This is a genomic window from Streptomyces pactum, from assembly GCF_002005225.1.
In the GTDB taxonomy this organism is placed as follows: Bacteria; Actinomycetota; Actinomycetes; order Streptomycetales; family Streptomycetaceae; genus Streptomyces; species Streptomyces pactum_A.
Genome location: NZ_CP019724.1, coordinates 5,010,119 through 5,066,826, shown reverse-complemented (window position 1 = coordinate 5,066,826; position 56,708 = coordinate 5,010,119). Strand labels below are relative to the sequence as shown.

General features: G+C 72.3%; 50 protein-coding genes and 1 tRNA gene (2 of these 51 running past the window's edge). 23 read left to right on the top strand and 28 right to left on the bottom strand.

Translation table 11 applies throughout. The annotated features are described in order from the left end of the window. The 4 genes from B1H29_RS21625 to B1H29_RS21610 all read left to right on the top strand — a co-directional run. Positions 1-215, top strand: the 3' portion of a protein-coding gene (locus tag B1H29_RS21625; RefSeq protein WP_055417365.1) for an energy-coupling factor ABC transporter permease. It extends 850 nt beyond the left edge of the window; only the last 215 of its 1,065 coding nucleotides appear in the window; its start codon lies off the left edge, out of view; it ends in the stop codon at positions 213-215. A gap of 1 nt (position 216) precedes the next feature. Beyond that, positions 217-1,008, top strand: coding sequence for a cobalt ECF transporter T component CbiQ (gene cbiQ, locus B1H29_RS21620; RefSeq protein ID WP_055417366.1), 792 nt, complete (start codon positions 217-219; stop codon positions 1,006-1,008). Then, positions 996-1,754 carry an energy-coupling factor ABC transporter ATP-binding protein gene (locus B1H29_RS21615; RefSeq protein WP_055417367.1) on the top strand — a complete coding sequence of 253 codons (759 nt, stop codon included), beginning with the start codon at positions 996-998 and terminating at the stop codon, positions 1,752-1,754. The genes cbiQ and B1H29_RS21615 overlap by 13 nt, the downstream gene beginning before the upstream one ends. A 71-nt stretch (positions 1,755-1,825) precedes the next feature. Next, the gene (locus B1H29_RS21610) at positions 1,826-3,022 is read left to right on the top strand and encodes a serine hydrolase domain-containing protein (RefSeq protein ID WP_055417783.1); all 1,197 of its coding nucleotides are present in this window, start codon (positions 1,826-1,828) and stop codon (positions 3,020-3,022) included. Positions 3,023-3,245: 223 nt separating this feature from the next. Here B1H29_RS21610 and B1H29_RS21605 read toward each other — a convergent pair whose 3' ends face one another. The 5 genes from B1H29_RS21605 to B1H29_RS21585 form a co-directional block, all read right to left on the bottom strand. Next, a complete protein-coding gene (locus B1H29_RS21605; RefSeq protein ID WP_055417784.1) occupies positions 3,246-3,521 on the bottom strand; it encodes a DUF1876 domain-containing protein in 276 nt (91 codons plus the stop codon). 120 nt (positions 3,522-3,641) lie between these two features. Further along, positions 3,642-4,487 carry a DMT family transporter gene (locus B1H29_RS21600; RefSeq protein ID WP_055417368.1) on the bottom strand — a complete coding sequence of 282 codons (846 nt, stop codon included), beginning with the start codon at positions 4,485-4,487 and terminating at the stop codon, positions 3,642-3,644. Beyond that, on the bottom strand, positions 4,484-5,002 hold the full coding sequence (locus B1H29_RS21595; protein ID WP_055417369.1) for a YbaK/EbsC family protein: 519 nt from the start codon (positions 5,000-5,002) through the stop codon (positions 4,484-4,486). Before B1H29_RS21595 ends, B1H29_RS21600 begins: the two co-directional genes overlap by 4 nt. A 236-nt stretch (positions 5,003-5,238) precedes the next feature. Next, positions 5,239-7,503 (bottom strand): MMPL family transporter, encoded by a 2,265-nt coding sequence (locus B1H29_RS21590; protein WP_055417370.1) that lies wholly within the window; start codon positions 7,501-7,503, stop codon positions 5,239-5,241. 124 nt (positions 7,504-7,627) lie between these two features. Then, a complete protein-coding gene (locus tag B1H29_RS21585) occupies positions 7,628-8,227 on the bottom strand; it encodes a TetR/AcrR family transcriptional regulator (RefSeq protein ID WP_055417371.1) in 600 nt (199 codons plus the stop codon). Between the two features lie 167 nt (positions 8,228-8,394). Here B1H29_RS21585 and B1H29_RS21580 point away from each other — a divergent pair, with 167 nt between their 5' ends. After that, positions 8,395-11,766 carry a S41 family peptidase gene (locus B1H29_RS21580; protein ID WP_055417372.1) on the top strand — a complete coding sequence of 1,124 codons (3,372 nt, stop codon included), beginning with the start codon at positions 8,395-8,397 and terminating at the stop codon, positions 11,764-11,766. A gap of 137 nt (positions 11,767-11,903) precedes the next feature. Here the strand turns inward: B1H29_RS21580 and B1H29_RS21575 are convergent, their stop codons facing one another. The 4 genes from B1H29_RS21575 to B1H29_RS21560 all read right to left on the bottom strand — a co-directional run bounded on the left by B1H29_RS21575 (position 11,904) and on the right by B1H29_RS21560 (position 15,608). Then, a complete protein-coding gene (locus tag B1H29_RS21575) occupies positions 11,904-12,119 on the bottom strand; it encodes a hypothetical protein (RefSeq protein WP_055417373.1) in 216 nt (71 codons plus the stop codon). 86 nt (positions 12,120-12,205) lie between these two features. Beyond that, entirely contained in the window at positions 12,206-13,099 is an 894-nt protein-coding gene (locus tag B1H29_RS21570; protein WP_055417374.1) for an SDR family oxidoreductase, read from the bottom strand. Beyond that, positions 13,096-14,049, bottom strand: coding sequence for an alpha/beta fold hydrolase (locus B1H29_RS21565; RefSeq protein ID WP_055417375.1), 954 nt, complete (start codon positions 14,047-14,049; stop codon positions 13,096-13,098). The genes B1H29_RS21570 and B1H29_RS21565 overlap by 4 nt, the downstream gene beginning before the upstream one ends. Next, positions 14,046-15,608, bottom strand: a complete 1,563-nt coding sequence (locus B1H29_RS21560) for a flavin-containing monooxygenase (RefSeq protein WP_055417376.1) — start codon at positions 15,606-15,608, stop codon at positions 14,046-14,048. The genes B1H29_RS21565 and B1H29_RS21560 overlap by 4 nt, the downstream gene beginning before the upstream one ends. Before the next feature lie 133 nt (positions 15,609-15,741). On the opposite strand from B1H29_RS21560, the gene B1H29_RS21555 reads away from it, so the two are divergent. Both B1H29_RS21555 and B1H29_RS21550 read left to right on the top strand, forming a co-directional pair. Further along, on the top strand, positions 15,742-16,395 hold the full coding sequence (locus tag B1H29_RS21555) for a MerR family transcriptional regulator (protein WP_055417377.1): 654 nt from the start codon (positions 15,742-15,744) through the stop codon (positions 16,393-16,395). 137 nt (positions 16,396-16,532) lie between these two features. Further along, positions 16,533-17,876 (top strand): recombinase family protein, encoded by a 1,344-nt coding sequence (locus tag B1H29_RS21550; protein WP_079160372.1) that lies wholly within the window; start codon positions 16,533-16,535, stop codon positions 17,874-17,876. Between the two features lie 51 nt (positions 17,877-17,927). Here the strand turns inward: B1H29_RS21550 and B1H29_RS21545 are convergent, their stop codons facing one another. Next, entirely contained in the window at positions 17,928-18,731 is an 804-nt protein-coding gene (locus tag B1H29_RS21545) for an exodeoxyribonuclease III (RefSeq protein ID WP_055417785.1), read from the bottom strand. Positions 18,732-18,799: 68 nt separating this feature from the next. On the opposite strand from B1H29_RS21545, the gene B1H29_RS21540 reads away from it, so the two are divergent. Continuing rightward, on the top strand, positions 18,800-19,285 hold the full coding sequence (locus tag B1H29_RS21540) for a GNAT family N-acetyltransferase (RefSeq protein ID WP_055417379.1): 486 nt from the start codon (positions 18,800-18,802) through the stop codon (positions 19,283-19,285). 73 nt (positions 19,286-19,358) lie between these two features. Here B1H29_RS21540 and B1H29_RS21535 read toward each other — a convergent pair whose 3' ends face one another. The 8 genes from B1H29_RS21535 to galU form a co-directional block, all read right to left on the bottom strand. Then, positions 19,359-21,125 (bottom strand): hypothetical protein, encoded by a 1,767-nt coding sequence (locus B1H29_RS21535; protein ID WP_055417380.1) that lies wholly within the window; start codon positions 21,123-21,125, stop codon positions 19,359-19,361. Between the two features lie 217 nt (positions 21,126-21,342). Further along, positions 21,343-21,416 (bottom strand) — tRNA-Ala (locus B1H29_RS21530). A 95-nt stretch (positions 21,417-21,511) separates the two neighbouring features. Further along, positions 21,512-22,879, bottom strand: a complete 1,368-nt coding sequence (sepX, locus tag B1H29_RS21525; RefSeq protein WP_055417381.1) for a divisome protein SepX/GlpR — start codon at positions 22,877-22,879, stop codon at positions 21,512-21,514. Positions 22,880-23,051: 172 nt separating this feature from the next. Beyond that, complete coding sequence (locus B1H29_RS21520; protein ID WP_055417382.1) at positions 23,052-23,666, bottom strand: GNAT family N-acetyltransferase; 615 nt, start codon at positions 23,664-23,666, stop codon at positions 23,052-23,054. A gap of 17 nt (positions 23,667-23,683) precedes the next feature. Then, the gene (locus B1H29_RS21515; protein ID WP_055417383.1) at positions 23,684-24,223 is read right to left on the bottom strand and encodes a MogA/MoaB family molybdenum cofactor biosynthesis protein; all 540 of its coding nucleotides are present in this window, start codon (positions 24,221-24,223) and stop codon (positions 23,684-23,686) included. Beyond that, positions 24,220-24,741, bottom strand: coding sequence for a cyclic pyranopterin monophosphate synthase MoaC (moaC, locus tag B1H29_RS21510; RefSeq protein ID WP_055417384.1), 522 nt, complete (start codon positions 24,739-24,741; stop codon positions 24,220-24,222). The genes B1H29_RS21515 and moaC overlap by 4 nt, the downstream gene beginning before the upstream one ends. Positions 24,742-24,827: 86 nt before the next feature. Next, a complete protein-coding gene (gene glp, locus B1H29_RS21505; RefSeq protein ID WP_409350899.1) occupies positions 24,828-26,174 on the bottom strand; it encodes a molybdotransferase-like divisome protein Glp in 1,347 nt (448 codons plus the stop codon). A 5-nt stretch (positions 26,175-26,179) separates the two neighbouring features. Beyond that, positions 26,180-27,106 carry a UTP--glucose-1-phosphate uridylyltransferase GalU gene (gene galU, locus B1H29_RS21500; protein ID WP_055417787.1) on the bottom strand — a complete coding sequence of 309 codons (927 nt, stop codon included), beginning with the start codon at positions 27,104-27,106 and terminating at the stop codon, positions 26,180-26,182. A 93-nt stretch (positions 27,107-27,199) separates the two neighbouring features. On the opposite strand from galU, the gene B1H29_RS21495 reads away from it, so the two are divergent. Further along, positions 27,200-27,814 (top strand): 5-formyltetrahydrofolate cyclo-ligase, encoded by a 615-nt coding sequence (locus B1H29_RS21495; protein WP_055417385.1) that lies wholly within the window; start codon positions 27,200-27,202, stop codon positions 27,812-27,814. Positions 27,815-27,862: 48 nt separating this feature from the next. On the opposite strand, the gene B1H29_RS21490 is transcribed toward B1H29_RS21495, so the two are convergent. Further along, positions 27,863-30,682: a penicillin acylase family protein gene (locus B1H29_RS21490; RefSeq protein WP_055417386.1), complete on the bottom strand. Its 2,820-nt coding sequence runs from the start codon at positions 30,680-30,682 to the stop codon at positions 27,863-27,865. Positions 30,683-30,900: 218 nt separating this feature from the next. Here B1H29_RS21490 and B1H29_RS21485 point away from each other — a divergent pair, with 218 nt between their 5' ends. The 6 genes from B1H29_RS21485 to mscL all read left to right on the top strand — a co-directional run bounded on the left by B1H29_RS21485 (position 30,901) and on the right by mscL (position 36,858). Further along, a complete protein-coding gene (locus B1H29_RS21485) occupies positions 30,901-32,502 on the top strand; it encodes a potassium/proton antiporter (protein WP_409350900.1) in 1,602 nt (533 codons plus the stop codon). Between the two features lie 245 nt (positions 32,503-32,747). Next, positions 32,748-34,064, top strand: a complete 1,317-nt coding sequence (locus B1H29_RS21480; protein WP_079160370.1) for an MFS transporter — start codon at positions 32,748-32,750, stop codon at positions 34,062-34,064. A gap of 68 nt (positions 34,065-34,132) precedes the next feature. After that, positions 34,133-34,465, top strand: a complete 333-nt coding sequence (locus B1H29_RS21475) for an FmdB family zinc ribbon protein (protein WP_079160369.1) — start codon at positions 34,133-34,135, stop codon at positions 34,463-34,465. Between the two features lie 82 nt (positions 34,466-34,547). Continuing rightward, complete coding sequence (locus tag B1H29_RS21470; protein ID WP_055417387.1) at positions 34,548-35,390, top strand: S-methyl-5'-thioadenosine phosphorylase; 843 nt, start codon at positions 34,548-34,550, stop codon at positions 35,388-35,390. 289 nt (positions 35,391-35,679) lie between these two features. Beyond that, positions 35,680-36,246: a hypothetical protein gene (locus B1H29_RS21465; RefSeq protein WP_234392964.1), complete on the top strand. Its 567-nt coding sequence runs from the start codon at positions 35,680-35,682 to the stop codon at positions 36,244-36,246. 141 nt (positions 36,247-36,387) lie between these two features. Further along, positions 36,388-36,858, top strand: a complete 471-nt coding sequence (gene mscL / locus B1H29_RS21460) for a large conductance mechanosensitive channel protein MscL (protein ID WP_055417388.1) — start codon at positions 36,388-36,390, stop codon at positions 36,856-36,858. 49 nt (positions 36,859-36,907) lie between these two features. On the opposite strand, the gene B1H29_RS21455 is transcribed toward mscL, so the two are convergent. Further along, the gene (locus B1H29_RS21455) at positions 36,908-37,084 is read right to left on the bottom strand and encodes a hypothetical protein (protein WP_079160368.1); all 177 of its coding nucleotides are present in this window, start codon (positions 37,082-37,084) and stop codon (positions 36,908-36,910) included. Positions 37,085-37,197: 113 nt separating this feature from the next. Here B1H29_RS21455 and B1H29_RS21450 point away from each other — a divergent pair, with 113 nt between their 5' ends. From B1H29_RS21450 to B1H29_RS21435, 4 genes are all read left to right on the top strand, one after another. After that, the gene (locus B1H29_RS21450) at positions 37,198-38,427 is read left to right on the top strand and encodes a low temperature requirement protein A (protein WP_079160806.1); all 1,230 of its coding nucleotides are present in this window, start codon (positions 37,198-37,200) and stop codon (positions 38,425-38,427) included. A gap of 161 nt (positions 38,428-38,588) precedes the next feature. Next, the gene (locus B1H29_RS21445; protein WP_055417390.1) at positions 38,589-39,632 is read left to right on the top strand and encodes a P1 family peptidase; all 1,044 of its coding nucleotides are present in this window, start codon (positions 38,589-38,591) and stop codon (positions 39,630-39,632) included. A 329-nt stretch (positions 39,633-39,961) separates the two neighbouring features. Next, positions 39,962-41,185, top strand: coding sequence for a L,D-transpeptidase (locus B1H29_RS21440; RefSeq protein ID WP_055417391.1), 1,224 nt, complete (start codon positions 39,962-39,964; stop codon positions 41,183-41,185). Between the two features lie 177 nt (positions 41,186-41,362). Then, complete coding sequence (locus B1H29_RS21435) at positions 41,363-42,109, top strand: DUF6227 family protein (protein WP_055417392.1); 747 nt, start codon at positions 41,363-41,365, stop codon at positions 42,107-42,109. Positions 42,110-42,382: 273 nt separating this feature from the next. On the opposite strand, the gene B1H29_RS21430 is transcribed toward B1H29_RS21435, so the two are convergent. The 4 genes from B1H29_RS21430 to B1H29_RS21415 form a co-directional block, all read right to left on the bottom strand. Further along, positions 42,383-44,596 (bottom strand): PTS fructose transporter subunit IIABC, encoded by a 2,214-nt coding sequence (locus B1H29_RS21430; RefSeq protein ID WP_055417393.1) that lies wholly within the window; start codon positions 44,594-44,596, stop codon positions 42,383-42,385. A gap of 169 nt (positions 44,597-44,765) precedes the next feature. Continuing rightward, the gene (gene pfkB, locus B1H29_RS21425; RefSeq protein ID WP_055417394.1) at positions 44,766-45,713 is read right to left on the bottom strand and encodes a 1-phosphofructokinase; all 948 of its coding nucleotides are present in this window, start codon (positions 45,711-45,713) and stop codon (positions 44,766-44,768) included. Beyond that, complete coding sequence (locus tag B1H29_RS21420; protein ID WP_055417395.1) at positions 45,710-46,471, bottom strand: DeoR/GlpR family DNA-binding transcription regulator; 762 nt, start codon at positions 46,469-46,471, stop codon at positions 45,710-45,712. The genes pfkB and B1H29_RS21420 overlap by 4 nt, the downstream gene beginning before the upstream one ends. 498 nt (positions 46,472-46,969) lie before the next feature. Beyond that, positions 46,970-48,490: an MFS transporter gene (locus tag B1H29_RS21415; RefSeq protein WP_055417396.1), complete on the bottom strand. Its 1,521-nt coding sequence runs from the start codon at positions 48,488-48,490 to the stop codon at positions 46,970-46,972. Between the two features lie 63 nt (positions 48,491-48,553). Between B1H29_RS21415 and B1H29_RS21410 the strand changes: the two genes are divergently transcribed. Then, the gene (locus tag B1H29_RS21410; protein WP_055417397.1) at positions 48,554-49,525 is read left to right on the top strand and encodes a helix-turn-helix transcriptional regulator; all 972 of its coding nucleotides are present in this window, start codon (positions 48,554-48,556) and stop codon (positions 49,523-49,525) included. Between the two features lie 399 nt (positions 49,526-49,924). On the opposite strand, the gene B1H29_RS21405 is transcribed toward B1H29_RS21410, so the two are convergent. Next, complete coding sequence (locus B1H29_RS21405) at positions 49,925-50,752, bottom strand: TetR/AcrR family transcriptional regulator (RefSeq protein ID WP_079160366.1); 828 nt, start codon at positions 50,750-50,752, stop codon at positions 49,925-49,927. Between the two features lie 522 nt (positions 50,753-51,274). After that, positions 51,275-52,273: a sigma-70 family RNA polymerase sigma factor gene (locus B1H29_RS21400; protein ID WP_055417399.1), complete on the bottom strand. Its 999-nt coding sequence runs from the start codon at positions 52,271-52,273 to the stop codon at positions 51,275-51,277. A 243-nt stretch (positions 52,274-52,516) separates the two neighbouring features. Between B1H29_RS21400 and B1H29_RS21395 the strand changes: the two genes are divergently transcribed. Beyond that, positions 52,517-53,035, top strand: a complete 519-nt coding sequence (locus B1H29_RS21395; RefSeq protein ID WP_055417400.1) for a GNAT family N-acetyltransferase — start codon at positions 52,517-52,519, stop codon at positions 53,033-53,035. 43 nt (positions 53,036-53,078) lie between these two features. Continuing rightward, positions 53,079-53,603, top strand: coding sequence for a MarR family winged helix-turn-helix transcriptional regulator (locus tag B1H29_RS21390; RefSeq protein ID WP_409350901.1), 525 nt, complete (start codon positions 53,079-53,081; stop codon positions 53,601-53,603). Positions 53,604-53,715: 112 nt separating this feature from the next. Here the strand turns inward: B1H29_RS21390 and B1H29_RS21385 are convergent, their stop codons facing one another. After that, complete coding sequence (locus B1H29_RS21385) at positions 53,716-55,251, bottom strand: MFS transporter (RefSeq protein WP_055417401.1); 1,536 nt, start codon at positions 55,249-55,251, stop codon at positions 53,716-53,718. Positions 55,252-55,498: 247 nt separating this feature from the next. After that, positions 55,499-56,152 carry a TetR/AcrR family transcriptional regulator gene (locus tag B1H29_RS21380; RefSeq protein ID WP_199832298.1) on the bottom strand — a complete coding sequence of 218 codons (654 nt, stop codon included), beginning with the start codon at positions 56,150-56,152 and terminating at the stop codon, positions 55,499-55,501. Between the two features lie 315 nt (positions 56,153-56,467). Here B1H29_RS21380 and B1H29_RS21375 point away from each other — a divergent pair, with 315 nt between their 5' ends. Further along, positions 56,468-56,708 carry the 5' portion of a M6 family metalloprotease domain-containing protein gene (locus B1H29_RS21375; RefSeq protein WP_055417403.1) on the top strand. The gene runs 1,058 nt beyond the window's last position, so the window shows 241 of its 1,299 coding nt (coding positions 1-241); the start codon lies at positions 56,468-56,470; its stop codon lies off the right edge, out of view.

The following is a 56,708-nucleotide window of genomic DNA, read 5'->3' as shown; positions in this document are numbered from 1 at the left end:
ACGAGCAGGCCGAGGAGCACGCGAGCGCCGGCTCCCCGCTCGCCGACTACGGCGTGGAGGACATCGCCGACGCCCGTGTCTCCGGCGGCCTCGCGGGCGTGATCGGCGTCGGCGTCACGGTCGTCGCGGGCAGCACGGTGTTCTGGGCGGTGCGCAGGCGGCGCGGCGACGACACCTCGCCCGCCAGTACGTCCGGCAGCGGCACGAGCGTCTGACGTGGGCGCCGACGGGGGTACCTCCCACGCGTTCGGCGGTGGGGGAGCGCACCGGCTCTACCGGCACGGGCACTCCCCCGTGCACGGTCTGCCGCCGCACACCAAGCTCGCCGCGACCTTCGCCTTCGTGATCGTCGTGGTGTCGACGCCCCGCGAGGCGATGTGGGCCTTCGGCGCCTACGCCGTGCTGCTCGCGACGGTGGCGTACGCGGCCCGCGTCCCGGCCGGGTTCCTGCTGAGGCGGCTGCTGATCGAGGTGCCGTTCGTCGCGTTCGCGGTGCTGATGCCGTTCGTGGCGCAGGGCGAGCGGGTCGAGGCGCTCGGCATGTCCCTGAGCGTGAACGGCCTGTGGGGCGCCTGGAACGTACTGGCCAAGGGCACCCTGGGCGTCGCCGCCTCCGTGCTCCTCGCCTCCACCACCGAGCTGCGCGAACTCCTGCTCGGCCTCCAGCGCCTGAAGCTGCCGCCGCTGCTGGTGCAGATCGCGTCGTTCATGATCCGGTACGGGGACGTGATCGCGGACGAGATGCGCCGGATGCGGATCGCCCGGGAGTCGCGCGGGTTCGAGGCCCGCGGGGTCCGGCACTGGGGCATCCTCGCCAAGTCCGCCGGGGCGCTGTTCATCCGCTCCTACGAGCGCGGCGAGCGCGTCCACCTGGCCATGGTCAGCCGCGGGTACGCCGGTTCGATGCCGGTGATCGACGAGGTGACCGCCTCCCGGGCGCAGTGGTCGTACGCGCTGGCCCTCCCCGCCGCCGCCCTCGTCGTCTGTCTGCTGGGATGGGTGCTGTGACAGCTTCTCTGGAGGTCTCCGGCCTCGCCTTCGCCTACCCCGACGGCCATCAGGCCCTCTTCGGTGTGGACTTCTCCGTCGCCCGCGGCGAGCGGGTCGCGCTGCTCGGCCCGAACGGCGCGGGCAAGACGACGCTCGTCCTGCACCTCAACGGCATCCTGACCGGCGGCACCGGCACGGTCGCCGTCGCCGGTCTGCCCGTGGACAAGCGGAACATGGCGGAGGTCCGGCGCCGGGTCGGCATCGTCTTCCAGGACCCCGACGACCAGCTCTTCATGCCGACCGTGCGCGAGGACGTGGCGTTCGGACCGGCGGCGGCCGGGCTGAAGGGGGCGGAGCTGGAGGAGCGGGTGGACCGGGCGCTCGGCCTGGTCGGCATGGCGGAGTTCAGGGACCGGCCCCCGCACCACCTCTCCTTCGGCCAGCGGCGCCGGGTGGCGGTGGCGACCGTGCTCGCCATGGAGCCGGAGATCCTGGTCCTGGACGAGCCGTCGTCCAACCTCGACCCGGCCTCCCGCCGCGAACTCGCCGACATCCTGCGCTCCCTGGACGTCACGGTCCTGATGGTCACCCACGACCTGCCCTACGCCCTGGAACTGTGCCCCCGCGCCCTGATCCTCAGCGACGGCGTGATCGCGGCGGACGGTCCGACCGCCGGCCTGCTCTCGGACGACGACCTGATGCGCGCCCACCGCCTGGAACTGCCCTTCGGCTTCGATCCGCGCACGGCGGCCGCGGGCAGGTGAGGAATCGCGGGCGGCCGGTGACGGTTGCACCCACTGTCGCAGGTGATCGGAAGGGAAGCGGAAGAGTGGACGTGGACGTGCACGGCACAGTGGCCGAGGGCTTCGAGCCGGTCAGGGACGCGTTCGCACGGAACTTCGCCGCGCTCGGGGACCGGGGCGCGGCGGTCGCCGTCTACCGGGACGGGCGCAAGGTCGTCGACCTGTGGGGCGGCACCAGGGACGTCGATGACACGGCCGGCACCGAACCGTGGCGCCGGGGCACCGCCCAGGTCGTGCGCTCGGCCACGAAGGGCGTCGCCGCCGCCGTACCGCTGCTGCTGCACCAGCGCGGGGAGCTGGACCTGGACGCGCCGGTGGGCGAGTACTGGCCCGGGTTCAAGGCGCACGGCAAGGAGCGGGTACTGGTCCGGCACGTGCTGAACCACCGGGCCGGGCTGCCGCTCCTCGACCACCCCCTCACCCCGGAGGAAGCCCTCGACCCGCTGCGGGGCCCGCGGGCCGTCGCCGCCCAGGCACCCGTCTGGGAACCGGGCACCGACCACGGCTACCACGCGCTGACGTACGGCTGGCTGCTGGACGAACTGGTCCGCAGGGCGGGCGACGGGCGGAGCACCGGTGAGTGGATAGCGGACGAGATCGCCCGGCCGCTGGGCCTGGACCTGTGGCTCGGCCTGCCCTCCGCCGAGGAGGCGGCGGGCCGGACCGGGCGGGTCGGCCGCGTCGAGGACCCCGAGCCCTCGGGGAGCGGCCCGCGCCTGCGTCCCAAGCGGTCCGTGACCGAGGCCTACCGGGACCCGGACTCCCTCACCCGCCGCGCCTTCGCCGCGATCACGCCGTTCCCCGACCAGAACGACCCGGCGTACCGGGCGGCGGCCCTCCCTGCGACCAACGGCATCGCGACGGCCGACGGGCTGGCCCGCTTCTACGCGGCGCTGATCGGCGACGTCGACGGCGTGACACGGCACGCGCGGCTGTTCGACCCGGCCACGACGGAGCGGGCCCGCGCCGAGGAGTCGGCCGGTCCGGACCGGGTCCTCGTCGTGGGCACCCGCTTCGGACTCGGCTACATGCTGCACGGCAGCGCGTCCCCGTTCCTGTCCCCCGGTTCCTTCGGGCACCCGGGCCGCGGCGGCGCCCTCGGCTTCGCCGACCCGGAGGCGGGCATCGCCTTCGGCTATGTCACCAACGGCTTCCGCAAGACGGTCACGGCGGACCCGCGCGCGCAGGCGCTGGTGCGGGCGGTGCGGGCGTCGCTCGCCGCGGGCTGAGCGTCACGGGTCGCGGCGCGGCGCGGATCGTAGCGCGTGGCGGGAGGGCCGACCGGCGCGGTCTCCGGCGGTCGCGAGTCCGCTCGTCGCAGGTGGGCGGTCACGGGTCCGCCCGTCGCAGATGCGGCGGTCACGGACCCGCCCGTCGCAGGTGCGGCGGCCGGGGTGACGGCGGCCGCCCCCTCCCGCCTGACGGCGGTGGCGGGCGGCCGCTCACAGCGGTTCACACGTGGATGGGGTGCGAGGTCCTCCCCGACGCCGCGTCGATCTCGTCGTGCGCCTTGGTGAGCAGGTGCATCGCGAGCTCGTTCAAAGCACGTGCCCCCGCGACCTCCTCGCCGACCCTCGGCTGGTGGGAGTCGACGCGGTGGCGGCTGGCGTGGCCGTGCGCGCGCACCTCGCTGCCGTCGGGGAGCCGCACCATCGCGACCGCCCGCGTGTGCTGGTCGTCCTCCATGAACTCCAGCTCGACATGCCATCCCACTGCGGTGTGCATCATGACGATCACCTCCGGAACACTTGCTTCCAGGGTGCTCCTCGCAACGGCCGTACGCACTATCCCGGCCGTCGCGGCCCATCCCGGCTGTCCCGCGCGTCCCCGTCATCCCGGTCATCCCGGTCATCCCGTGTGGAGCATCAGCCCGATCCCGACGACGAGGAGGCCCGCCGCCGCCATCCGGGGCGCGCCGAACCGCTCCTTGAAGAAGAGGGCCCCTATCGCGGCGCCGACCAGGATGGAGGACTCGCGCAGGGCGGCGATCGGCGCGAGCTCGGCGCGGGTCTGCGCCCACAGGACCAGCGCGTACGCGGCGACGGACAGCACCGCGCCGATCAGTCCGAGCCGGGCGTGCGGCCGCAGCAGCGCCCAGGCCCCGGCGCGGTGGCGGTACAGGAAGTACGCCGGCAGGACCGTCCCCTGCACCGCCATCAGCCAGGCGATGTACCCGAGGGAGGACCCGGAGGCGCGTACGCCCAGTCCGTCGACGACGGTGTACGCCGCGATGGTCACCCCGGTCGCCAGGGCCGCGCCGATCGCCGCCCAGTCGGGCCGGCGTCCGCGCAGCCCCCACAGGGCGACGCCGGTCAGCCCGGCGCAGGACACCAGGATGCCCCCGGTCGCCCAGCCGTCCGGCACCTCGTGGGCGAAGACGGCGGCGAGGACGGTGACCAGCAGCGGTGCGCTGCCGCGGGCGATGGGGTAGGCCTGGCCGAAGTCGCCCAGCCGGAAGGACCGCATCAGCAGGGCGTAGTACGCGAGGTGGATCGCGGCGGAGACGAGGAGGTACGGCCACGCCCCGGCCGCCGGGAACGCCGTGAACGGCAGTAGCGCGAGCCCGATGAGCATGCCGCCGCCCGAGATCAGCGCGAAGCCGGTCAGCTTGTCCGTGATCCGGTGGGCGATGGCGTTCCAGGCGGCGTGCGTGATCGCGGCGAACAGGACGGCCCCGGTGACCAGGGGGGTCACTCCGAGCGCTCGCGCACGTCCACCAGGGTGGCGCCGGCGGTGGCGACGAGCTCCTCGGGTTCCATCGGGAAGACGGCGTACGGGGTGCCGGCGGCGGCCCACACGACCTCGTGGGTGAGGAGGGACCGGTCGGCGAGCACCCGGGTCCTGTCGCGGTGTCCGAAGGGCGGCACGCCGCCGATGGCGTACCCGGTCGTCTCCCGTACGACGTCGGCCCTGGCCCGCGTGACCTTCCGCGCGCCGAGCACCTCCCGGACCCGGTCCAGGTCGACGCGGGAGGCGCCGTCCATGAGGACCAGCACGGGAACGCCGTCGGCGGCGAAGATCAGCGATTTGCAGATCTGGCTCAGCTCGCACCCGATCGCGGCGGCGGCCTCGGCGGCGGTGCGCGTGGCCTCCGGGAAGCGCCGGGCCCGTTCGGCCAGGTCACCGAGGCCGAGCCCGCGCAGGGCCTCGGCGAAACGGGGGTGGGCGGCGGAGGGCTCGGCGTGGGAGGTGCCGTCGGTCGTAGTCATGGGCGGCACGGTAGCGGTGGCTGTACGTTGCACGCGACCGGGATCGCCGGTCACCGTCGGGGCGGCCCGGCCGTCCGGCCGCCCGGCGACGACGAGCGAGACAGCCGGGACAGTGCGGGACGGAGCCGGGGAGGAGCCGGGACAGCCGGCGGGAGAAGAGGAAGCCGGTGAGGGCAGCCCCGTCCCCACGGAGCCCTCACCGGCTGGTCTGTCGTCCTCCTGTCAGAGGCGGCGCGTCAGGTGCGTACCAGCTCCCGGTCCTCGTCGGGGCCCGAGCCCCGCTCCTCGGCCGTGCGCAGGCCCTCGCCCTCGACGTCCACGTTGGGCAGCGCGCGGTCCAGCCACTTCGGCAGCCACCAGGCCTTCCGGCCGAGCAGGGCGAGGACCGCCGGGACGATGGCCATGCGGACGACGAACGCGTCGAAGAAGACGGCGATCGCCAGTCCGAAGCCGATCATCTTGACCATCGACTCGCTGGAGCCGATGAAGCCCGCGAAGACCGCCATCATGATGACCGCGGCGGCGGTGACGACCCTGGCGCCGTGCTTGAAGCCGGTGACGACCGCCTGGTTGGGCTTCTCGCCGTGGACGTAGGCCTCCCGCATGCGGGTGACCAGGAAGACCTCGTAGTCCATCGCCAGGCCGAAGACCACGCCGACCATGAAGATCGGCATCATCGACATGACCGGGCCGGTCTCCTCGACGCCCATCAGGCCGGACAGCCAGCCCCACTGGAAGACCGCGACGACCGCGCCGAGGGCCGCCATGACGGAGAGCAGGAAGCCGAGCGCCGCCTTCAGCGGGACCAGGATCGAGCGGAAGACCACGATCAGGAGGAGGAAGGCCAGGCCGACGACCAGCACCAGGTACGGCACCAGCGCGTCGTTCAGTTTCTGGCTGACGTCGATGTTCATCGCCGTCGAGCCGGTGACCAGGGTCTCCGCGCCGGTGTCCGCCTCGATGTCACCGCCCGCGTCGCGGATGGCGTGCACCAGGTCCTCGGTCTGGACGGAGGACGGCTTGGAGTCCGGGATCACGGTGATCGTCGCGGTGTCGCCGCCCTTGTTGGGCGCGGGCGGGGTCACCGCCACGACGTCCTCGAGGTCCTTGATCTCGTCGGAGACGTCGGTGAACACCTGCTTGGGGGCGTCGCTCCCCTTCGCGTCGACGACGACCATCAGCGGACCGTTGAAGCCCGGCCCGAAGCCCTCCGAGAGCAGGTCGTACGCCCGGCGCTGGGTGGTGGACGTCGGCTGCGAGCCGTCGTCGGGCAGGCCCAGTTCCAGGGAGGCCGCGGGGATCGCGGCGGCTCCGAGGCCGATGACGCCCAGGAGGAGGACGGCCAGCGGGCGGCGGACGACGAAGCTCGCCCAGCGGGTACCCAGGTTGGCCTTGGCCGGCTTGCCGTCGGTCTTCTCGCCGGCCTTCTCGCCGGCCTTCTCGCCGGCCTTCTTGCCGCCGCGGCCGCCGCCCAGGAGCTTGCTCTTCGCGCCGGTGGGCTTGACCCTGCGGCCGGCGTAACCGAGCAGCGCGGGGACCATCGTCAGGGCGATCAGGACCGCGATGGCGACGGTGCCGGCCGCCGCGATGCCCATCTTGGTCAGCATCGGGATGTTGACGACCGCGAGGCCGACCAGGGCGATGACGACCGTGAGGCCGGCGAAGACGACCGCCGAACCGGCGGTGCCGACCGCCCGGCCCGCGGCTTCCTCGTGCTCCCGCCCCTCGGCGAGTTCGGCGCGGTAGCGGGAGACGATGAAGAGCGCGTAGTCGATGCCGACCGCGAGGCCGATCATCATCGCCAGGATGGAGGTGGTGGAGCCCAGTTCCAGCGCACTGGCGAGGGCCGTGATCGAGGAGACGCCGATGCCGACACCGATCAGCGCCGTCAGGAGCGGCAGCCCGGCCGCGACCAGCGAGCCGAAGGTGATGACGAGGACGACGGCGGCGACCGCGATGCCGATGACCTCCGTGGCGCCGGTGTGCGGGACGGCCTGGAGCGCGTCACCGCCGACCTCGACGGTCAGCCCGGCGTCGCGCGCCTGCTGGGCGGCGTCCTCCAGGGCGTCCTTGGTCGAGTCCTCCAGCTCCATGCCGGAGACGTCGTACTTCACCGACGCGTAGGCGATCGTGCCGTCCTTGCTGACGGCGTTGCCCGTGTACGGGTCGGCGACCGAGGCGACCTCGGAGCCGTCGGCCAGGCCGGAGACGGTCTGCTCGACGGTCGCCTTGTGGCCGGCGTCCGTCATCTTCTCGCCGGACGGTGCCTTGAAGACGACGCGCGCGGTCGCCCCGTCGGCGCTGGTGCCGGGGAAGCGCTCTTCCAGCAGGTCGAAGGCCTTCTGGGCCTCGGTGCCGGGGATGGAGAAGGACGTGGTGCCGGCGGGCGGGGCACTGGTCGCGCCGACACCCGCGAGCGTCAGCAGCGCCACCCACATCAGGGCGACGAAGTGCCGTCGGCGGAAGGCGAGCCGGCCGAGTTTGTAGAGGAACGTGGCCACGAGGGCGTACTCCCGGTCAGGTCGTGGGTCTTCAGGGCAGGGGTGATCAGCCCGACGACGTGAGCGGTGACGTCAGATGGGGCTCAGGTGGGGCTCAGGTGGGACTCGGCGGGGAGGGGGACGTTCAGGGGGTGGGGACGCCGAGGGCGGGGAGGATCACGGCGTCTATGTAGGAGGTGAGGAAGGCCCGGGTCGGCGGCTGGTCGTCGAGCAGCGTGCGGGTGGCGAAACCGCCGACCAGCATGTGCACGAGGAAGTCCAGCGCCGGACAGTCCGCTCTGATCTCACCCCGGTCGATGGCGCGTTGCAGCAGGCGCCGGAACTCCGCCATCTCGGGTTCGACGAGTTGTTCCCGGAACGCCTGACGCAGGTCCGGGTTCTGATGGATCGCCATGGCGACGCCCCGCATCAGCGCGGAGTTCTGCGCCATGGTGCAGTCGTCCTCGCGGGCCATCAGGGCGTGCAGGTCGCCGCGGAGCGTACCCGTGTCGACCTCGCCGATCTCGCCGGGCTTGCCGTGCCGGATGGCCTTGACGACCAGCTCGGGCTTGCCGCCCCACTGGCGGTAGAGCGTCGCCTTGCTGGACCGGGTGCGGGCCGCCACGGCGTCCATGGTGAGGGCGTCGTAGCCGACTTCCCGGAGCAGGTCGAGCACGGCCTCGTACAGCTCGGCCTCGCGTTCGGGGGTGATCCGACTGCGGCGTGCGCTGGTGACCTCGGCCATCTCGCCCGCTCCTCTCGTCCACTCCGTCAGAACGACACCGTTTCGTACACGACGAATGTACCCCAGCCCCTAACGAAACGAAACGGTTTCGTTCGTGTTCTGCGTCACGGTTGTCGGTTACTCGTAAGCAGCGGGTCGAGTTGCCGGGGCGCGGCCCCCGGCAAAGCATGGGGTGGGTGAGTTATCTGCGCCTTCCGCACCTCAGCGGCGACCGGCTCTGCTTCGTGGCCGAGGACGACCTCTGGCTCGCCGACCTCGACGGACCGGGCCGTGCCTGGCGGCTCACCGTCGACCGCACCAAGGCCGGCCACCCGCGCTTCTCACCCGACGGCCGCCACATCGCGTACACGAGCTGGCGCAGTCTGGTGCCGGAGGTCCACCTCGTGCCGGTGGACGGCGGCCCCGGGCGGCAGCTCACGCACTGGGGCAGCCTGGACGCGCGGGTGTGCGGCTGGACGCCGCCCGACCCGGACGGCAGTACGGCCGTCCTCGCCGTCTCCTCGCACGGTGAGCCCTTCTCCCACCTGACCTGGGCCCACAAGGTCGATCCGGACGGTGACCCCGGCCGCAGACTCCCCTGGGGCCCGGTCACCGACATCCAGGCCGCCGACCTCGACGGGGAACGCAGGACCCTGCTGCTGACCGGCACCCCGCCGCACGAACCCGCCGCCTGGAAGCGCTACCGGGGCGGCGCCACCGGCCGGCTCTGGCTGCACGGGCAACGGCTCCTGCCCGACCTCCAGGGGCATCTGCACTCCCCCATGATCGTCGGCGGGCGGATCGTCTTCCTCTCCGACCACGAAGGCGTCGGCAACCTCTACTCGTGCGCCCATGACGGCACCGATCTGCGCCGGCACACCGACCACGACGCCTGCTACGCCCGGCACGCCGCGAGCGACGGCACCCGTGTGGTGTACCAGTGCGCGGGTGACCTGTGGATCGTCGACGACCTGTCGTCCGGCTCGGTGCCGCGCCGGCTCGACGTCCGGCTGGGCGGACCGCGCGCGGGACGGCGTACGTACCAGGTGCCCGCCGCCCAGCACGTGGACGGTGTCTCCGCCGACGAGACGGGCCGCGCGAGCGCCGTCGTCGTACGCGGCAGCCTGTACTGGCTCACCCACCGCGACGGCCCGGCCCGCACCATCGCCGACACCCCCGGGGTACGGGTGCGGCTGCCGGAGATGCTCGGGGCGAGCGGGCGGATCGCGTACGTGACGGACGCGGAGGGCGAGGACGCGGTCGAGATCGCCCACCTGCCACGCGCGACCGGGGGCCGCGCGACCGGTCGCTTCGCCTCGGGGCGGCTGGGACGGGTCCTGGAACTGGTCTCGGACCCGGCGGGCGAGCGGCTCGCCATCGCCTCCCACGACGGGCGGCTGCTGCTGCTCGACGTCACGCAGGAGACGGACGCCCTTCAGGTGGTGGAGGAAGTGGAGGGCGCGGCGGACGCCGAGGGCGCGGCGGGCACGGAGACCGGGCCGCGCGTCGGCGGCGGCGACGACGTCACGGAGCTGATCCGGTCCGTCAACGGCCCCGTGCGCGACCTCGCCTTCTCCCCCGACGGCGCCTGGCTCACCTGGTCCCACCCGGGCATCGGGCGCTCGCTGCGGCAGATCAAGATGGCCCGCATCCACGTCCAGAACGGGCAGGAGGGACCGCTCGTCGTCGACGTCACCGACGGACGCTTCGAGGACGAGAACCCCGTCTTCACGCGGGACGGCCGCTACCTCGCCTTCCTGTCCTGGCGCGGCTTCGACCCGGTGTACGACGTGCACACCGGCGACCTGTCCTTCCCGCTGGGCTGCCGCCCCTACCTGGTGCCGCTGTCCTCCGCGACCCCCTCGCCCTTCGCGCTGAACCCGGAGGGCCGCCCCGCCGCCGGGGGCCTGGACCCGCTGGAGGACGAGACCGGTGAGGGCGGTGCGGTGACCGTCGAGGTCGAGGGGCTGGAGGCCCGGGTGACCCCGTTCCCGGTCACCGCGTCCAAGTACTCGGCACTGCACCCGGTCGCGGGCGGCGGCCTGGTCTGGCTGCGCTGGCCGATCTCGGGCGCGCTCGGCGAGACCTTCGCCAACCCGGCGGACCCGAGCGAGCGGCCCACCCTGGAGCACTTCAACCTCGCCAAGGCCAAGAAGTCCGAACTGGTAGACCACCTGGACTGGTTCCGGGTCAGCGGCGACGGAACCCGCCTGGTCGTGCTCGACGAGGGCGACCTGCGCGCCGTACCGGCGACCGAGGCGGGCGACGCCGACTCGACCACCTGGATCGACCTGCGCCGCATCCTGCACGAGGTCGACCCGGCCGCCGAGTGGCGCCAGGCGTACGACGAGGCGGGCCGGCTGATCCGCGCCTACTTCTGGGAGCCCGGCATGTGCGGCATCGACTGGGACGCGGTGCTGGACCAGTACCGCCCGCTGCTCGACCGGGTCGCCTCCCCGGACGAGTTCGCCGACCTGCTCCGCGAGGTGCTCGGTGAACTCGGCACCTCGCACGCCTACGTCGTCGCCGCCCGGCGCAACGAGGGCCCCGCGCACTACCAGCGCTGGCAGGGGCTGCTCGGCGCCAACTTCGTGTGCCGGGACGGCCGCTGGGTGGTCAGGCGCATCCTGCCCGGCGACTCCTCCGACTCCAAGGCCCGTTCCCCGCTCGCCGGCACGGGCATCCGGGAGGGGGCGGTGCTGACCCACGTGGACGGCCGCCCGGTTGACCCGGTGGCGGGTCCGTACCCGCTGCTGGCGGGCGCGGGCGCCACGACGGTGGAACTGACCTTCGCACCGGCGGACGGCGGCCCGGGACCGTCCCGCCGGGTCGCCGTCGTGCCGCTCGTCGACGAACGGCCGCTGCGCTACCAGGACTGGGTGGCCAAACGCCGCGAGCTGGTACGGGAGTTGAGCGGCGGGCGGTGCGGCTACCTGCACATCCCCGACATGGGCGGCTCCGGCTGGGCGCAGTTCAACCGCGACCTGCGCATGGAGGTCTCCCGGCCGGCGCTCATCGTGGACGTGCGCGGCAACGCGGGCGGGCACATCAGCGAACTGGTCATCGAGAAGCTGACCCGCACGATCCTGGGCTGGGACCTGACGCGGGACGCGCAGCCGGTGTCGTACACCTCCAACGCGCCGCGCGGGCCGGTCGTGGCGGTCGCGGACGAGGCGACGTCCTCCGACGGCGACATGATCACGGCCGCGTTCCAACTGCTGCGGCTCGGCCCGGTGGTCGGGCAGCGCACCTGGGGCGGCGTGGTCGGCATGACCGGCCGGCACCGCCTCGGCGACGGCACGGTGATCACGGTGCCGATGAACGCGGCCTGGTTCGAGGCCTACGGCTGGTCCGTGGAGAACCACGGCGTCGCCCCCGACGTCGAGGCGCTGCGCACGCCGCTGGACTGGGCCGAGGGCCGCTACCCGGTGCTGGACGAGGCGGTCCGGCTGGCGCTGGAACTGCTGGAGACCAGCCCGCCCGCCACGCCGCCCGGTTACGACGACGTACCCGACCGGTCGCGGCCGCCGCTGCCGCCGCGGACGCGGGAACGGACATGAGACGGACATGGGGGGGGGACGAGGAACACGACGGGAACGACGGGAACGACGGGAACGACGGGAACGACGGGAACGAGGACATGAAGAAGGGGCGCCCTCCCTGCTGGGGGGCGCCCCTTCGATTCAGGCGCGGCGCGTCAGGCGTCGTAGCTCTCCTCGAAGCGCTCGTCCTCGTCGCGGCGGCGCGAGGACGGGCCCCGCTCCTCCGCGTCCCGGCGGCGCGACGGGTCCATCTCGTCCTCGTCACGACGGCGGTCGCGGTTCTGGAACTGCTCCCTGGCCTGGTCGGCCCGCTGCTTGCCCTGCTGCTGCATGCGCTCGGCCTTGTCCTGGAACTGATCCTTCATACCCATGTGGGTTCACTCCTGTGATGTTCGGGCCCGGCCGGATCGGCCGGGCCCGATCAGATTCACACGAGCCGTGACCGTGCGCATGTCGATCACTTACGGACGGTAACCGTGCTGCCGGGGCGCTGTTCGTCGGCCGCTCCGCCCGCTCCGACCAGGCCGACGCGCACGCCGTTCAGCCGGTCCCCGAAGCGCCGCATCTCGCGCTGTCCGACGGTGCCGATGACGGCCGGCAGGTAGCCGCGCACGCCCTGCATGCCGCGCAGCCACCACTGCCCGTAGACGTGGGCGGAACGGCGCTCGATGCCCTCCACGAGCCGGTCGACCGCCGGGCCCAGCGGATAGGTCTTGTTGGACGGCCAGGGCAGCCGCTGCCGCAGTTCGCGCATGACGTCGTCCTGGTCGGCGCCGCGCACCATGTCGGTGTCGGTCCAGGACAGATAGCCGACGCCGACCTTCACGCCCCGGTGGCCGACCTCGCCGCGCAGGCAGTGCGCGTACGCCTCGACACCGGACTTGGAGGCGCAGTAGGCGCTCATCATCGGCGCGGGCGTGAGGGCGGCGAGGGACGCGACCTGGAGCAGGTAGCCGCGGCTCTCCAGCAGCGCCGGCAGGAAGGCGCGGGCGGTGACCGCCGAGCCGACCAGGTTGACCTCGATCACCCGCCGCCAGGACTCCGGGTCGGACTCGACGAAGGGCCCGCCGGTGGCGACGCCCGCGTTGGCGACGACGATGTCGATCCTGCCGAACCGTTCCTTGACCTCGTGGGCGACCCGGGCCATCGCCTCGTGGTCGGTGACGTCGGCGTGCCAGTGCCCGCTCTCGCTGTGCAGCCGGGCCGAGACCTGCTTGAGCTCGTCCGGCTCCAGGCCGACCAGCGCCACCTTCACCCCGCGCGCGGACAGCTTGCGGGCCAGCAACTCCCCGACGCCCCGCGCGGCTCCGGTGACGACGGCGACCCGTCCTTCCAGACTCACCCTGCTCATGCGCTCTCCTCGGCGTGTACGGCCTCTACGGCGTCTTCGGTGCGTGCGGCGGACATGTGGGCGGCGGCGAGGGCGCGTATCTTCCCGGTGACCAGCTCCGGCGCCTCCACCGGCGTCATGTGGCCGAGGCCCGGAAGCTCCGTCAGGCCCACGCAGTTCGGCAGCGCGGCCGCCAGCGAGCGGGCGTGCACGGGCGGGGTCAGCCGGTCGGCGGTGCCGACGACGAGCTCGACCGGCATCCGCAACTCCCGCACGCCGTGGTCGAGGTCGAGCAGGTCGAGCACCCGGGACCAGGCGTGGCGCACCTTGCGCGGGCAGGCGTGCACGACGCGGGCGCAGGCGTCGACCATGTGCGGGGCCGAACCAGGACCCATCGTCCCGTACTTGAGGATCCTGCGGGCGAGCGGCGTGACCGGCCCGAGCGGCGCCCGGGAGCCGAGGACCCGCCGGGTCAGCCAGGTCCGTACCCGGCCCTCCCCGAGCGGCACCACGGTCGCGGACGCCACCAGCCGCGAGCTGCCCGTGCTGCACAGCAGGACGGCCGCCGCGTGCGCGCGCACCGCGGGCCGGGTGGCGGCGGCCATCACCGTCATGCCGCCCATGGAGTGCCCGGCGATCACGGCCTGTTCACCGGGTGCCAGCGTGGCCTCCAGGACGGCTTCGAGGTCGTCGGCGAGGGCCTCGGTGCCGCACGCCGGGTTCGCCGGACTGCGGCCGTGGCCGCGCTGGTCGTAGGCGATGACCCGGTGGTCGGCGGACAGGGACCGGATCTGCGCCGCCCAGAAGGCGGTCGAGCAGGCCCAGCCGTGCGCGAGGACGACCGCGGGGGCGTTCCCGGGGCCGTGCACCTGGACGTGTATCCGGGCGCCGTCGGCGGCGGTGACGGTCAGTTCGCGGGCGGGGACGGGCGGTGCGTACGGTCCGTCGGCGACGTGCGGGAGGCGGCTCACGCGCCCACCTCCGCGTTCGCCTCCGCGCCGGGGTCCGCCTCGGCGTCCGCGTCCGCGCCGCGGGCCGCCCCGGCGGCGGCCGGGCGCAGCACGTCGTACTCCGCGAGGTCCACGTGCCGCGTCACGCGCCGGAACTCGGCGGTCGTACCGGGCCAGACGGTGGTGTTGCGGCCGCTCGCGTCCAGGTACCAGCTCGTGCAGCCGCCGGTGTTCCACACCGTGCGCTTCATCCGCTCCTGCACCCGGTGGTTCCAGTTCCGCACGGCGGCGGGCCGGGCGTCGAGGGCGACCCGGCCGCCGAGGACGTTGATCTGGCGCAGGTAGTCGGCCATGTAGTTGAGCTGCGACTCGATCATCAGGATCATCGACGAGTTCCCGAGGCCGGTGTTGGGCCCGATGACCGTCATGAAGTTGGGGAAGCCGGCCGCCGCGGCGCCGCGCAGCGCCTGCATGCCGCCCTTCCAGGTCTCGGCGAGCGTCCGCCCGTCGGCGCCCACGACCCGCTCGGCGATGGGCATGTCGGTGACGTGGAAGCCGGTGCCGAAGATGATCGCGTCGGCCTCGGCCTCGGTGCCGTCGGCGGCGACGAGGGTCGAACCGCGCACCTCGCTGAGCCCGCTCGCGACCACGTCGACATTGGGCTCGGCGAGCGCGGGGTAGTACGTGCTCGACAGCAGGATCCGCTTGCAGCCGATGCGGTAGTCGGGGGTGAGCTTGGCGCGCAGGGCCGGGTCCTTGATGGCGGCGGCCATGTTGCGCTTGGCGATCTGCTCGACGAAGCCCAGTTCGCCCGGGTGCTTGGTGAAGGCCTGCACCTGGAGTTCGCGGATGCCCCACAGCAGCCCGCGGCGCAGCTTGGTGGTGACGGGCAGGGCCCGGTGCAGGGCGCGCTCGGCGCCGCTGATCGCCCGGTCCATGCGGGGCATCACCCAGGCCGGGGTGCGCTGGAAGAGGGTGAGGCGGCCGGTCCTGGGCTGGATGGACGGCACGATCTGGATGGCGGAGGCGCCGGTGCCGATCATGGCGACCCGCTTGCCGGTGAGGTCGTAGTCGTGGTCCCAGCGGGCCGAGTGGAAGACCTTGCCGGGGAAGGAGTCCAGCCCCGGGATGTCCGGCACCTTGGGGTCGGACAGCGGCCCGGTCGCGGAGACCACGACGTCGGCGGTGAGATTCCCGCTCGCGGTCTCGATCTCCCACCGCAGTCGCCCGGTGTCCCACGCCATCCGCTTCACCTCCGAGTCGAAGCGGATGTGGGGGCGCAGCCCGAAGGTGTCGGTGACGTGCTCCAGGTAGGCGCGGATGTGCTCCTGCCCGGAGAAGGCGCGCGGCCACTCGGGGTTGGGCGCGAAGGAGAAGGAGTACAGGTGGGACGGCACGTCACAGGCGCACCCGGGGTAGCTGTTGTCCCGCCACGTGCCGCCCACGCTCCCGGCCCGCTCCAGGACGACGAAGTCGGTGACCCCCTCACGGCGCAGCCGCACCGCGGCCCCCAGCCCACCGAAGCCGGACCCGATCACCGCCACCCGCACGTGTTCTTGAACCTGCTCGTGCTCGGCCATCCCGAAGCCTCCACGCGTCGCCTAGAACTCCGCCAGTGAACACTGGCGCAATGGGGAGAGTAGAACAGCTCCGTACTCATGGGTAGGGGGCGGACGGAGGAAAGTTACCGGCGGTACGACTTAGGGTCGGGACGTGACCGAGAAGCGCGAATACCGCATGGAGGAACTGGCCGGGCTGGCCGGCATCACGGTGCGCACCCTGCGCTTCTACCGCGAGCGCAAACTGATCCCACCGCCCCGCCGCGAGGGCCGCATCGCCTGGTACGACGACCACCACCTGGCCCGCCTGCGCACCATCGCGGCGCTGCTGGAGCGCGGCCACACGCTGAACGGCATCGCGGAACTCGCCGACGCCTTCGACCACGGCCGCGACGTCGGCGACCTGCTGGGCCTCGGCGAACCCACCGAGGAGACCCCGGTCCGCCTCACCCCCGAGGAACTCGCCGCCCGCTTCGAGGGCGAGGTCACCCCGGAGAACCTGGCCGCCGCGATGGACCTCGGCTACCTCGGCACCGACGGCGACGAACTCGTCCACATCAGCCACCGCCTGCTGGAGGTCTCCTCGGCCCTGGTCCGCGAGGGCATCCCCCTCGGCGAGGTACTCCGGGCCGGCGCCCGCGTCCGCGAACACGCCGACGCCCTCGCCGACCTCTTCGCCGACCTGATCCTGCGCCACGCCCCCGAACGGGAACTCCACCGCCTGCGCCCGCTCGCCCGCAGCGTGGTGGAGGCGGAACTGTCCCTGGCGCTGGACCGGCGGACGCGGAAACCGACCGACTCCGCCTGACCCGTTCACCCCATCGGGCTACTCCTCGGGAAACCACAGGCGAAAGCCGGTTTCTGCTCCGACAGTGAGATCGAAAAGGCCCCGGCGACTGTGCGACCAGCCCCGGGGTACGGCCGACCCTGCCAAGGAGCGTCGACATGCCCAAGCGTAGCCACAGAGCGGCCTCGCGATGTCCGATCGCCACATCCACCACCCAACGGCCCAGGGCACTCGGTGTTCTGCGCATCAGCCAGCTCACGGACGCGACCACGTCACCGGACCGCCAGCGCGGCACTATCCACCGGTGCGCCCAACAGCTTGGTCTCGCCTTGGTCGCCGAGGCAGCGGACCTCGGTGTCTCGGCCCGGAACAAGTCCCCCTTCGAACGCCCGTCACTGTCGATCTGGCTGCGCCACCCCGACGAATACGACGCCGTCGTCTGGTCACACGTCGACCGAGCCGTGCGGTCGGTGGCACACATGGCCGAGCTCATCGCGTGGACACGGCAGTTCGAACGGACACTCGTGTTCGGCGGCCAGGAGGATGACGGCCCACTCGTCATCCCGCCGCAGGCTGACGACGCGGTCATCCGTAGATGCATGGACCTGGCGAGGGTCGCCGAGGATGAGGCCCACACCCTCTCCACCCGGCTCACGAGCAGCCATGCCGCACTCCGCATGATCGGCCGCTACGGAGGCGGCCTCGTTCCGTTCGGCTATCGGAAGGCGCCCCATCCGTCCGGCAGCGGTTGGTGCCTCGCTCCCGACCCCGACTCCGCCAGCCTCGTCCGCGCCATCGTGACGGACGTGGGGAAAGGGCTGTCCCTCATCGCGATCGCGCGCAAGCTCAACGATGCCGGTGTGCCGGTGCCCCGCGACCGCCACGCCCAGCTCCAGGGCCGACCCATGGGCGGCCGCCGTCACGGACGCGACTTCGACCGGTTTCGGTGGACGTCCGGCACCCTGTCCAAGGTGCTGCGGAGCCCGTCCCTCATGGGGCACCGGATCCACAAGGGGCAGACTGTCCGGGGTCCCGAAGGGTCGCCCGTCCTGATCGGCCCGCCACTGTTGACAGAGGACGAGTTCGGCGTCCTGCAGGACCGGTTACGGGCTCGCTCAAGGGGCAGCCGTCACAGAGCCCGCACGAACGCCCTGCTCACCGCAATCGCTCACTGCTCCGGCTGCGACGGGCGCATGTACTTCGCCGCCCGCAAGGGCTACCCGCACGGCGACTATGCGTGCCGGGCGACCGCCCGAGGCGACGTGTGTCCCGCGCCTGCGTCCATGCGCTCGGACTGGCTGGAGTCGTACACGGTCGCCCAGTACCGGGAGACCACGGGGACCGACGTGCCGGTCACCCGTGACCGCCTTCTCGCCAGCGGCGCCCGCGTCACCGTCGCCAAGGGCCGCTGCGGTGGTGACACAGCCAGGCTGACCGGGCCCGACACCTCACGTCTGTCGTTCACCCTGGGCAGCGACAACGCCGTACGGCACACCCGCTGAACCGAGGCATCGGCCGAGCGGGCACGGCAGGCCGGCTGCCCGCTCGGCCCGTCACGACTCGAAGACCACTGTCACCGGCGCGTGGTCCGACCACCGTTCCTCGTGGCTGGCAGCTCGCTCGACGAACCCCTTGACCGCCCGCGCGGCCAGCCGGGGGGTCGCGACGGCGAGGTCGATTCTCCAACCTGAATCATTGTCGAAGGCCCGCCCCCGGTACGACCACCACGAGTACGGCCCCTCGACGTCCGGGTGCAGGGCGCGCACGACGTCGACGTAGCCGCCCTCGGCGGGGTCGAGGACGCGGCTCAGCCACTCCCGCTCCTCCGGCAGGAAGCCGGAGTTCTTCTTGTTGGCGCGCCAGTTCTTGAGGTCGGCCTCGCGGTGGGCGATGTTCCAGTCGCCGCAGACGACGACCTCGCGGCCGTCGGCGGCGGCCCGCTCGCGCAGTTCCTTGAGGTAGGCGAGGAACTCGCCCATGAAGCGGACCTTCTCGTCCTGGCGCTCGGTGCCGACCTCTCCGGACGGCAGGTAAAGGGAGGCGACCGTCACACCGGGCAGGTCCGCCTCGACGTACCGGCCACTGGCGTCGAACTCCGTCGAGCCGAAGCCGACCTGGACGCGGTCGGGCTCGCGGCGGGTGTAGAGGGAGACGCCGGCGCGGCCCTTGGCGGCGGCGGGGGCGTGCGTCACGTGCCAGCCGTCGGGCGTGCGGACGTGTTCCGGCAGTTGCTGAGGCTCTGCCCGCACCTCCTGGAGGCACAGCACGTCGGCGGAGGTGTCGGCGAGCCACTCCACGAAGCCCTTCTTCGCGGCGGCACGCAGACCGTTCACATTTACGGAGGTCACGGTGAGCACCAGGGCACGATACCGGCACACTGGACGATGTCCCGCTCCGGATTACGCATTCATATACGGTAGGCAGCATGAACATACGCCGGGTCCCCTTCGACCACCCCGACGCCGTGAAGCTCAACGACGAGGTCCAGGCCGAGTACGACGTCCGTTACGGCGACGGCGGCGACGCCACGCACCTGGACCCGGCCGACTTCACGCCGCCGAACGGCCTGTATCTCATCGCGTACGACGAGAACGACGTCCCCGTGGCTTCCGGCGGCTGGCGCAGCCAGGAGACCAACGACGAGGGTTACCTCGACGGGGACGCCGAGCTCAAGCGGATGTTCGTGATCGAGCAGGTGCGCGGCCGCGGGCTGGCCCGCCGCATCCTGGCCGCCCTGGAAGAGGACGCCCGTGCGGCGGGCCGGACCCGCATGGTGCTGGAGACCGGCACCAAGCAGCCGGAGGCCGTGGCCCTGTACACCTCCAGCGGCTACGAACCGTGCGGGAAGTTCGGCTTCTACCGCTTCCACGAGGACAGCCTCTGCTACGCGAAGGCTCTCCAGGTCCCGTAGCGCCTGATCACCGGGTCCTCATCAGGCCTCGTCGGGCCTGGTCGGGCCTGGTCGGGCCTCGTCGGGCCTCTCGTCAGACCGTGTCGGCTGCCCTGCGACGGCGGGAGACGGCGAACAGCACGCCACCCGCGGCGAGCGCCAGCACCGCGCCGGCCGAGGCGAGCAGCGCCGTGGAACCGGTGGAGGCCAGCAGGCCTCCCTCGCCGCCCTGCGGCGACTGGCCGCCGGTCGTGCCACCGGTGGACCCGGCACCGCCCGTGCCGGTACCGCCGGTGGCGCCCCCGGTGGAGGCCGAGCCGCCGGTCGTACCGGTGCCGCCCGAGGTCTGCGAGCCGCCCGTGGTCTGCGAGCCGCCGGTGGTACCGGAACCGCCCGTGGCACCGCCGTCGGTACCGCCCGTGGACCCGCCGGTGTCGCCCGGCGTCTCCTCGTCGCCGGTGCCGTTCAGCACGATCCAGCCGGCGTCGTTGGACGGGTCGCCCTCCCACGGGTTGTCCCACTCCGGAAGGGCGATCTTGCCCTTGGCGCCCTCGACGACCTCGTCGATGCGGAGCTGGAAGGCGAAGGTGCGCCGGTCGTCCTCGAGGAACGGGGTGTCGGCGAAGCAGAGGTACTCGGACGTGGCCTCGTCGTCCATGGGACGGCAGGGGCTGTCCACGACGCTCGCGCCCTCGGGGATCCGCACACTGAAGCCCAGCGGCTCACCGCCCGAGCGCAGCGCCCCGATCCAGGCGGGCCCGTGGTTGCTCAGACCGATCTCGACCGTGACGGTCTCGCCCTGTTCGCCGTCGACGCGCGCACCGGTGAGGTCGAGGTCGTAGCTGTTCCGCGTGGGCAGGTCGATCTCGGCGTACTTCGTGTAGTCACCGCTCTGGCCGTCCTTGACCGGCTTCAGGGTGAGCGTCCTGCCGGAACCCTGCCGGTAGTCGGCGCCGGCCCGCAGCGCGCCGGCCTCTTCGGCGCCGACCGCGTCGAAGCCGTAGTGGAAGATGTCGCCGAGCGCGAAGTCCGCGGTCTTCACCCGGACCGGCTCGCTCAGTTCGTAGGCCGTGTTCGGCGGGAACTCGCCCTCGAAGGTGCACAGGGCGACCTTCCGGTAGCGGATCAGGTCGTCCTCGTTCTCCTCCGCGTACGAGCAGTTGTCGTACGAGTCGGGGAAGGACAGGCCGCGCGTGCCGCCGAAGCGCAGCACCACGCCGTCGGCCGGCATGCTGCCGACGTTGCGGAAGCCGAGCGGTGCGCTGTAGGTGTCACCGGCCTCGAAGTCGCCGGGTTCGGCCGGGAGCTTCTTCTTCAGCAGCTCCGGTCCGCCGACCAGTACGTCGACGGTGTGCTCGTTGAACGCCAGGCCCTCGCCCTCGCCGGTCACCTTGATCTCGCCGAAGTCCCCGGCCTCGGCGGTGTCCTTCAGGTCGAGGCGGATGCTCCAGCTCGGGTTGTAGGAGTCGCCGGGGTACAGGCTGCTCGAGTCGCAGACGGCGATCAGGCCGTCCGCGTCGCAGGACGGCGGCAGGCCGACCTCGGCGAAGCCCTTGAGGGCGGTGGCGTCGACGGTGACGCGGTAACCGTTGTTCGGGACCGGCTCCGGGTCCGTGTCGCTGTCCGGGTCCCACTCCCCGGGGCCGGTCAGACCCAGCCGGATCTGCGGCTCTCCGGGCTCGTCCTCGGCTCCGTCCAGCGCCAGGTCCACCTTGCCGGGACCGGTGATGGTGACGGGGAGCGGCGCCTGGCCGTCCTTGGCCTGTGCGACTCCGGCCGCTCCGAGCGTGGCGAGTCCCGCGGCGGCCACCGTGGCCACTGCCGCGCGAGCCCACGGCGCGCGCAGGGAGCTACGTCTCATGTTTCTCTTCCGTTCCCCAGACGACAGGACGGTGCCACTGCGGTGGCACCGCGCACAGGTGACCCGCTGGTAACGGTGAAGGTTGCACGATGCCCGGTCACGGGTTTATCTCGGCCTTACGGTCGACCTTCCGACGAAACGTCGAAACGACGAAACGACGAAACGACGAAGGTCCCGTCCGATCGTGATGATCGGACGGGACCTTCGCCAATGTGCGTGGACCTGAGGGGATTTGAACCCCTGGCCCCCTCGATGCGAACGAGGTGCGCTACCGGACTGCGCCACAGGCCCTTGCAACGAGTGAAACTTTAGCACCCCGACCGGCCTGCTCAAAAATCCCTTCCGGCGCTCCCGGAGGGAGCGGTGCGGGGCGGTCCCGGCACGGGCTACTCGTTGGCCGCGCGGGGGCGGCCCCCGTCCTCGTACTGGTCGAAGAGCGGCGTGCGGCCCCGTTCCCGGGCCCGGCGGGCGGACGCGGCGCGGCGGGCGTCGCTGCGGCCCGGGGTCTCCGGCCGGTCCTCGGTGTGGGCGGCCGGGCGGTCCGGCCCTGGGTCGGCCGCCACGTCCTCCTGGTCGGCCACGGCGCTGGAACGTGCCGAGCTCCACGCGTCCGGCGCCGTGAGGTCCACGTCGGGCGTGGCGCGGGGGGCGACCGGCGCGGTCACGTAGGTGGGCAGGGGTACGGGAACCGGGTCCCAGCTATCGCCCTGCGGCCGCCGCTGCCGCTCGCGCTGCTGGTCGACCCACTCGGCGTGGTCGGTCTGCTCCACCAGCGCGCGCCGGTCCGCGGCGAGCGCCGACAGGCCGGAGTCGGGCTCCTCCTCGGGTCCGTCGTCCGGCTCATCGGCGTCGGGGTCGCCCACGGCGCCGACGGGATCGGCCGGCGTGCGCCTCCGTGGCCGGCGGTCGCCGTCGCGCAGCCGCTGCGCGGCGACCTCGGCCTGGCGGCGGTCCATGTGGAAGGCGAACCGGTGGCGTTCCTGGGAGCGCAGATAGGCGATGTAGGCACTGAGCAGCACCGCGGGCACCCCGGGCGCCCACAGGAAGGCGAGCCCGCCGACCGCCGCGACGACCGAGCCGAGCGTGAAGGCCAGGAACAGCATCACCGTCGTACGCCGACGGCGCGCGAGCACCTTGGTGCGCCGGGCCCGGGCTGCGGCCGCCGGTGAGACGGGTGCGCGCCGGGCCTGCGGCACGCGCCTGCGCGCCGCTGCCACACCGGTTCCGGACGCGGGACCGGATGCGGGACCGGACGCGTGGCCAGGCTCGGACGCGTGGCCAGGCTCGGACGCGTGGCCGGGCTCGGACGCTTGCCCGGGCTCGGACGCTTGGCTGGGCCCGGACGCTTGGCCGGGCCCGGGGGCCTGTTCGGGTCTGGGGCCGTGCGGGCGGCCGCCGGTCTCCTGGCGCGCCGGTTCGGGCTGCCCGGCGGGCTGGGCCGCGGGCTGCTGCCGTGCGTCGGGCACGGGGTGCCGGCGCGTTCTGGACACGGCGAACGCCCGGACGTCCACCGAGTCGGTGACGGCGTCCGGGGCGTCGGCGTCGGGCTCCGCCTCGTCGGCGGAGCGCGACCGCAGGTCCTTGGCGTACCGGCGCTCCATGCCCGCCCGTCCGGACAGCAGCCGGATGGCGGTGCTGAAGCGTTCCGTCGGACGGGCCTCGTTCAGCTCGTCCTGCCTACGGAGCCACATCGGCACCAAGTAGGCGGCCCAGGCCCCGACGATGACTGCGTAGATGAGGCCGCTGCTGCTCACGCCTCACACGGTAGAGGGGTTTGCTTGAGGCCATCCGCCAATTGAGCCGGTGTGTCGCACGATCTGGCTGATATTTCGAACTTTTTTTGTGATCGATGCGATCAGACGACTGTCAGGGTCGTGTAATTATCCGTTCCGGACGGTCGACCCTCGGTCAATATCGAACGTTTATTCAATTCCCGGTGTTCCGGGCGCTCCGGCCCCGTGACCGGTGCCAGCGTCGCAGCAGCCCCTCCGGGACCTCTTCCGCGGTGAGCGCGAAGACGAGATGGTCGCGCCAGGCTCCGTCGATGTGGAGATAACGCGGCCTGAGGCCCTCCTCGCGGAATCCGAGTTTCTCCACGACCCGCCGGCTGGGCGCGTTCTCGGGGCGAATACAGACCTCGACCCGATGCAGCCCGACGGTGCGGAAACAGTGGTCCACCACCATCGCCACGGCGGTCGGCATCACTCCGCGGCCGGCCACCGCCTCGTCCACCCAGTAGCCGACGTGCCCGGAGCACATCGAGCCCCAGGTGATGCCGGCCACCGTCAACTGCCCCACCAGCCGCCCCTGGTACTCGATGACGAAGGGCAGCATCCGCCCCGCGTGGGCCTCGGACCGCAGGTGCCGCACCATCTGGCGGTAGGTGGGCCGGTGCGTGAGCGGACCGCCCGGCGTAGGCGGCGGAATGGTCGCCTCCCACGGTCGCAGCCAGTCGCGGTTGCGCCGGTTCACCTCGCGCCAGGCCCGCTGGTCGCGCAGCTTTATCGGCCTGAGGACGAGGTCGCCGTCCACCAGCTCCACGGGCCAGGATGGGCTGTTCAGCTCGCACCCCCGCCACTGGCCGGTCTCGGGTGGTCGCCGCCGCGGAGCTGGTCCACGGCGTGTGTCAGCAAGGGCTCCAGCACGGCGAGGCCGTCCTTCACCCCGCCGGCGGAACCCGGCAGGTTGACGATCAGCGTGCGGCCCGCCACTCCGGCCAGGCCCCGCGAGAGCACCGCGGTCGGCACCTTGTCCCGGCCGTACGCCCGAACGGCCTCCGCGATGCCGGGAACCTCGTAGGCGATCACCGCCCGGGTCGCCTCGGGGGTGCGGTCGGTGGGCGAGACACCGGTGCCGCCGGTGGTGACGATCACGTCGTAGCCCGCCTCGGCGCCTGCCCGGAGGGCGGCCTCCACGGGGTCGCCGTCGGGGACGACCCGGGGGCCGTCGACGGCGAAGCCGAAGCGGCGCAGTCCCTCGGCGACCAGGGGGCCGCCCCTGTCCTCGTAGACCCCGGCGGCGGCCCGGTTGGAGGCGGTGACCACCAGGGCGCTGTACGGCGCGGGGAGGGCGCCCCCGGCCGGCCCGTCCAGTGTCATGCCCGGCTCCAGTCGCCCGACTTGCCGCCCGTCTTCTCCTCTACCCGTACGTCCGTGATGACCGCTCCCTTGTCGACCGCCTTGACCATGTCGACCACGGTGAGCGCGGCGACGGAGACCGCGGTGAGCGCCTCCATCTCGACACCCGTGCGATCCGTCGTCTTCACCGTGGCGGTGATCTCCACGGCGTCGTCCGCGACCGACAGCTCCAGTTTCACACCGGAGACCGACAACGGGTGACACAGCGGGATCAGGTCCGGGGTGCGTTTGGCGCCCATGATGCCCGCGATGCGCGCGGTGGCGAGGGCGTCGCCCTTGGGGACCCCCTCCCCGCGCAGCAGCTCCACCACGCGGGGCGCGACGAGGACGCGTCCGCTCGCGCGCGCGGTGCGTGCGGTCACGTCCTTGCCGGACACGTCGACCATCCGCGCGGCGCCCGCCTCGTCGATGTGTGTCAGCCGGTCCCGCGGGTCGTGCGCGTCCTGGCCGTCGTGCGGGGGTCGGTCCTGCGTACTCATGCTCGTGTGGCGCTCCCGGTCCGGGCCCGGCGCGGTGCGGCGCGTGGGCCTGCTGTGCGCGACACGGTACCGCCAAGCGGGCAAGGTCAGCCGAGCAGGACCACCTCGACCTCGGCGCCGGGCTCCACGGTCTCGGCGTCCTCGGGGACGACGATCAGCGCGTCGGCGTGCGCGAGGGCGGCCACGAGGTGGGAGCCGGAACCGCCGACCGGGGTGACCGAGCCGTCGGCGTAGCTGGCGCGCAGGAACTGCCGGCGTCCCCTCGGCGAGGTCAGCGCCTTGTCCGCGGCCAGGGACGCGGTGGTCGTCGGGCGGTGGACGTCGGTGAGGCCCATGAGGGTGCGGATCGCGGGGCGGACGAACAACTCGAAGGAGACGTACGACGACACCGGGTTGCCGGGCAGGGCGAGCAGCGGCGTGTGGTCGGGGCCGATGGAGCCGAAGCCCTGGGGCTTGCCGGGCTGCATGGCGAGCTTGCGGAAGTCCACGCCGCCGCCCGGCTCGTCCTCGTCGGCGACGTGCGCGAGCGCCTCCTTGACGACGTCGTACGCCCCGACGCTCACCCCGCCGGTGGTGACCATCAGGTCGGCGCGGACCAACTGGTCCTCGATGGTGGACCGCAGGGTCTCGGCGTCGTCGGCGACGGCGCCCACGCGGTAGGCGATGGCGCCGGCGTCGCGGGCGGCCGCGGTGAGGGCGAAGCTGTTGGAGTCGTAGATCTGGCCGTGGGCCAGTTCCTCGTCGGGCTGGACGAGTTCGCTGCCGGTGGAGAGCACCACCACGCGCGGACGCGGGCGTACCCGCACCCTGCCCCGGCCGATCGCGGCGAGCAGCGCGATCTGCGGCGGGCCGAGGACCGTGCCCGCCTCCAGGGCGCGGTCACCGGACCTGACGTCGCTGCCCTTCGCGCGGACGTGCGCGCGTGCCTGGGCCGGGCGGTACACGTGGACCTGGCCCTCGGCGCCCTCGGGGGCCAGGCTGCGGGCGCGCATTCCGGCCACCGGGCCCTCGCCGAGCCCGCCGTCGGTCCACTCCACGGGGACGACGGTCTCGGCGCCGGGCGGGAGCGGCGCGCCCGTCATGATGCGGGCGGCCTGGCCGGGGCCCACGGACAGCGGTTCGGCCCGGCCGGCGGCGACGTCCCCGACGACCTCGAGGGCGGCGGGGAACTCCTCGCTCGCGCCCGCGACGTCGGCGACCCGCACCGCGTACCCGTCCATGGAGCTGTTGTCGAACGGCGGCAGGGAGAGCGGCACCGTGATGTCGTCGACCAGGACGCAGCCCTGGGCGTCGAGCAGGTTCAGCTCGATGGGTTCCAGGGGGCGGACGGTTGCGAGGATGTCGTCCAGGTGGTCCTGCACCGACCACAGCCGGTCCGGACCGAAGTCCGCGGGGGCGTGGTCGTGGCCGGTGTCACGGTGCGCTGTGCTCAACGTCGTTACATCTCCTCGGCTACGTAACTGCGAAGCCAGGTCCGGAAGTCCGGGCCCAGGTCTTCACGTTCGCACGCGAGTCTGACAATGGCACGCAGATAGTCGCCGCGGTCACCTGTGTCATAGCGGCGGCCCTTGAAGACGACGCCGTGCACCGGGCCGCCGGCCTTCCCCGCGGCGGTGGCCGCCGTCGTGTGCGTCTCGGCGAGCTGCTGGAGGGCGTCGGTGAGCTGGATCTCGCCGCCGCGGCCTGGTTCGGTCTTGCGGAGTATGTCGAAGATGTGCGGGTCGAGCACGTAGCGGCCGATGATGGCGTAGTTGGAGGGCGCGTCGGCCGGGTCGGGCTTCTCGACCAGTCCGCTCACCTTGACGACGTCGCCGTCCTCGGTGCTCTCCACGGCCGCGCAGCCGTAGAGGTGGATCTGCTCGGGCGCGACCTCCATCAGGGCGACGACGCTGCCGCCGTACTGCTCCTGAACCTCGATCATGCGCTGCAGCAGCGGGTCGCGCGGGTCGATCAGGTCGTCGCCGAGCAGGACCGCGAAGGGCTCGTCGCCGACGTGCGGGGCGGCGCACAGCACGGCGTGACCGAGGCCCTTGGGGTCGCCCTGGCGGACGTAGTGGATCATGGCGAGGTCGCTGGACTCCTGGACCTTGGCCAGCCTGCTCGCGTCACCCTTTTTCTGAAGGGCGGACTCCAGTTCGTAGTTGCGGTCGAAGTGGTCTTCCAGGGGACGCTTGTTGCGGCCCGTGACCATGAGGACGTCGCCGAGGCCCGCGGCCACGGCCTCCTCGACCACGTACTGGATCGCCGGCTTGTCGACGACCGGCAGCATCTCCTTGGGAGTGGCTTTGGTGGCCGGCAGGAACCGGGTACCGAGCCCGGCTGCGGGGATGACAGCCTTGCTGATCCTGGGGTGGGACTGAGTCATGCGCGCCACCATATCCGGTGCCAATGGGGAGAATCTGTGACTCCGGATCAATGGCGCTCATATGAGCGCATTAGAGAGGTACGGGAGCGACCTTTGAGTCACATCGGACCTACTGCCCAACCTGACAAGCGGGCGTTGCGGCGGGAGTTCCTCGCGGTGAGGAACGGGTTGACGGCGGATGACGTGCGGGAAGCGGCGCTCTCGCTGGCCGAACGGGCGCTCGGGATGCCGGAGGTCGCGCGGGCACACGCCGTGGCGGCATACGTCTCCGTGGGCGCCGAGCCGGGCACCCTCACGCTGTTGGACGCGCTGCGCGCGCGGGGCGTGCGCGTCCTGCTGCCGGCGCTGCTTCCGGACAACGACCTCGACTGGGGCGAGTACACCGGGGAGGACTCCCTGACGCTCGTGCGGCACGGTGGGCGGATGGCCCTGTCCGAGCCCGCCGGGGAGCGCCTGGGGCCGGACGCGGTGACGGAGGCGGACGTCGTGCTGCTGCCGGGCCTGGCCGTCGACGGGCGCGGCATGCGGCTGGGGCGCGGCGGCGGATCGTACGACCGGGTCCTCGCGCGTTTGGACCGGGCGGGTGCGCGTCCCGCGCTGCTGGTCCTGCTGTACGACTCCGAGGTCGTCGCGCACGTTCCCGCCGAGCCCCACGACCGGCCGGTGGACGCGGTGGTGACGCCGTCGGGGGTGCGCAGGTTCAAGTGAGGCGGCCCCCCACGCGCGCGTGGGCGGCCGCCTCGGGTCAGCCGCCGGCTACGGCTTCAGCACCAGCGTGTCGCTCGTGCTGTCGTCGACCGCCTTCTCCGAGAAGGCCCACGGCAGCAGCTCTCCGTCGGCCCACTTGTCCGTCTGGTCGGTGTAGTGGGCGCTGTAGGCGTGTCCGGAGGCGCCGGTGAGGTTGATCCACCGCGACTTGTCGAGGTCGCCGAGGTTGACCACCATCCGCATGGACGGCACCCAGACCACCCCGTAGCCGCCGGCCGCGTTCCAGCCGGAGGCGTTGACCGCCGCCTCGCCGCCGCTGAGCTTCCACGGGCCGCGGTTGAGGGCGTACTTCAGGAAGCCGGGGCCCTCGGTTCCCAGGGTCTGGTTCTTCAGGAACAGGCGGTGCAGCCGGCCCCAGTTCCAGGTGTCGATGTCCTTGCCGAGCTTGGCGGTCAGCTCCCAGCGGGCGTCGATCATGGCGCGCTTGAACAGATCGTCGCGGTTGTGGTCGGCGCCCTTGCGGGTGCCGGAGGCGGGCGTCGTCCACCAGTCGCTCTTCGGCTTCTCCATCAGGCCGCGGACGACCTCGAACCAGCGGTCGCCGCCGTCCGGCTGCGCCTGGTCGGCGTCCCGCTGGCCGCACTCGCGGACCTTGTTGGTCTCGTCCGCGGGTCCGGTGGTGTTGACCGGGTCGACCCACAGACACTGTCCCTCGACCCGCAGCTCCTTGGGCAGCTTGTTGCCGAAGGCGAGCTTGAGGATGTTGCGCCAGACGGCGTTGAAGTAGGCGGCGGCGGCCGAGTCGGCGTCCTGGGTGTAGTCCCAGCCCTCCAGCAGCTTCTGCGCCTCGCGGACGTCCTTGTCACCGACGTCGATCTTCAGCAACTGGGGCACGAGCAGCTTGGCCATCTCGCTGCTGTTGTCGAGCTGCATCTGGCGCATGTCGTCGGTGGAGATCTTGCCGCCGTCCTTGATCTTCTGCTCGATCAGGGAGGTGATCCGCTGACTGCGGGTACCGTAGCCCCAGTCCGTGGTCAGCGTGTACGGGTACGCGTCCTCGTCGACGACGGCCTGGTTGGCGGTCACGATGTAGCCGCGCTCCGGGTCGTACTCGTACGGCAGCTCGTCCGGGTCGATGTACTCGCCGGTCCAGCGGTACTCGGGGCTCCAGCCCGGTGCCGGGACCGAGCCGTCGTGGCCCTCGGCGCGCACCGGGATCCTGCCGGGCAGGGTGTAGCCGATGTGCTCGCTGTCGGCGTAGACCAGGTTCTGCGAGGGGACGTCGAACAGGGCGGCGGCCTCGCGGAAGTCGTTCCAGTTCTTCGCCCGGTCCATCGCGAAGACGGCGTCCATGGTGGTGCCCGCCTCCAGCGCGGTCCAGCGCAGCGCGACGCCGTAGCCGTCGCCGCGGTCGGGGGCGGCCGTGTCGACGGTGGCCTTCTTGCCGACCTTCACGAGCTCGTCGTCGCGGTCGGAGAGCAGGGGGCCGTTGTTGGTCTCGCGGACGACGATCTTCTTGGACTCGCCGCCGGCGACCTTGATGGTCTCCTCGCGCGTCTCGAAGGGGACCACCTTGTCGTCGTACTGGTAGCCGTCGCCGGTGATCTTCTCCAGGTAGAGGTCGGTGACGTCGACGCCGGAGTTGGTCAGGCCCCAGGCGATCTCCTGGTTGTGGCCGATGACCACGCCGGGCATGCCCGCGAAGGTGTACCCGGCGACGTCGTACTGGCACTTCGCGGAGACGCTGCGGCAGTGCAGGCCCATCTGGTACCAGACGGACGGCAGCGACGGCGACAGGTGCGGGTCGTTGGCCAGCAGCGGCTTGCCGGTGATGGTGTGCTCGCCGGAGACCACCCAGGAGTTGGAGCCGATGCCGTTGCCGTTCACGCCGACGGCGGTGGGCAGGTCGTCCAGGACGTGTTGGAGGCCGGCCAGTTGGCTCTGCAGGGCGTCGCCGGTCCCGGTGCCGGTCCCGGTGCCGGTGCCGGCTCCGATGCCCATCCCCGTACCGGTTCCCGTACCCGTACCGGTTCCCGTGCCTGACGACGAGTCGTCGCCGCCAGACGTGCCGCCGCCGTCGAACGTCTCGGTGAGCTCGTCGTACTGCCCCTCCTGGACGATCGCCTTGTTCCGGTCGTACGGGTACGCCGGATACAGGTCGGCGATCTGCTGGGGGCCGAGGCGGCTGGTCATCAGGGCGCGGTCGACCTCGTCCTGCATGTTGCCGCGCAGGTCCCAGGCCATCGCCTTCAGCCAGGCCACCGAGTCGACCGGCGTCCACTCCTGGGGCTTGTAGTCGTTGGTGAAGCCGAGGGCGGCGTACTCCAGGGAGATGTCCTCGCCGTCCTTGCCCGCCAGATAGGCGTTGACGCCCTTGGCGTAGGCCTGGAGGTACTTCTTCGTGGAGTCCGACAGTTTCTCGTCGTACTCCTTCTTCGCCACCCGGTGCCAGCCCAGGGTGCGCAGGAACTCGTCGTTGTCGACCTGGCCCTTGCCGAACATCTCCGACAGCCGCCCGGAGGTCATGTGGCGGCGTACGTCCATCTCGTAGAACCGGTCCTGCGCCTGGACGTAGCCCTGAGCCATGAACAGGTCCTCGTCGGAGGACGCGTAGATCTGCGGGATGCCGTACCCGTCGCGCTTGACGTCGACCGGACCCGACAGTCCCTCCAGCGTGATCGACCCCTTGGTCTGCGGGAAGGACGCGCGGACGGTGCTGACGGACCAGTACGCCCCGTAGACGAGGCCGCCGATGACGGCCAGGACCAGCACGAGGACGAGCAGGCGGCCTTTGCGCCCCTTCTTCCCCTTCTTCCTGCCGGACGTGCCGGGCTGCTGACCCGTAGAGGCGGTGTTGGTGGGGGGCATCGCTGTCCTTGCTGTCCTAACACGAGCGGCAGGGGCGGGCTGTGCTTTGTACTGAGCGCTGGGGCAACTGTAGGCGCAGGGCCCACTCCCCCTTGACGCGGAGTCGGCTACCGGCACGCACGGGCGTTCGATCTTGCCAAGCCGAGCGTCAAGAAATCGTCAAGAGTTAGGTAAGGTAACGAAGTAGTTGTCCGCAGAGCACTGCGGTGTCGTGTGCCATGGGGTGTGCTTTCGCGCACCGCGCGGGAGCACTCGTCCGCACTGTGATCCCCGCTGTGATCCGTGCTGTGCGCCAGGGAAGGGAACGGCCGCTGACTGTCCACCACCTCAACCAGCTCCTGCTCGTCTGCTCGCTCGTCCTGCTCATCGCCGTGGCGGCGGTCCGGATCTCCTCGCGCAGCGGGCTCCCCAGCCTGCTCGTCTACCTGGCGATCGGCGTCGCCATGGGTCAGGACGGCATCGGTGACATCCACTTCGACAACGCCGAACTCGTCCAGGTCATCGGGTACGCCGCCCTGGTCGTGATCCTGGCCGAAGGCGGTCTCGGCACGAAGTGGAAGGAGGCGAGACCGGCCCTGCCGGCCGCCTCCGCACTGGCGCTGGCCGGGGTCGCGGTCAGCGTCGGCGTGACGGCCGCGGGCGCGCACTACCTGACCGGGCTGGAGTGGCGGCAGGCACTGATCGTCGGGGCGGTGGTGTCCTCCACGGACGCGGCCGCCGTCTTCTCGGTGCTGCGCAGGATTCCGCTGCCCTCGCGCATCACGGGCACCCTGGAGGCCGAGTCGGGCTTCAACGACGCCCCGGTCGTCATCCTGGTGGTCGCCTTCTCCACCGCGGGCCCGATCGAGCACTGGTACGTGCTGCTGGGCGAGATCGCCCTGGAGCTGGCCATCGGCGCGGCCGTCGGACTCGCGGTCGGCTGGCTGGGGTCACTGGGACTCAAGCACGTGGCGCTGCCCGCCTCCGGCCTCTACCCCATCGCCGTCATGTCGATCGCCGTCGCGGCCTACGCGGCCGGGGCCATGGTGCACGGCAGTGGCTTCCTCGCCGTCTACCTGGCCTCGATGGTCCTGGGCAACGCCCGGCTGCCGCACTGGCCCGCCACCCGCGGCTTCGCCGACGGGCTCGGCTGGCTCGCCCAGATCGGCATGTTCGTGCTGCTCGGCCTGCTGGTCACCCCGCACGAGCTGGGCGACGACATCCTGCCCGCCCTGGTCATCGGCCTGGTGCTCACCATGGTGGCGCGCCCGCTGAGCGTCGTGCTGTGCCTGGTGCCCTTCCGGGTGCCGTGGCAGGAGCAGGCCCTGATGTCCTGGGCCGGGCTGCGCGGCGCGGTGCCCATCATCCTGGCCACGATCCCCATGGTGGAGGGCGTCGCGGGCAGTCGCCGGATCTTCAACATCGTCTTCGTCCTGGTCGTCGTCTACACCCTGGTCCAGGGACCGACCCTGCCGTGGCTGGCCCGCCAACTGCGCCTGGGCAAGGGGGACGAGGCCGCCGACCTCGGCATCGAGTCGGCGCCCCTGGAGCGGCTGCGCGGGCACCTGCTGTCCGTCACGATCCCCGAGGGCTCCAGGATGCACGGCGTCGAGGTCAGCGAGCTGCGGCTGCCGACCGGGGCCGCCGTCACGCTGATCGTCCGCGACGGGAAGTCGTTCGTACCGCTGCCGACGACGGGACTGCGGCGCGGGGACGAACTCCTCGTGGTCGCCACGGACCCCGTCCGGGACGCCGCCGAGGCACGGCTGCGCGCGGTCGGCCACGGCGGCAAGCTGGCCGGCTGGCTGGGCACCGGAGACACACGCGGCAATCACAGGTGAGCATGAGAGGAGTGCGCGCTTTCACAGGTTGCACCCCTCTTGATCCCTGTACGATGAAGGCGGCACCTGATCGAACCAACTCTGCCTGACGCAGAGCTGGCGCGACCGTATGGCGGCCGGCACGCCCCCTCCCCAACCGGGCTCCGGCATCTACCGCAGTCCGCGCAAGAGGACAGCTCTCGGCGCTCCCCACGGCGACAGCCGCGAGGCGGACCGCGCTACCAGGCGGCAGAAAGGCACGGGCCGTGGCATCCACGGTCACCCCGTCGAAGAAGTCGCCGGAGGGGTCGCGGCACACCGCGACCGGCTCCGCCCGCCCCGGCTACGGACAGTTGCTGCGCACCCGCGGCGCCTGGACGTTCCTGCTTCCCGGCTTCGCGGCACGCCAGCCGTTCGCCATGCTGACGCTCTCCATCGTGCTGCTCGTGCAGCACACCACCGGCTCCTACGGCGTCGCGGGCGCCGTCGCGGCCGTCACCGGCGTCGCCATGGCCGTGTTCGCCCCCTACAGCGGCCGGCTCGCCGACCGCTACGGGCAGCGCGCCGTCCTGCTCCCCGGCGTGCTCGTGCACGCCACGTCCGGTCTGGCCCTGACCGCCCTCGCGCTCGCGGACGCCCCCCTGTGGGCGCTGTTCGCGGCGGCCGTGCCCACCGGCGCCTCGGTGCCGCAGGTCGGGCCCATGGTGCGGGCGCGCTGGGGCGTGAAGCTCAAGGACTCCCCGCTGATGGGGACGGCGGCGGCCTTCGAGTCCGTCACGGACGAGCTGACCTTCGTCCTCGGCCCGCTGGTGGCGACGGCTCTGTGCACGGCCGTGAACCCGGCCGCGGGCCTGGTCACGGAGGCGGCGCTCACCCTGGTGGGCGGTCTGCTGTTCGCCGCGCAGAAGAGCACCCAGCCGGCGGTCGGCCGCGCCGACGGCGGCCACGCGCGCGAGGAGCACGTTCCGGCGCTGCGCATCCCCGGGGTACGCGTCCTGATCGTCGTCTTCCTGGGCATCGGTTCCGTCTTCGGCGGCATGCAGGTCTCGCTGGCCGCGTTCACCGAGTCGATCGGCGAGCCCGGGCTGAACGGCGTCCTGTACGGAATCTTCGCGGCGGGCAACATGCTCTCCGGCCTGGCCTGCGGCGCCGTCGCCTGGAAGGTGGCCCCGCAGCGGCGCCTCCTGGTCGGGTACGCCGCCCTCGCGCTGACCGCGTCCGGTCTGTGGGCCGCGCACTCGGTGCTGGTGCTGGCCGGCCTCGGCCTGCTCGTCGGCATCTGCATCGCGCCCGCCCTCATCACCGGCTACACCCTGGTCGAAAGCCTGGTCCCGGCCGGCGCCCGTACCGAGGCCTTCACCTGGCTGACCGGCGCCGTGGCACTGGGCCAGGCGGCGGCCGTGACCGTCTCCGGACAGCTCGAGGACCGGCTGTGGGACGGCGCCGGGTTCCTGGTTCCGATGGGCGGCACGGTGCTCGCGCTGGCGACGCTGGTGGCGCTGCGGTCGCGGCTGTCGACCCGGCCCCGGGGGCGTACGGTCGCACGTGGCGTCGGTCACCGCGAGCACGCCGCAGTGGACTGAACCCGCGGAATACGTCACTATGGACCGTCGTTAGCACTCATCGAGTGAGAGTGCCAGGAGGAAGACAAGTGCCGACGTACCAGTACCAGTGCACCGAGTGCGGCGAGGGCCTCGAGGCGGTGCAGAAGTTCACCGACGACGCCCTCACCGAGTGCCCGAACTGCCAGGGTCGCCTGAAGAAGGTGTTCTCGGCGGTCGGCATCGTCTTCAAGGGCTCCGGCTTCTACCGCAACGACAGCCGCGGCAGCTCGTCCAGCAGCTCGTCGGCGTCGAAGTCGTCCGCTTCGTCGACGTCGTCCGCTTCGGCGGCGTCCTCGGACTCCGGTTCGTCGTCGGGGTCGTCGGGCTCCGGGTCGTCGTCGGGCTCCGGCAGCTCCTCCTCCAGCACCACCGCCGCGTAAGGCCGCTCAGGACTTCTTACGGGACCCTGTCGTCGTCCGACGACGGGGTCCCCGGCGTTTCCCCGGCGGCTAGGGTGCGGGCATGGCGAACAAGGTGAATGCCGAGATCGGCGTGATCGGCGGCTCCGGTTTCTACTCGTTCCTCGACGACGTGGCCGAGGTCGAGGTGGAGACACCGTACGGGCCGCCCAGCGACTCCCTCTTCCTCGGCGAGGTCGCCGGCCGACGGGTCGCCTTCCTCCCCCGGCACGGGCGCGGTCACCATCTGCCGCCGCACCGCATCAACTACCGGGCCAACCTGTGGGCGCTGCGCTCGGTCGGCGTGCGCCAGGTACTCGGCCCGTGCGCGGTCGGCGGCCTGCGCCCCGAGTACGGGCCGGGCACGCTGCTGGTGCCGGACCAGTTCGTGGACCGTACGAGGTCCCGGCCGTCGACGTACTTCGACGGGATGCCGATGCCCGACGGCACGGTGCCCAACGTGGTGCATGTGTCGCTGGCCGACCCGTACTGCCCCACCGGACGGGCGGCCGCGCTGAAGGCGGCCCGGGGACGGGACTGGGAACCGGTGGACGGCGGCACGCTGGTGGTGGTCGAGGGGCCGCGCTTCGGGACGCGCGCGGAGTCCCTGTGGCACCGGGCGCAGGGCTGGTCGGTGGTGGGCATGACCGGCCACCCCGAGGCGGCGCTCGCCCGTGAACTGGAGCTCTGCTACACCTCGCTGACCCTCGTCACCGACCTCGACGCCGGTGCGGAGAGCGGCGAGGGCGTCTCGCACGAGGAGGTCCTGCGGGTGTTCGCGGCCAACGTGGACCGGCTGCGCGGCGTCCTGTTCGACGCACTGGCCGCGCTGCCGGCGGACGGGGAGCGGGACTGCCGGTGCGGGACGGCACTGGGCGGGATGGATCCGGGGATCACGCTGCCGTAGGGGCGGGCGGGGGGCCGAGGCGGCGGTCAGGGGGCCGGCCCCGGAGCGGCTGTCGGGAGCCGGAGGGCCGTCGGGAACCGGAGCCCCGGTCGGGAGCCGAAAAGACCGTCGAAAACCGGAGCCCCGGTCGGGAGCCGAAGAGACCGTCGGAGACCGGAGCATCTCCTTCGGGTGAGGGAGTTCTCCACAACCGACCGGTGACGCACGGGCTTCGGCGGGGGCCGGCGAGAAGCCTCATCGTGGGAGCGCAAGCCGATCCCTCGTCCCCTCGTCACAGGTGGTGGTCACCGTGTCCCGTCCCACCGTTCCCTCCCCGCTCCCGCTCCCGCTCGGCACCGACGCGCCGCCCACGTGCGAGGTGCCGCACTTCTCCCCGGTCCGGGTGCGCGGTGCGCACCGGCAGTTGCACCGGCTCGTACGTCACCGGCGACGTGCCGTGGCCGCCGGGCTCGCCGTCACCGCCGCCGCGCTGGTGGCGGCGGGCCCGCTCCCGGGAGCCGGCGCGCAGGACGCCCGGCGGGCCCGCGGACACCCGGTGACGGAGCCGGGACGGGACAGGGAGACGGCGGGCAAGCGGCACGGCGCGCGGCTCGTGGCGGCGCCGGTACGGATCGCCGACGCGGCGACGGTGCGGCTGCTCAGGCCGGGCGACCGGGTCGACGTCGTCGCCGCCGGGGACGGCGGCGCGGGCGACGCCTCCGTGATCGCGCGTGGAGCGCAGGTGACGCAGGTGCCGGAGCCCTTGGACGGTACCGCGGCGGGCGGGGCGCTGGTCGTGGTCTCGGTGCCACGCGCCACCGCGCACCGACTGGTCGGCGCCGGCGCCCGGTCGCGGTTGGCGGTGACGCTGTGCTGAGCCCGTCAAGTCCCTCGTTCGAGGGACCTGATTGGACAGGACGGCCCAACGCTGACGTAGGTTGCGGAGCGTTTTGTTCCACACCCTGTCCGTGCGAGACCCGGTCTCCCACGACCTGTGCACATGAGGAGAGCTCCCGAGGTGAGCGAGAAGAACGAGCCGAGCGTCTGGCAGGGCTTCAAGGCCTTCCTGATGCGCGGAAACGTCATCGACCTGGCGGTGGCGGTGGTCATCGGAGCCGCCTTCACCAACATCGTCAACTCGGTGGTGAAGGGGATCATCAACCCCCTGATCGGAGCGTTCGGCACCAAGAGCCTGGACAGTTACAGTTCCTGCCTCAAGGGCCCGTGCACGGGTACCGGCGACGCCGCCACGGGCGTGCGCATCCTCTGGGGGTCGGTGCTGGGCGCCACCCTCACCTTCCTGATCACCGCGGCCGTCGTCTACTTCCTGATGGTCCTGCCCATGGCGAAGTACCTGGCCCGGCAGGAGGCCCGCCGCAAGGCGAAGGAGGGCACGCAGGAGATCGTCGAAGTCTCCGAGCTGGAGGTGCTCAAGGAGATCCGGGACGCGCTGGTCGCGCAGCGCGGTTCCGGTCACGACCGCCCGTAGGACCGCCCTCGGCCAGAACGGCTCGGCGGCGGGCGGGTGCCCGCACGGCTCACAGGTGGTGGGGCGGCTTCTCGTCGAGGAAGCGCTTCAGGTCGGCCGCGCTGTCGCCCTCGGGCCGCTCGCCCCATCCCCGGTCGGTGTCGTCCGAGGTCTGCTGGTCCAGCGGGTCGTCGAAGACCAGCGCGGGCCTGGGCGCGGGGGGCTCGGGTTCGGGCGTGGTGCTCATGACTCCAGAGTACGGCCCGTTCCGTGCGGGCCCCCCGCCTGCCCGGCCGGTCCCGGCGGACGGTGCCGTCCGGGGAGCGCGCCCGTGCCGTCTCTGCTGTGCTGGGAGTCATGATGTCCAGCCCGCGTCCCGCAAGCGCGTCCTCCGGCCCGCCCGACGCCCGGCCCCCGGTGCGCCGGCTGACGGCCCGCGGCCGGCACGAGGCGCACCGTGCCGCCACGCCGCTGGAGCTCTTCTTCGACCTGTGTTTCGTCGTCGCCGTCGCCCAGGCGGGCGTCCAGTTGGTGCACTCGGTCGCCGAGGGCCACGCCGGCGAAGGCGTCCTCAACTACGCCATGGTCTTCTTCGCCATCTGGTGGGCGTGGATGAACTTCACCTGGTTCGCCTCGGCGTACGACAACGACGACGTGCTCTACCGGATCGTCACCCTGGTGCAGATCGCCGGTGTGCTGGTCCTCGCGGCCGGGGTCTCGCGGGCCTTCGAGGACCACGACTGGACCGCCGTCGTCCTCGGCTACGTGATCATGCGGGTGGCGATGTCGGCGCAGTGGCTCAGGGCGGCCCGTTCCGGCGTGCCCGCGGAGCGCGCCATGGCCCTGGAATACGCCGGTGGCGTGCTGGTCTGCCAGGTCGGCTGGCTGGGGCTGGTGTTGCTGCCGGAGGGCGGTCGGGGCTGGCTGTTCCTGGTGATGGTGGTGCTGGAGCTGTCCGTGCCGGCGTTCGCCGAGCGGACGCATCCGTCGTCCTGGCATCCGCACCACATCGCCGAGCGGTACGGGCTGTTCACGATCATCGTGCTCGGCGAGACCATCGCCGCGGCCACGGTCGCGGTGAAGTCGGGCATCGACGAGAACGACGCCCTGGGCGAACTGCTGCCGATCGCGGCCGGCGGGCTGCTGATCGTCTTCGCCGCGTGGTGGACCTACTTCGTGGTGCCCGTCCACGGCCATCTGCGCTCCAACAGACAGTCGTTCCTGTGGGGCTACGGGCACTACCTGGTGTTCGCCTCGGCGGCCGCGATCGGCGCGGGCCTGGAGGTTGCGGTGGAGCAGGCGGTGGGCAAGGCGCACATCTCGACGCTCGCGGCGTCCGCCGCGGTGACCCTGCCCACGGCACTGTTCCTGCTCACGGTGTGGGCGCTGCACGCACGGCACTTCAAGAAGGGCATCGCCGAGCAGTCGGTGCTGCCGACGGCCGCGCTGCTGGTGCTGTGCTGCACCCTCCTCGGTGACCTGGCGGTGCTCCTGGCGGGGACCGTCCTGGCTGCGGCCGTCGCCGTCGGGGTGGCGCTCACCGCGCGGCGTGCCGCGGCGGTGCGGGGGAGGGCGGCGCCCGCCGCGTGAGGCGGTCGCCTGCCTGCCGCGTGAGGAGTCGCCTGCCTGCCGCTGGTGCGGTCGTCTGTCGTGGTCGCTCGACGCGGCTTGCTGACCCGGTGCTGTCGCCGCGGTCGGGCGCGGGTTCCTCATGCCGTCGGAGGCGCGGATGCCTGCACGAGACTGGCGGTATGACAGTTGACGCATTGACGGACGTCACCGGCCTGCTGGTGGGGCATGCGACGCGCACCGGCGACGGGTGGCTCACGGGCACGACGGTGGTACTGGCACCGGAGGACGGCGCGGTCGCCGCCGTGGACGTGCGCGGCGGCGGTCCCGGCACCAAGGAGACGGACGCGCTCGATCCGCGCAACCTGGTGCAGAAGGTCCAGGCGGTGGTGCTGACCGGCGGCAGCGCGTACGGGCTCGACGCGGCGTCCGGGGTGATGGCCTGGCTGGAGGAGCGGGGCCGTGGGGTGCGCGTCGGCCCGGACCCCGCGCACGTGGTGCCGGTGGTGCCCGCGGCCTGTGTCTTCGACCTGGGGCGCGGGGGCGACTTCCGGGCCAGGCCGGACGCGGCCACCGGGCGGGCGGCGGTCGAGGCGGCCCACGCGAGTACGCCGGGCGCGAGGGTGGCCGAGGGGTGTGTCGGTGCGGGCACGGGAGCCGTGGTCGGCACGCTGAAGGGCGGGATCGGCACCTCGAGCACCGTGCTGGACTCGGGGATCACGGTGGCGGCGCTGGCGGTGGCCAACGCGGCGGGATCGGTGACGGATCCGGAAACGGGGGTGCTGTACGGGGAGTTGTTCCGGGGCGGGCGGGTGGAGTACCCGGCGCGGGACGTTCACGAGGCGGCGGGACGGCGTCTCGCCGAGGTCGCGGCGAGGAACGCGCCGCCCCCGCTGAACACCACGCTCGCCGTGGTCGCCACCGACGCGGACCTGTCCAAGGCTCAGGCGCAGAAGCTGGCCGGCACGGCGCACGACGGCATCGCGCGTGCCGTGCGGCCGGTGCACCTGCTCAGCGACGGGGACACGGTGTTCGCCCTGGCGACCGGACGGCGCCCGCTCGACGCGGCTCAGCCGCTCGCGCTGAACGAGGTGCTGGCGGCCGGCGCGGACATGGTGACGCGCGCGATCGTGCGGGCGGTCCGGGCCGCCGAGCCGGTGGACGGGCCGGGCGGGGCGTGGCCGTCGTACGAGGAGCTCTACGGCAGGCCGGACAGGACCGGTTGACCGGAATCGGGCGGCGGCCGCCCCGAGCCCACCTCGGATGGCGGCCGCCCTGAGCCGGAGGCCGTCCCAAGCCGGTGGCGTCCCAGGCACCCGGCCGTCCCGAGCCGACGGCCGTCCCGAACCGGAGGCGTCCCAGACACCCGGCCGTCCCGAACCGGTAGCGGTCCGGGCAACCGACCGTCCCGAGCGGGTGCTTGTCACGAGCACGTGATTGTCCTGGTTCTGTCACGTGTCGGTGCTCCGGGCGGCCGGTGGGAACCCCGTCGGCCGTCGGCCGCCTCTACAGGGCTGAAGCGAACACCGCACACCAACCGAACCTGGAGCAGCCCGTGACAACGCCGGACATAGCATCGCGGCGCGCGCCGGGGGCCGTTGCCGCCCTGGTGATCGGTGCCCTCACCCTCACCGCCTGCGGCGGAAGCGCCAGCGCCGACGACGAGAAGGGCGGCGACGGGGGCGCGGACTCCCCCAGGACCTCGGTCGCGAAGGTCGTGATCTCGGCGAAGGACGGCTCGGCCGGCGCCTCGATCAACGCGACCGGCGTGCAGGTCAGCGACGGCAGGCTGACGGACGTGAAGATGACGGTGCCGGAGACGGGCGCGGTCGTACCGGGCGAGGTCTCCGCCGACGGCGCCGTCTGGAAGCCGAAGGAGCAGTTGGAGCGCGGCACGAAGTACCGGATCACGGCGACCGCGAAGGACGCCGACGGCCGCACGGCCGCCGCCGACTCGGTCTTCACCACCGTCTCCCCGGCCAACAGTTTCATCGGCACGTACACCCCGGACGGCGGCACCACGGTGGGCGTGGGGATGCCGGTGTCGTTCAAGTTCGACAAGGCCATCAGCGACAGGAAGAGCGTGCAGTCGCACATCGAGGTCACCTCAAGCAGCGGGCAGCGGGTGGTCGGGCACTGGTTCGGCTCGCAGCGGCTCGACTTCCGGCCCGAGGAGTACTGGAAGGCCGGCTCCAAGGTCACGATGAGGATCGACCTGGACGGGGTGGAGGGCGCGAACGACGTCTACGGCGTGCAGAAGAAGACCGTCACCTTCACCGTGGGCCGTGCGCAGGTCTCCACGGTGGACGCCGACACGCAGACCATGACGGTCGTGCGCGACGGCGAGACCGTCAAGAGCGTCCCGGTCTCGGCGGGTGACGCCCGGCACACCACGTACAACGGGCAGATGGTCATCTCCGAGAAGATCCTGCAGACCCGTATGGACAGCCGGACGGTGGGGCTCGGCGGCGAGTACGACATCCCGGACGTGCCGCACGCCATGCGGCTGACTACCTCCGGTACCTTCCTCCACGGCAACTACTGGTACAACCAGGGCAATCCGCCCTTCGGCCGCCAGGGCACCAGCCACGGCTGCGTCGGGCTGCGGGACGTCCGGGGCGGGCAGGGCGACACCCCCGCCAAGTGGTTCTACGACAGTTCGCTCATCGGGGACGTCGTGGTCGTCAAGAACTCCCCGGACGACACGGTGGCGCCGGACAACGGGCTCAACGGCTGGAACATGGACTGGAGCGAGTGGGTTGCCGGAAGCGCCGCCTGATCGGCCGACGGTCCCGCTGAGCAGCGGATTTTGACATTCCGTCGGGTCGCGCGGGAACTTTTCGCGCGGCCCGCGCGTTTTTCGTGCGTACGTTTTCTCGGTTCCCGGACATGATGTCCGACCGAGGGGCTACGGTATGCACCCACAAGGTGACATGCAGCAACGCCGGGAGAAACCTTGAGCGTTCCGTACGAGACGGCAGCGTACGAACCACCCGAGTCGCCCGAGTCTCCGGAGGAGCACCTCATGCGACTGCTCGGTCGCGCATTGAACTCGTTCGAGCTGCCCGACGAGACGATACGACAACTCGACTGCGCGCTGGCGCACGACGGTTCCCTGCACTCCGCGCACCACAGCGCGGGGCTGCACCGCGAGACGTACCGGCACACCTGGCTGCTCGCCGACGGCTCGGCGGTCACGCTCTGGGAGCTCGTCCACAACACCGCCCCGGGCAGCGAACCGCAGCACGAGGTGTACGTCGACGAGGAGGAACTGCGCACCGCGACCGCCCGGCTGGCGCTGCCGCCGGAGACACCCGACTTCGAACTCCCCGTGCAGGTGCAGCTCGCCCCGGCCCCCACCCCGCGGCACGCGTACGTGCCCGACGCCTCGGCGGACCACGCACGCCGGCTGCTGCGCCGCGCGGAGAACCCGGACCGGCCCGGCGCCGACCTCGCCGCCCTGCTGACGACGGCGTCCGCGCACCGGATCACCCAGGCCTTCGGCGGCCCCGGCCGCGCGGGCCGCGCCCGGATCGGCTTCTCGCTCTACGAGCACGCGTTCCTGCTGCGTGACGGCGCGGAGGTCTCCCTCTGGGAGGTCGAGCACACGGCCACGCCCGACGGGCGGCACATGTGCGAGGTGTACGACAGCGAGGACACCGCCCGCCACGCGATGGAACGGCGCGCGGCGCAGGTCTCCTAGCGGGTCTCCCAGAAGGGCGCGGGCCTCCTGGCGGGGCTCTTAGAAGGGACTCCGCAGGGCCTCCCAGCGGGCCTCCCAGTGGGTTCCCGGCGGGTTCCCGGCGGGTTCCCGGCGGGTTCCCGTAGGTTCCCCGCTCGGCTCCCAGCGTGTCCACCACCCCGAGAGTTCTTCCGGAGGGTCCTCTGGAAGGGCTTCCAGGAGCGCGGTGCGAACGCCGCCGGGCCGGGCCCCTCGCGGAGCCCGGCCCGTGAACCACCGGCGACGACCGGCGCCTTACGCGGCCACCGGCTGCTTCGCCCCCGGCGTCGAAGCCGACGGGTCCGCGCCGCCCGGGCCTTGGGCCACCGCTCCCTGCGCCGGCTTGCGCAGGCCCTTGAGGACGATGACCAGGGCCGCGGTGACGCAGACGCCCGCCGCGATGGCGACCAGGTAGAGCAGCGGGTTCCCGATCAGCGGGACCACGAAGATGCCGCCGTGCGGGGCGCGCAGCGTGGCGCCGAAGGCCATCGACAGGGCGCCGGTGACCGCACCGCCCACCATGGAGGACGGGATGACCCGCAGCGGGTCGGCCGCGGCGAACGGGATCGCGCCCTCGGAGATGAAGGAGGCGCCCAGCACCCAGGCGGCCTTGCCGTTCTCGCGCTCGGCGGCGTTGAAGAGCCTGCCGCGCACGGTCGTGGCCAGGGCCATCGCCAGCGGCGGGACCATACCGGCCGCCATCACCGCCGCCATGATCTTCATCGCCGAGTCGCTGGGGTCGGAGACCGCGATGCCGGCGGTGGCGAAGGCGTAGGCGACCTTGTTGACCGGTCCGCCGAGGTCGAAGCACATCATCAGGCCGAGCAGGGCGCCGAGCAGGATCGCGTTGGCACCGGACAGGTCGCTCAGCCAGTCGGTCATCGCCTTCTGCGCGGACGCGATGGGCTTGCCGATCACCACGAACATCAGGAACCCGACGATCGCCGAGGAGACCAGCGGGATCACCACCACGGGCATGATCCCGCGCACCGCCGCCGGGATGCGTATCCGCTGGATCGCCATCACCACGGCACCGGAGATCAGACCGGCCGCCAGACCGCCGAGGAACCCGGCGTTGATGGTCAGCGCGATCGAGCCGCCGACGAACCCGGGGACCAGGCCGGGCCGGTCGGCCATGCCGTAGGCGATGTAGCCGGCCAGCACCGGGACGAGGAAGGCGAACGCCACGCCGCCGATCTGGAACAGCAGCGCCGCCCAACTGTCCGCCTGGGACCACACGAAGTGGTCCATCACCGACGGCGCCTGGTTGATCTCGTAGCCGCCGATGGCGAAGCCCAGGGCGATCAGCAGACCGCCCGCGGCGACGAACGGGACCATGTAACTGACACCGGACATCAGCCAGACGCGCAGCTTGGTCCCGTATCCCTCGCCGGATCCGCCGCCGCGTTCGACGGGCGTCGCACCCGCGGGACCGGCCGCGGTGACCTCGCCCCGGGCCGCCTTCCCGCGGACCTCGCCGATCAGCTCGCCGGGCCGGTTGATGGCCGCCTTGACGCCGGTGTCGACGGTGGGCTTCCCGGCGAAGCGTTCCTTGTCGCGTACGGGCACGTCGTGGGCGAAGATCACGCCGTCCGCCGCCTCGATCACCGACGGGTCGAGCCGGGTGAAGCCCGCCGAGCCCTGCGTCTCGACGACGACCTCGACGCCCGACTCGCGGCCCGCGTTCTCCAGCGACTCGGCCGCCATGTAGGTGTGCGCGATGCCGGTGGGGCAGGAGGTGACGGCGACGATACGGAAGGGACGCTCCGGCTGCTCGGACGTCCCGGCCTGACCGGACTCACCGGACCGGCCGGAACGACCGGGCTGGTCGGACTGGTCGGACTCGCCGGACTGGGCGGACTGTCCGGACCGGCCGGGCGTCCCGGGCTCGTGCGCCTTGTCGGTACTGACCGTGGCGGTCTCGGCGGAGGCCGCCGCCGAGACCGCCACGGAGTCCCCGCCGCGGCCGGAGACGCCTTCGGAGGCACCCTCCGGGGCACCTGCGGAGGCGCCCGCGTCACCGGTCGGCGCCTCTGAGCGGATCAGCGCCGCGGCGGCGGTCGCGTCGCCCACCGACCGCAGCGCGGTGGTGAACTCGGCGTTCATCAACTGCCGGGCCAGTGAGGAGAGGATCGTCAGGTGGGCGTCGTCGGCGCCCGCCGGCGCGGCGATCAGGAAGACCAGGTCGGCCGGGCCGTCCGCCGCCCCGAAGTCGATTCCGGCCGCGCTGCGCCCGAAGGCGAGCGTCGGCTCGGTGACGTGCTCGCTGCGGCAGTGCGGGATGCCGATGCCGCCGTCGAGGCCGGTCGGCATCTGCGCCTCACGGGCGGCCACGTCGGCGAGGAAGCCCTCCAGGTCGGTCACCCGGCCCTGGGCCACCATCCGCTCGGCGAGGGCACGCGCCGCCGCTTCCTTGGTGTCGGCGGACAGGTCGAGGTCGACCAGATCCGCCGTGATCATGTCGCTCATCGCGGGCTCCTTAGCTCGCGTATCGCCCGGAACGTGGGGTGGTGGGCGGGGGCGGGGAGGGGGACGGGGGCACTGCGGTGGGGGCTGGAGACGGCTTCGGGGGGAGAACCGGAGAAGGCGGAGTCGGCAGGACGCCCGAAGGGGGGACCGGGAAGCCGCGGGGAGGAGTTCACGACGCCGGCTCCTTCAGCGCACGGTCCGCCGGCACCTCCGCCGTGACGGTCACCGCGCCCGGGTCCAGGTCGGCCGGCGTCGGCATCACGCTGCCGGGCAGTCGGACGGCGGCGGCGCCGTGCGCGACGGCGGAGGCGAGAGCCCCGGGCCCCGCGCCCCCGGCGACGAGGAAACCGGCGAGGGAGGAGTCGCCGGCGCCGACATTGCTGCGTACCGCGTCCACGCGGGCGCTGCCGAACCAGGTGCCCGCGTCGTCGACGAGGAGCTGTCCGTCGGCGCCCAGGCTGGCGAGCACGGACCGGGCGCCCAGCTCCCGCAGCTCCTCGGCGGCCTTCACCGCGTCGCCGATGGTGAACAGGGGGCGCCCGACGGCCTCCGCGAGCTCCTCCGCGTTCGGCTTGACCACGTCGGGCCGCTCACGCAGCGCCTGGAGCAGGGCGGGCCCGGAGGTGTCCAGGGCGATGCGGACGCCGGCGGCGTGCGCCCGGGCGACCAGGGCCGCGTACCAGGAGGGGGCGAGTCCGCGGGGCAGGCTGCCGCAGCAGGCGATCCAGTCCGCGCCGGGCGACTGCCGCCGTACGGTCTCCAGGAGCAGTTCGCGTTCGGCCGCCGTGAGTTCGGGGCCCGGCGCGTTGATCTTCGTGAGGACGCCGTCGGCCTCGGCGAGCGCGATGTTGGCCCGGGTGACCCCGGCGATCGGCACCGGCGCGACCTCGATGCCCTGGGCGTCGAGCAGTTCGGTGACGAGCGCGCCGGACGGGCCGCCCAGCGGCAGTACCGCGACGGTGCGCCGGCCGGCCGCCGTCACCGCGCGCGAGACGTTCACGCCCTTGCCGCCCGGGTCCACGCGCTCGCCCGTGGCGCGGACGACCTCGCCACGGTCGAGGGAGGGGACCTCGTAGGTGCGGTCCAGAGACGGGTTGGGGGTGACCGTGAGGATCATGCGCGTACTACTTCCGTGCCGGCCCGCTCGATGGCGGTGGCGTCTTCGGGGCTCATCCCGCTGTCGGTGATCAGCAGGTCCACGTCGCTCAGGGCGCCGAAGCGGGCGAAGTGCTCCTGGCCGTGCTTGGAGGAGTCGGCCAGCAGCACCACGCGGCGGGCGGCGGCGACGGCGGCCCGTTTGACGGCGGCCTCGGCGAGGTCGGGGGTGGTCAGACCGTGCTCCACGGAGAAGCCGTTGGCCGCCACCAGGAGCACGTCGGCGCGGATCTCGCCGTACGCGCGCAGCGCCCAGGCGTCCACGGCGGCGCGCGTACGGTGCCGGACGCGCCCTCCGACCAGGTGGAGCTGGATGCCGGGGTGGTCGGCGAGGCGGGCCGCGATGGGCAGGCTGTGGGTGACGACGGTCAGCGAGGTCTCCGGCGGGAGCGCGGCGGCCATGCGGGCCACCGTCGAACCGGCGTCGAGGATCATCGTGCCCTCGGTCGGCAGTTCCGCCAGGGCCGCCTTGGCGATCCGGTCCTTCTCGTCGGCGGCCGTGGACTCGCGCTCGGCGAGGTCCGGCTCGAAGTCCAGCCGGCCGGCGGGGATCGCGCCGCCGTGCACCCGGCGGATCAGACCGGCGCGGTCGAGTGCCTTGAGGTCACGGCGGATGGTCTCCGCGGTCACCTCGAACTCCTCGGCCAGCGAGACCACGTCGACCCGGCCGCCGTCCCGGGCGAGCCGGAGGATTTCCTGCTGCCGCTCCGGTGCGTACATGACCGTTCACCTCCGACCCGTGCCCGAACCTGTGGTTTCACTCGGAGGCTACGCCCGGTTTTCGGGTATGTAAACCGGAAACAGAAACGTTCGGACTCAAGCAAGCATGAACGGGCATTCCGACTCGGCCCACCCTGGCCTTCCGGAACGTGCGGAAGCCCCCGGGGCTCACCCAGGGCGGCCCGGGGCCCGCTCAAGGCTCGCCCGAAACTTCCCGGGACTTGCTCAACAGGCACTCGACGCCTGCTCGGGGCTTGCTCGGGACGCACTCGAGCTTGCTGGGGACGCAGTCGAAGCCTGCTCGGGACCCACCCGGAGCCTGCTCGGGACGCAGTCGAAGCCTGCTCGGGACCCACCCCGAGCCTGCTCGGGGCTTGCTCGGAGCCTGCTCGGAGCCTGCTCGGGGCTTGCTCGGGGAGCACGGGCTGCGCACGAACAGGGACGAGCCCGGCACCGAAGTACCGGACCCGCCCCTGCCTCCTCGTCAAGCGCGGTGGCTCAGACCAGCGCGGGCTCCTTCTCCTCCGCCCGCTCCTCCGCCTGAGCCCCTTCCACATGCTGGGCCGGCCGCTTGGGCAGCGCGAACATCAGCAGGAAGATGACGCCCAGCACCCCCGCCACCCAGCCCAGCGCGCTCTGGAAGCCGTCCGCGTAGGCGGCACCGATCCGGGACGGCGTCAGGTGGTCGCTCATCGTGCCGAAGAAGACCACCGAGACCAGCCCCAGCCCCAGCGCGTTGCCCATCTGCTGCACGGTGTTGATGAGCCCGGACGCGGCCCCGGCGTGCTCACGCGGCACCTGGGACAGCACCGCGTCGGTCAGCGGGGCGACGATCAGACCCATGCCGAGCCCCATGACCACGAGCGGCAGCGCCATCTGCCAGGACGTGATGCCGAGTCCGTACCGCTCGGACTCCCAGATGTAGACCAGCACCCCGGCCGCCATCACCAGCGCGCCCGCCTGGAGCACCTTGCGCCCGAAGCGCGGGACCAGCTTCTGCACCGACAGGCCCGCCGCCACGGAGACCGCGACGGAGAACGGTACGCCGGTCAGGCCGGCCCGCAGCGGGCTCCAGCCGAGCCCTTCCTGCATGTACAGCGTCCAGACCAGGAAGAAGATGCCGAGGGCGACTCCGAAGACGGTCTGCACGGCGATGCCCGCCGCGAAGCTCTTCACCTTGAACAGCGACAGCTCGACCAGCGGCGAACCGTCCCGCGCGGTCTTCCGCCGCTCGTAGGCCACCAGCACCGCGAGGACGACGAACGCGCCCGCCATCGAGAGGTACCCCCACAGCGGCCACCCCAGCTCGCGGCCCCGGGTGAGCGGGTAGACCAGCATCAGCAGACCGAGGGTGACCAGGGCGACTCCGACCAGGTCCAGCTTGAGGGCGCGCGGCGCCTTGGACTCGGTGATGAAGCGGCTGCCGAGGACGAGTCCCGCGATGCCGACCGGCAGGTTGATGAGGAAGATGGGCCGCCACTCGAGTCCGAAGAGGTTCCACTCGGTGAGCAGGGCGCCCAGCAGCGGTCCGGAGACGGCCCCCAGACCGACGATCGCGCCGAACAGCCCGAACACCTTGCCGCGTTCGTGCGCCGGGAAGGTCGCGTGCACGATCGACAGCACCTGCGGCACCATCAGCGCCGCCATGGCGCCCTGGAGGATGCGGGAGGCGACCAGCATCTCCGGGTTCACGGCGAGGCCGCACAGCGCGGACGCGACGGTGAAGCCGCCGATGCCGACGAGGAAGACCCGCTTGCGGCCGTGGATGTCGCCGAGCCGCCCGCCGGTGATCAGGCCGGCGGCGAAGGCAAGGGCGTAACCGGCGGTGATCCACTGGATCTGGCTGAAGGAGGCGCCCTCGTCGTGCCGGATCGACGGGATCGCGATGTTGACGATGGTGACGTCGACCAGGTCCATGAAGGCCGCGGTCATCACGATCGCGAGGGCGAACCAGCGACGGCGGTCGCCCGCGGCGGGCTGATCCGGTGACGGGCGTTCGGGGGTGTGCGTGGAGGTCATGGAAGGAAAGCTATGGGCTTTGTAGGACAGGTCGCGTCCTAGATGTGCGGCATCCTCTGACTCATGACGACGGACACTCCGGCCCGGCTCCTGACGCTCCTCTCCCTCCTCCAGACGCCCCGCGAATGGCCCGGCGGCGAGCTCGCCGACCGGCTCGGGGTCTCCCGCCGCACGGTCCGGCGGGACATCGACCGGCTGCGCGAGCTGGGCTATCCCGTGCAGGCGACGATGGGCGCCGACGGCGGTTACCGGCTGGTGGCCGGCAAGGCGATGCCGCCGCTCGTCCTCGACGACGAGGAGGCGGTGGCCATCGCGGTCGGGCTGCGCGCCGGCGCCGGTCACGCGCTCGAGGGCGTGGACGAGGCGTCGGTACGGGCGCTGGCCAAGCTGGAGCAGGTACTACCGGGCCGCCTCCGCCACCGCGTCGCCACCCTCCAGGCCGCGACGACGCCGCTGACCAGCGGGGACGGCCCGAGCATCGCGCCGGAGACGCTCACCGTCATGGCCTCCACGGTCGCCGGACGGGAGCGGCTGCGGTTCGCCTACCGCGCGGGCGACGGCACCGAGTCGCGGCGCGTGACGGAGCCGTACCGGCTGGTGTCGACGGGGCGCCGCTGGTACCTGGTCGCCTACGACCTCGACCGGGACGACTGGCGGACCTTCCGGGTCGACCGGGTGAGCGAACCGTTCGCCACGGGTGCGCGGTTCGCCCCGCGGGAGTTGCCGACCGGGAGCGCGGCGGAGTACCTGCGGCGCTCGATGCAGCGGCGCGGCGACTCGTACGAGATCGTGGTCGCCTTCGACGCGCCGGTCGAGGCCGTCGCGGCGCGGCTGCCGCAGTGGCTCGGAACGCCGGAGGCGGCGGACGACGGCGCGTCGTGCGTCCTGCGGGCGACCGTGTCCGACGCGGTGGAGTGGATGGCGGTACGTCTCGCGATGCTGGGGGTGGACTTCCGGGTGCGGGAGCCGGCGGAACTGGTCGAGTGCGTACGGGGGTTGGGGGCGAGGCTGGCGAGGGCGGCAGGAGACGGGTGACGGGCCCCGGCCACCCTCCGGTCACGCCATGGCCGCTCCGGTCATCCCCCGACCCTCGCCCCGACCGCACCGGCCGACCTCGCCCCCAACCCCCGGCCGCACCGGTCAATCCTCGGCCCCAGAAACACCCTTCGGAGCCGGCCAGCCTCCGACCCTCGCCCCGGACGCTCCAGCCACCCCCCGACCCTCGCCCGGGCCGCTCCAGCCAACGTCCGGCCCACACCCCGGACGCTCCAGCCACCCCCCGACCCTCGCCCGGGCCGCTCCAGTCATCCTCCGGCCCACACCCCGGACGCTCCGGCCATCCCCCGGCCCCGGCGACACTCCGGGCCCGGCCGGACTCCGCACCTCGCCCTCCTCCGGCCCGGCAACCGGCGCCACGAAGTGCGCGCCCCGTCGCTACCCCGCAGGACCGCCCTCGCCGCCCTCCCAGGCGATCCCCCGCAACACCTGGAGATTCCGCAAGGCCAGCTCCAGAGGGCTCCGCGCCCTCCCGGGCGAGGCGCCCTCGCCCGAGGCACCCTCGGACGGGACACCCTCGGACGGGACACCCTCGGTGGCAGCCGCCCCGGACGGGACACCCCCGGCGGCAGCCGCCCAGTGCTCCACCGCCACGCGCACCGCCGCACCCGCCACAGCAGCCGCGAAGTGCAGCCCGGGAGACGCCTTCAGCCGCGCGGCAACGTTGTCGTCCCCCCGCGCCATCCGCACGGCCAGCGCCTCCACGAGCCCCCGCTCCGCCGTCTGGCAGACCTCCGCCCACACCTTCCGCAGCGCCGGACTGGTCTCGGCCAGGCGGATGAGCGTGCGGGCCCACTCCCAGGAGGGCGCCGACACCCCGGCGCCCGGCGTCAGCGTGTGCCGTACGGCGTACTCCAGGGCTTCGGGCGGGGACAGTTCGGCCGGGGCCTCGCGCACCGCCTGCGCCCAGCGCTCGGCACCCAGGGCGTAGAGCGGGGCGACGGCCTCCTCCTTGGTCGCGAAGTAGCGGTAGAAGGTGCGCGGGGCGATGCCCGCGGCCCTGGCGATGTCCTCGGCGCGGGTGGCGCGCAGGCCCTGGCCGACGAAGAGCCGGGCCGCCGCGCGGGCGATCTCCATCCGGGTCTCGGCCTTGCGCCGCTCGGTCAGGGAGACGGGCGCCGGACCGGCCGCGGGGACCGCCGACGATGAGACGGGCGCCGGACCGGATGCAGGGACCGCCGACGATGCTGGGATGGTGCTGCTCACTTCGGCAGGCTATGCCGCTGTGGCACAATCTGCCATTCGGCGGGCCACCCCGGGGTTCAGGTTCGGGGTGCCCCGCCTCCCCGGTCCGCTGCGGCCGCGCGGCCGGTACCCGCCCCCGCCGCGCGAGGGCACGCAAGGAGCCGGGCTGCGGCGCCCCGGGGGGAGAGGCGCCGAGCCCGGCTCGGGGAAGTCCCGGCGCCGGGGGGAGTGCGTCGGGACGTGGTCAAGGGGGTGTGGCCCGCTCGAGGATCGGTGCTCCGGGGCCCGAACCGGTGGGCCCGGTGTTCTTGTTCCCGGCCCGCGCCGGTTGAAGCAGCGTTGTACGGCCATGTTTGCGCGGGGGTTCGGCCACCGGCGTACGCCCCACACGTCACGTCACGCCCCCACGTCACGCCCCCACATCACGGCCGCCGACCGCCGGCCGGTGGCGACCCGGCCATGCCGACCGGGTCGTGCCGCATCCCGCGCGGGTACCGCCGTCCCGCACGCTTCCCGCGCGGCTACCGCCGTCCCGCGACCCGTTTACGCCGCGGCCTCGAAGCCGGTGTCACGGGCCAGCTTCTTCAGCTCCAGCAGCGCGTGCTTCTCGATCTGCCGGATCCGCTCGCGCGTGAGTCCGTGCTCCTTGCCGACCTCGGTCAGCGTACGCTCGCGGCCGTCGACGATGCCGTACCGCATCTTGATGATGGAGGCCGTGCGCGGGTCGAGGCGGCCGATGAGGTCGTCGAGCTCCTCGCTGCGCAGCAGCGTCATCACCGACTGCTCGGGCGACACGGCGGAGGTGTCCTCCAGCAGGTCGCCGAACTGCGTCTCGCCCTCGTCGTCCACCGACATGTTCAGCGAGACGGGGTCGCGGGCCCAGTCGAGCACGTCGGTGACGCGCTCGGGCGTCGAACCGAGCTCGGCGGCGATCTCGGCGGGCTCCGGCTCACGGCCGTGCTCGCGGTTGAACTCGCGCTGCACGCGGCGGATCCGGCCCAGCTCCTCCACCAGGTGGACGGGCAGCCGGATGGTGCGCGACTGGTCGGCGATCGACCGGGTGATGGCCTGACGGATCCACCAGGTCGCGTACGTCGAGAACTTGAAGCCCTTGCGGTAGTCGAACTTCTCGACCGCGCGGACCAGACCGGCGTTGCCCTCCTGGATGAGGTCGAGGAGGGGCAGACCGCTGCGCGGGTAGCGGCGGGCGACCGCGACCACCAGGCGGAGGTTGGAACGGATGAAGACGTCCTTGGCCCGCTCACTCTCCTCGATCAGGGTCTCGAGCTCCTCCCGGGTGGCATCCGCCCCGGTCTCCTCGTACCCTTCGAGGACCTGCCGCGCGAACACACCCGCCTCGATGGTCTGGGACAGCTCGACCTCCTTGGCGGCGTCGAGCAGCGGTGTCCGTGCGATCTCGTCGAGGTACATGCCGACCAGATCGCGGTCGGCGAGCTCGCCGCTGCCTGCGCGGACGCTGGTTGCCGCGTCGGCCGTCTCGCCGGTGGCGGACTTACGACGGGCGACGGCACGGGTTGCCATGCGTGCTCCCTTGCGATGGTGGTTCAGCGGGTGGTCCTGTGGACGTCGGGCACCGTGTGGGGTTGTCGTCCTCGGTCGTCTCCGGTTCGTCGGTCCCGGATCCGGCCTCCGGTCCCTCCCCGGACTCTCCTCGGGTGCCCTGCATCCGATGGAAACAACGACTGGAATCCGGACAGAATTCCCAACCCGACCGCCGATTTTTCTGATCATGCAGTACCCTGTGCCGCCGCATGAGGAGGCACGATGCCGTCGGGACATACAGAGGTCCAGGTCAGGCCCGGAATCGAGGACGACCTCAAGGCCCTCACCGACCTCTACAACCACTACGTACGTGAGACGCCCATCACGTTCGACACCGATCCGTTCACCCCGGAGGAGCGCCGCCCTTGGCTGCTCTCCCACCCTGAAGACGGCCCGCACCGGCTGAGGGTTGCCACGGACGCGGACTCACGGGAACTTCTGGGATACGCCACATCCAGCCCCTATCGCGCGAAGCCCGCCTACGGGACCTCGGTGGAGACCACCGTCTACGTCGCCCCGCGAGCCGGCGGCCGCGGCATCGGGACGCTTCTCTACGCGTCCCTCTTCGAGGCCCTGGCCGGCGAGGACCTGCACCGCGCCTACGCGGGCATCGCGCAGCCCAACGCCGCCTCCGCCCGGCTGCACGAGCGCTTCGGCTTCCGGCACACCGGGACGTTCCGCGAGGTGGGCCGCAAGTTCGGCCGGTACTGGGACGTGGCCTGGTACGAGAAGCCGCTGTAGTCCGACCCCATTTTGTTTAATGTTCAAGAAGTGTTTCCGTACGATGGGATACATGAACACGGCACCCATCCCGGCCCCCGCCGACGAACCCCGCTGGCTCAGCGCCGGGGAACAGCGCGTGTGGCGCTCCTACATCGAGGCCGCCACCCTCCTCGAGGACCACCTCGACCGTCAGCTCCAGCGCGACGCGGGCATGCCGCACGTCTACTACGGCCTGCTCGTCAAGCTCGCCGAGTCACCGCGACGGCGGCTGCGGATGACGGAGCTGGCCCGGTACGCGAAGATCACCCGCTCCCGACTCTCGCACGCGGTCGCCCGCCTGGAGAAGAACGGCTGGGTGCGCCGCGAGGACTGCCCCTCCGACAAGCGCGGCCAGTTCGCGATCCTCACGGACGAGGGGTACGAGGTGCTGAGCCGGACCGCGCCGGGCCATGTGAACGCCGTGCGCCAGGCCGTGTTCGACCGGCTCACCCCCGAACAGCAGAAGTCCCTCGGCGAGATCATGCGGATCGTCGCCGAGGGACTTCAGCCGAGCGAAGCGGGTGCGGACCTGCCCTGGCTGCGCTGAGCACGCGGCCGGGGCAGCCAGGACAGGTCCTGGGAAGCGTGCGCGAGAGGCGTCCCCTCCCCCCGCGCACGGGTGGAACAAGGGGCCCGAGGGGGTACCGCGTCCGACGTCGTCAGTGGGCGACGACCGGCACCGGCAGCTCGTCCTCGACCGCGTCGCCCGAGCCGGAACCCGTGACGGCGGTGCCGCCCGGGCGGCCGGCGTTGACGAAGGTCAGGGCGATGGCGGCCGCCACGACCAGGATGCCGACGGCGAACCAGATCGCGCTGGTGTAGCCCTGCACCTGCCCCTCCAACTGGACCAGCCGCTGCTGGGACCGGGAGGCCGCGCCGCCGATGTGGTCGGCGACGTAGGACGTGGTCGCCGAGGCGGCGATCGTGTTCAGCAGCGCCGTACCGATCGCGCCGCCCACCTGCTGCGAGGTGTTGACCATCGCCGAGGCGACACCGGAGTCACGCGGCTCCACACCCATGGTGGCCAGGGACATGGCCGGCATGAACGCCGTACCCATGCCGAGGCCGAGCAGCAGCATGCCGGGCAGCAGCACGGCGGCGTAGGAGGTGTCGATCTCGAGCTGGGTCAGCAGCAGCATGCCGACGGCGGCGACCAGGAAGCCGGGGCCCATCAGCAGCCGGGGCGCGACCCGGGTCATCAGGCGGGTGCCGATCTGCGTGGAGCCCGTGATCATGCCCGCGATCATCGGCAGGAAGGCGAAGCCGGTCCTCACCGGCGAGTACCCCTTCACGATCTGCAGGTAGTACGTCAGGAAGAGGAACAGGCCGAACATCGCGATGATCGCCAGGCCCAGCGAGAGGTAGATCCCGCCCCGGTTGCGCTCGGTGATCACGCGCAGTGGCAGCAGCGGGGCCCTGACCCTGGACTCGACCAGCACGAAGGCGAGCAGCAGCACGGCGGAACCGACGAACATGCCGACCGTCACCGCGTCGCTCCAGCCGTCGGACTCGGCACGGGTGAAGCCGTAGACGAGCGCGACCAGGCCGAGGGTGGACAGGATCACGCCGGGGATGTCGAGCGGCGAGCGGTTGCGGCTGCCCTGCGGCTCACGGATGACGAGGTACGCACCGGCCGCGGCGACGATCGCGAACGGGATGTTGACGAAGAACGTCCAGCGCCAGTTCAGGTACTCGGTGAGGAATCCGCCGAGGATCAGTCCCACGGCGCCACCGCCACCTGCGATCGCACCGTAGATACCGAAGGCCTTGGCGCGCTCCTTGGCGTCCGTGAACATCACGGCGAGCAGGGAGAGCGCGGCGGGCGCGAGGAGTGCGCCGAAGACACCCTGGAGGGCGCGGGAGCCGAACATCATCGCCTCGTTGGTGGCCGCGCCGCCGAGCCCGGAGGCGACGGCGAAGCCGGCCAGACCGAGGACGAAGGTGCGCTTGCGGCCCCACAGGTCGGCTATCCGGCCGCCGAACAGCAGCAGGCCACCGAAGGCGAGGGCGTAGGCCGTGACGACCCACTGCCGGTTGCCGTCGGAGATGCCGAGGTCCTGCTGGGCGGAGGGCAGCGCGATGTTCACGATGGTGGCGTCGAGGACGACCATGAGCTGGGCGAGCGCGATGAAGACGAGCGCTTTCCAGCGGCCGGCGTCCGGGACGCCGGGAGCCTTGACGGCTGTTTCAGACATGGGGATACCCACTTCGGGACTTCGTGACGGAAAAAGGTGAGCAAAGGGACGACTGGACCCGGGCGACGACTACGGGAGCCGCCGTCCTGCGGGCCGGACGGTGAGTCTTCTGACGGGCGGTGAGTGTCTTCGCGTAATTAGGTGAGTGTCTTCACGTGACTGGCTGAGTGTCTTGGCGTAACTAGGTGAGTGTCTTCACGTGACTGGCTGAGTGTCGTCGCGTGACCGGGTGAGCGTCTTCACGTGACTACTGGTCGCAGGGCCGGCGCAGATCCTCCAGGGTCACGGCCGTGCCGGGCAGGTCGGCGCGGGCGGGGGCCCGCAACCCGTCCAGGAAAAGCTGCAGGTGGCGGTGGACGAACCGGTCGGCGCTCAGACACCCCGTACCGGCCGGAGGCCGGCTGAGCTGGGCCGCGGCGATCATCAGATCGCCCACGCCCACGTCGGTGCGGAGCTGACCGGCCGCCTTCGCCCGGTCCATGACCTCGGCGACGAGCCGTTCGACCCGTTCACGCGCCGCTTCCAGGTCGGGATGGTGCTGGTCGAAGGTGCTGGACACCATGGGGCACAGGGCACTGATCCGCTCGTCGGCGGAGACGTGCACGAAGCGCTCCAGCGCCTCGAAGGCGTCGCCGGTCTCCGCGAGAGCGAGCTCGGCCGCCCGTGCCGTACGGTCCATGACCGAGCAGACGACCTCGCGGACGAGGGCATCACGGTCGGGGAAGTTGCGGTACACCGTGGCGTTGCCGACGCCGGCCCGGCGGGCGACGTCGTCGAGCGGCACGTCGGGCCCGTGCTCGACGAACATCTCCCGGGCGGCGGTGACGATCCGCTCCCGATTACGCAGAGCGTCGGCGCGCGGCCGGGCCACCTTGCGCTGCTCGGGGGTTGCGGTCTGCACGGCGTACTCCTCGGATGACTTGACTGGGCGATCCGGGGAGGGAATCCCCGTTTCGCTCGGACACAGGGCTAAACGGGGAAACGATCCCCGGTTATTTCCCGAACCCGAAGAGATCTACCGTGACCTGCGTCACATACCTCCGGAGGCGTCACCGGCCCGCGGAACGACGTTCCGCCGGCGCTCTCCCCCGGTCGGCGGCTACCGGCGAGAAACCCACTATCGGCTCCTCCAGCGCGCGCCCGCCCACCCCTCCGCACAGGGTGATCGCAAGGGTGCAGCCGGTGTCCGGCGGCTGCCGTGGTCCGGGAGGTCTGCATGCAGCCGCAGTCGCAGGCTCAGCCGCCGCGCCGTCGGATACGCCCGCGCCGGCTGGCCGCGATCGCGACCGTCACCGTCGTGACCCTCGCGGTCAGCACCTCGGCCGGCACCGGCCGGCTCGCGCCGGGCACCACGGCGGCGGGCCCCGGCCCGGCAGGCCTCTCCCGCTCCTCCGCGCACGGCCCCTGCATGATCAGCGGCGGCCCCGAGATCCAGATGTCCGAGGGCGTCCCGACCT

Excerpts from the sequence above, each read along its gene's own strand:
- B1H29_RS21615 (WP_055417367.1), top strand. The coding sequence starts at position 996 with ATGGGTGCTGTGACAGCTTCTCTGGAGGTCTCCGGCCTCGCCTTCGCC.
- B1H29_RS21605 (WP_055417784.1), bottom strand. The coding sequence starts at position 3,521 with ATGATGCACACCGCAGTGGGATGGCATGTCGAGCTGGAGTTCATGGAG.
- B1H29_RS21595 (WP_055417369.1), bottom strand. The coding sequence starts at position 5,002 with ATGACTACGACCGACGGCACCTCCCACGCCGAGCCCTCCGCCGCCCAC.
- B1H29_RS21585 (WP_055417371.1), bottom strand. The coding sequence starts at position 8,227 with ATGGCCGAGGTCACCAGCGCACGCCGCAGTCGGATCACCCCCGAACGC.
- B1H29_RS21580 (WP_055417372.1), top strand. The coding sequence starts at position 8,395 with ATGGGGTGGGTGAGTTATCTGCGCCTTCCGCACCTCAGCGGCGACCGG.
- B1H29_RS21575 (WP_055417373.1), bottom strand. The coding sequence starts at position 12,119 with ATGGGTATGAAGGATCAGTTCCAGGACAAGGCCGAGCGCATGCAGCAG.
- B1H29_RS21570 (WP_055417374.1), bottom strand. The coding sequence starts at position 13,099 with ATGAGCAGGGTGAGTCTGGAAGGACGGGTCGCCGTCGTCACCGGAGCC.
- B1H29_RS21560 (WP_055417376.1), bottom strand. The coding sequence starts at position 15,608 with ATGGCCGAGCACGAGCAGGTTCAAGAACACGTGCGGGTGGCGGTGATC.
- B1H29_RS21550 (WP_079160372.1), top strand. The coding sequence starts at position 16,533 with ATGCCCAAGCGTAGCCACAGAGCGGCCTCGCGATGTCCGATCGCCACA.
- B1H29_RS21540 (WP_055417379.1), top strand. The coding sequence starts at position 18,800 with ATGAACATACGCCGGGTCCCCTTCGACCACCCCGACGCCGTGAAGCTC.
- B1H29_RS21535 (WP_055417380.1), bottom strand. The coding sequence starts at position 21,125 with ATGAGACGTAGCTCCCTGCGCGCGCCGTGGGCTCGCGCGGCAGTGGCC.
- B1H29_RS21515 (WP_055417383.1), bottom strand. The coding sequence starts at position 24,223 with ATGACACTGGACGGGCCGGCCGGGGGCGCCCTCCCCGCGCCGTACAGC.
- moaC (WP_055417384.1), bottom strand. The coding sequence starts at position 24,741 with ATGAGTACGCAGGACCGACCCCCGCACGACGGCCAGGACGCGCACGAC.
- galU (WP_055417787.1), bottom strand. The coding sequence starts at position 27,106 with ATGACTCAGTCCCACCCCAGGATCAGCAAGGCTGTCATCCCCGCAGCC.
- B1H29_RS21490 (WP_055417386.1), bottom strand. The coding sequence starts at position 30,682 with ATGCCCCCCACCAACACCGCCTCTACGGGTCAGCAGCCCGGCACGTCC.
- B1H29_RS21485 (WP_409350900.1), top strand. The coding sequence starts at position 30,901 with ATGGGGTGTGCTTTCGCGCACCGCGCGGGAGCACTCGTCCGCACTGTG.
- B1H29_RS21470 (WP_055417387.1), top strand. The coding sequence starts at position 34,548 with ATGGCGAACAAGGTGAATGCCGAGATCGGCGTGATCGGCGGCTCCGGT.
- B1H29_RS21455 (WP_079160368.1), bottom strand. The coding sequence starts at position 37,084 with ATGAGCACCACGCCCGAACCCGAGCCCCCCGCGCCCAGGCCCGCGCTG.
- B1H29_RS21450 (WP_079160806.1), top strand. The coding sequence starts at position 37,198 with ATGTCCAGCCCGCGTCCCGCAAGCGCGTCCTCCGGCCCGCCCGACGCC.
- B1H29_RS21445 (WP_055417390.1), top strand. The coding sequence starts at position 38,589 with ATGACAGTTGACGCATTGACGGACGTCACCGGCCTGCTGGTGGGGCAT.
- B1H29_RS21430 (WP_055417393.1), bottom strand. The coding sequence starts at position 44,596 with ATGAGCGACATGATCACGGCGGATCTGGTCGACCTCGACCTGTCCGCC.
- pfkB (WP_055417394.1), bottom strand. The coding sequence starts at position 45,713 with ATGATCCTCACGGTCACCCCCAACCCGTCTCTGGACCGCACCTACGAG.
- B1H29_RS21420 (WP_055417395.1), bottom strand. The coding sequence starts at position 46,471 with ATGTACGCACCGGAGCGGCAGCAGGAAATCCTCCGGCTCGCCCGGGAC.
- B1H29_RS21415 (WP_055417396.1), bottom strand. The coding sequence starts at position 48,490 with ATGACCTCCACGCACACCCCCGAACGCCCGTCACCGGATCAGCCCGCC.
- B1H29_RS21410 (WP_055417397.1), top strand. The coding sequence starts at position 48,554 with ATGACGACGGACACTCCGGCCCGGCTCCTGACGCTCCTCTCCCTCCTC.
- B1H29_RS21400 (WP_055417399.1), bottom strand. The coding sequence starts at position 52,273 with ATGGCAACCCGTGCCGTCGCCCGTCGTAAGTCCGCCACCGGCGAGACG.
- B1H29_RS21395 (WP_055417400.1), top strand. The coding sequence starts at position 52,517 with ATGCCGTCGGGACATACAGAGGTCCAGGTCAGGCCCGGAATCGAGGAC.
- B1H29_RS21390 (WP_409350901.1), top strand. The coding sequence starts at position 53,079 with ATGGGATACATGAACACGGCACCCATCCCGGCCCCCGCCGACGAACCC.
- B1H29_RS21385 (WP_055417401.1), bottom strand. The coding sequence starts at position 55,251 with ATGTCTGAAACAGCCGTCAAGGCTCCCGGCGTCCCGGACGCCGGCCGC.